The sequence below is a fragment of the Actinomyces johnsonii genome, assembly GCF_006546835.1.
In the GTDB taxonomy this organism is placed as follows: domain Bacteria; phylum Actinomycetota; class Actinomycetes; order Actinomycetales; family Actinomycetaceae; genus Actinomyces; species Actinomyces johnsonii.
In genome coordinates, this window is record NZ_VICB01000017.1 from 1 (window position 1) to 54,847 (window position 54,847).

At 70.5% G+C, this 54,847-nt stretch carries 44 protein-coding genes; 24 read left to right on the plus strand and 20 right to left on the minus strand.

Going from position 1 to position 54,847, the window contains the following annotated elements:
• Positions 1–166: 166 nt before the first annotated feature.
• The 3 genes from FK256_RS10420 to disA all read left to right on the plus strand — a co-directional run bounded on the left by FK256_RS10420 (position 167) and on the right by disA (position 3,488).
• Positions 167–622 carry a hypothetical protein gene (locus FK256_RS10420; RefSeq protein WP_021605357.1) on the plus strand — a complete coding sequence of 152 codons (456 nt, stop codon included), beginning with the start codon at positions 167–169 and terminating at the stop codon, positions 620–622.
• Between the two features lie 63 nt (positions 623–685).
• Complete coding sequence (gene radA / locus FK256_RS10425) at positions 686–2,110, plus strand: DNA repair protein RadA (protein WP_141424721.1); 1,425 nt, start codon at positions 686–688, stop codon at positions 2,108–2,110.
• Between the two features lie 307 nt (positions 2,111–2,417).
• Positions 2,418–3,488 (plus strand): DNA integrity scanning diadenylate cyclase DisA, encoded by a 1,071-nt coding sequence (disA, locus tag FK256_RS10430; protein ID WP_021607406.1) that lies wholly within the window; start codon positions 2,418–2,420, stop codon positions 3,486–3,488.
• Between the two features lie 77 nt (positions 3,489–3,565).
• On the opposite strand, the gene FK256_RS14660 is transcribed toward disA, so the two are convergent.
• From FK256_RS14660 to FK256_RS10465, 7 genes are all read right to left on the minus strand, one after another.
• Positions 3,566–4,837, minus strand: a complete 1,272-nt coding sequence (locus FK256_RS14660; RefSeq protein WP_244936358.1) for a hypothetical protein — start codon at positions 4,835–4,837, stop codon at positions 3,566–3,568.
• Positions 4,838–4,942: 105 nt separating this feature from the next.
• Positions 4,943–5,947: an HhH-GPD family protein gene (locus FK256_RS10440; RefSeq protein WP_141424751.1), complete on the minus strand. Its 1,005-nt coding sequence runs from the start codon at positions 5,945–5,947 to the stop codon at positions 4,943–4,945.
• A 164-nt stretch (positions 5,948–6,111) separates the two neighbouring features.
• Positions 6,112–6,696 carry a hypothetical protein gene (locus FK256_RS10445; RefSeq protein WP_141424722.1) on the minus strand — a complete coding sequence of 195 codons (585 nt, stop codon included), beginning with the start codon at positions 6,694–6,696 and terminating at the stop codon, positions 6,112–6,114.
• 406 nt (positions 6,697–7,102) lie between these two features.
• Complete coding sequence (locus FK256_RS10450) at positions 7,103–7,969, minus strand: hypothetical protein (protein WP_141424723.1); 867 nt, start codon at positions 7,967–7,969, stop codon at positions 7,103–7,105.
• 121 nt (positions 7,970–8,090) lie between these two features.
• Positions 8,091–8,576: a hypothetical protein gene (locus tag FK256_RS10455; protein WP_009233214.1), complete on the minus strand. Its 486-nt coding sequence runs from the start codon at positions 8,574–8,576 to the stop codon at positions 8,091–8,093.
• A gap of 108 nt (positions 8,577–8,684) precedes the next feature.
• On the minus strand, positions 8,685–9,317 hold the full coding sequence (locus tag FK256_RS10460) for an amino-acid N-acetyltransferase (protein ID WP_049939517.1): 633 nt from the start codon (positions 9,315–9,317) through the stop codon (positions 8,685–8,687).
• 126 nt (positions 9,318–9,443) lie between these two features.
• Positions 9,444–10,577: a sugar-binding transcriptional regulator gene (locus FK256_RS10465; RefSeq protein ID WP_141424724.1), complete on the minus strand. Its 1,134-nt coding sequence runs from the start codon at positions 10,575–10,577 to the stop codon at positions 9,444–9,446.
• A gap of 406 nt (positions 10,578–10,983) precedes the next feature.
• Between FK256_RS10465 and FK256_RS10470 the strand changes: the two genes are divergently transcribed.
• From FK256_RS10470 to FK256_RS10495, 6 genes are all read left to right on the plus strand, one after another.
• Entirely contained in the window at positions 10,984–12,804 is a 1,821-nt protein-coding gene (locus FK256_RS10470) for a glycerol-3-phosphate dehydrogenase/oxidase (protein WP_141424725.1), read from the plus strand.
• Positions 12,805–12,977: 173 nt separating this feature from the next.
• Positions 12,978–13,718, plus strand: a complete 741-nt coding sequence (locus tag FK256_RS10475; protein WP_021606406.1) for an MIP/aquaporin family protein — start codon at positions 12,978–12,980, stop codon at positions 13,716–13,718.
• Between the two features lie 64 nt (positions 13,719–13,782).
• On the plus strand, positions 13,783–15,348 hold the full coding sequence (glpK, locus tag FK256_RS10480; RefSeq protein ID WP_141424726.1) for a glycerol kinase GlpK: 1,566 nt from the start codon (positions 13,783–13,785) through the stop codon (positions 15,346–15,348).
• Positions 15,349–15,570: 222 nt separating this feature from the next.
• A complete protein-coding gene (locus tag FK256_RS10485; RefSeq protein WP_021607224.1) occupies positions 15,571–17,679 on the plus strand; it encodes a heavy metal translocating P-type ATPase in 2,109 nt (702 codons plus the stop codon).
• Between the two features lie 324 nt (positions 17,680–18,003).
• A complete protein-coding gene (locus FK256_RS10490; RefSeq protein ID WP_141424727.1) occupies positions 18,004–19,680 on the plus strand; it encodes an L-lactate permease in 1,677 nt (558 codons plus the stop codon).
• A 264-nt stretch (positions 19,681–19,944) separates the two neighbouring features.
• On the plus strand, positions 19,945–20,781 hold the full coding sequence (locus FK256_RS10495; RefSeq protein WP_141424728.1) for an RCC1 domain-containing protein: 837 nt from the start codon (positions 19,945–19,947) through the stop codon (positions 20,779–20,781).
• Between the two features lie 255 nt (positions 20,782–21,036).
• Here the strand turns inward: FK256_RS10495 and FK256_RS10500 are convergent, their stop codons facing one another.
• Positions 21,037–21,654, minus strand: coding sequence for a TetR/AcrR family transcriptional regulator (locus FK256_RS10500; protein ID WP_141424729.1), 618 nt, complete (start codon positions 21,652–21,654; stop codon positions 21,037–21,039).
• A gap of 179 nt (positions 21,655–21,833) precedes the next feature.
• On the opposite strand from FK256_RS10500, the gene FK256_RS10505 reads away from it, so the two are divergent.
• The 9 genes from FK256_RS10505 (at position 21,834) to FK256_RS10545 (ending at position 33,778) form a co-directional block, all read left to right on the plus strand.
• The gene (locus tag FK256_RS10505) at positions 21,834–22,514 is read left to right on the plus strand and encodes a GAP family protein (RefSeq protein WP_141424730.1); all 681 of its coding nucleotides are present in this window, start codon (positions 21,834–21,836) and stop codon (positions 22,512–22,514) included.
• Positions 22,515–22,989: 475 nt separating this feature from the next.
• Entirely contained in the window at positions 22,990–23,820 is an 831-nt protein-coding gene (locus FK256_RS10510; RefSeq protein ID WP_009234784.1) for a (Fe-S)-binding protein, read from the plus strand.
• Positions 23,817–25,580, plus strand: a complete 1,764-nt coding sequence (locus tag FK256_RS10515; protein ID WP_141424731.1) for a LutB/LldF family L-lactate oxidation iron-sulfur protein — start codon at positions 23,817–23,819, stop codon at positions 25,578–25,580. The genes FK256_RS10510 and FK256_RS10515 overlap by 4 nt, the downstream gene beginning before the upstream one ends.
• Positions 25,580–26,230, plus strand: coding sequence for a LutC/YkgG family protein (locus FK256_RS10520; protein WP_141424732.1), 651 nt, complete (start codon positions 25,580–25,582; stop codon positions 26,228–26,230). The genes FK256_RS10515 and FK256_RS10520 overlap by 1 nt, the downstream gene beginning before the upstream one ends.
• 261 nt (positions 26,231–26,491) lie before the next feature.
• On the plus strand, positions 26,492–27,994 hold the full coding sequence (locus tag FK256_RS10525; RefSeq protein ID WP_483396355.1) for a mannitol dehydrogenase family protein: 1,503 nt from the start codon (positions 26,492–26,494) through the stop codon (positions 27,992–27,994).
• 238 nt (positions 27,995–28,232) lie between these two features.
• Positions 28,233–29,501, plus strand: coding sequence for an alpha-hydroxy acid oxidase (locus tag FK256_RS10530; RefSeq protein WP_021607609.1), 1,269 nt, complete (start codon positions 28,233–28,235; stop codon positions 29,499–29,501).
• 342 nt (positions 29,502–29,843) lie between these two features.
• Entirely contained in the window at positions 29,844–31,454 is a 1,611-nt protein-coding gene (locus tag FK256_RS10535) for a peptide MFS transporter (protein ID WP_244936361.1), read from the plus strand.
• Positions 31,455–31,642: 188 nt separating this feature from the next.
• Complete coding sequence (locus FK256_RS10540) at positions 31,643–33,214, plus strand: peptide MFS transporter (protein WP_141424734.1); 1,572 nt, start codon at positions 31,643–31,645, stop codon at positions 33,212–33,214.
• Between the two features lie 57 nt (positions 33,215–33,271).
• On the plus strand, positions 33,272–33,778 hold the full coding sequence (locus FK256_RS10545; RefSeq protein WP_141424735.1) for a ClbS/DfsB family four-helix bundle protein: 507 nt from the start codon (positions 33,272–33,274) through the stop codon (positions 33,776–33,778).
• Between the two features lie 96 nt (positions 33,779–33,874).
• Here the strand turns inward: FK256_RS10545 and fepB are convergent, their stop codons facing one another.
• From fepB to FK256_RS10565, 4 genes are read right to left on the minus strand one after another with little or no spacing between them, the layout of a single operon-like run.
• Positions 33,875–34,951, minus strand: a complete 1,077-nt coding sequence (gene fepB / locus FK256_RS10550) for a Fe2+-enterobactin ABC transporter substrate-binding protein (protein WP_141424736.1) — start codon at positions 34,949–34,951, stop codon at positions 33,875–33,877.
• 17 nt (positions 34,952–34,968) lie between these two features.
• The gene (locus FK256_RS10555; RefSeq protein ID WP_141424737.1) at positions 34,969–35,925 is read right to left on the minus strand and encodes an ABC transporter ATP-binding protein; all 957 of its coding nucleotides are present in this window, start codon (positions 35,923–35,925) and stop codon (positions 34,969–34,971) included.
• Positions 35,922–37,040 carry a FecCD family ABC transporter permease gene (locus tag FK256_RS10560; protein ID WP_141424738.1) on the minus strand — a complete coding sequence of 373 codons (1,119 nt, stop codon included), beginning with the start codon at positions 37,038–37,040 and terminating at the stop codon, positions 35,922–35,924. Before FK256_RS10560 ends, FK256_RS10555 begins: the two co-directional genes overlap by 4 nt.
• Positions 37,037–38,089: a FecCD family ABC transporter permease gene (locus FK256_RS10565; RefSeq protein WP_244936363.1), complete on the minus strand. Its 1,053-nt coding sequence runs from the start codon at positions 38,087–38,089 to the stop codon at positions 37,037–37,039. Before FK256_RS10565 ends, FK256_RS10560 begins: the two co-directional genes overlap by 4 nt.
• Before the next feature lie 214 nt (positions 38,090–38,303).
• Here FK256_RS10565 and FK256_RS10570 point away from each other — a divergent pair, with 214 nt between their 5' ends.
• From FK256_RS10570 to FK256_RS10590, 5 genes are all read left to right on the plus strand, one after another.
• On the plus strand, positions 38,304–38,828 hold the full coding sequence (locus tag FK256_RS10570) for a PadR family transcriptional regulator (protein ID WP_021609883.1): 525 nt from the start codon (positions 38,304–38,306) through the stop codon (positions 38,826–38,828).
• Positions 38,825–39,679 carry an ABC transporter ATP-binding protein gene (locus tag FK256_RS10575; RefSeq protein WP_141424739.1) on the plus strand — a complete coding sequence of 285 codons (855 nt, stop codon included), beginning with the start codon at positions 38,825–38,827 and terminating at the stop codon, positions 39,677–39,679. The genes FK256_RS10570 and FK256_RS10575 overlap by 4 nt, the downstream gene beginning before the upstream one ends.
• Positions 39,676–41,889 carry an ABC transporter permease gene (locus FK256_RS10580; protein WP_141424740.1) on the plus strand — a complete coding sequence of 738 codons (2,214 nt, stop codon included), beginning with the start codon at positions 39,676–39,678 and terminating at the stop codon, positions 41,887–41,889. Before FK256_RS10575 ends, FK256_RS10580 begins: the two co-directional genes overlap by 4 nt.
• 210 nt (positions 41,890–42,099) lie before the next feature.
• On the plus strand, positions 42,100–42,837 hold the full coding sequence (locus FK256_RS10585; RefSeq protein ID WP_141424741.1) for a pentapeptide repeat-containing protein: 738 nt from the start codon (positions 42,100–42,102) through the stop codon (positions 42,835–42,837).
• Positions 42,834–43,394 carry a DivIVA domain-containing protein gene (locus FK256_RS10590; protein ID WP_141424742.1) on the plus strand — a complete coding sequence of 187 codons (561 nt, stop codon included), beginning with the start codon at positions 42,834–42,836 and terminating at the stop codon, positions 43,392–43,394. Before FK256_RS10585 ends, FK256_RS10590 begins: the two co-directional genes overlap by 4 nt.
• A 112-nt stretch (positions 43,395–43,506) precedes the next feature.
• Here FK256_RS10590 and FK256_RS10595 read toward each other — a convergent pair whose 3' ends face one another.
• From FK256_RS10595 to panC, 3 genes are all read right to left on the minus strand, one after another.
• A complete protein-coding gene (locus FK256_RS10595; RefSeq protein ID WP_141424743.1) occupies positions 43,507–45,216 on the minus strand; it encodes a lysine--tRNA ligase in 1,710 nt (569 codons plus the stop codon).
• 105 nt (positions 45,217–45,321) lie between these two features.
• Entirely contained in the window at positions 45,322–45,777 is a 456-nt protein-coding gene (panD, locus tag FK256_RS10600) for an aspartate 1-decarboxylase (RefSeq protein ID WP_141424744.1), read from the minus strand.
• Between the two features lie 97 nt (positions 45,778–45,874).
• Positions 45,875–46,915 carry a pantoate--beta-alanine ligase gene (gene panC, locus FK256_RS10605; protein WP_141424745.1) on the minus strand — a complete coding sequence of 347 codons (1,041 nt, stop codon included), beginning with the start codon at positions 46,913–46,915 and terminating at the stop codon, positions 45,875–45,877.
• A gap of 68 nt (positions 46,916–46,983) precedes the next feature.
• On the opposite strand from panC, the gene FK256_RS10610 reads away from it, so the two are divergent.
• Entirely contained in the window at positions 46,984–47,952 is a 969-nt protein-coding gene (locus FK256_RS10610) for a Rossmann-like and DUF2520 domain-containing protein (RefSeq protein ID WP_141424746.1), read from the plus strand.
• Here the strand turns inward: FK256_RS10610 and FK256_RS10615 are convergent.
• From FK256_RS10615 to folP, 5 genes are read right to left on the minus strand one after another with little or no spacing between them, the layout of a single operon-like run.
• Positions 47,891–49,630: a PH domain-containing protein gene (locus FK256_RS10615; RefSeq protein ID WP_141424747.1), complete on the minus strand. Its 1,740-nt coding sequence runs from the start codon at positions 49,628–49,630 to the stop codon at positions 47,891–47,893. The genes FK256_RS10610 and FK256_RS10615 overlap by 62 nt on opposite strands.
• Positions 49,627–50,175, minus strand: coding sequence for a PH domain-containing protein (locus FK256_RS10620; RefSeq protein ID WP_141424748.1), 549 nt, complete (start codon positions 50,173–50,175; stop codon positions 49,627–49,629). The genes FK256_RS10615 and FK256_RS10620 overlap by 4 nt, the downstream gene beginning before the upstream one ends.
• Positions 50,172–50,672: a DUF3180 domain-containing protein gene (locus FK256_RS10625; protein ID WP_009234916.1), complete on the minus strand. Its 501-nt coding sequence runs from the start codon at positions 50,670–50,672 to the stop codon at positions 50,172–50,174. The genes FK256_RS10620 and FK256_RS10625 overlap by 4 nt, the downstream gene beginning before the upstream one ends.
• Positions 50,672–53,413 carry a 2-amino-4-hydroxy-6-hydroxymethyldihydropteridine diphosphokinase gene (gene folK, locus FK256_RS14775; protein ID WP_141424749.1) on the minus strand — a complete coding sequence of 914 codons (2,742 nt, stop codon included), beginning with the start codon at positions 53,411–53,413 and terminating at the stop codon, positions 50,672–50,674. The genes FK256_RS10625 and folK overlap by 1 nt, the downstream gene beginning before the upstream one ends.
• Complete coding sequence (gene folP, locus FK256_RS10635; protein ID WP_141424750.1) at positions 53,410–54,300, minus strand: dihydropteroate synthase; 891 nt, start codon at positions 54,298–54,300, stop codon at positions 53,410–53,412. Before folP ends, folK begins: the two co-directional genes overlap by 4 nt.
• Between the last annotated feature and the right edge of the window lie 547 nt (positions 54,301–54,847).

Consider the following 54,847-nt stretch of genomic DNA (forward strand, 5'->3'; position numbering starts at 1 on the left):
CTACCTGAAGAACGACCGGCTCAATGTGTGAGAAATATATGTCACGGGGATACTACTCCCCATACTGGGCAGGTGACGTGCCGGAAGATTTTGGGCACGCTGGGTCCAGTCGCGCCGCCGAGCGCACTGCGACACCATTCCCCGAACACAGAAAAGGTCGTCTCTCATGAGCGCACAGCAACCCGCCCAGAGTGCCCCCCAGACCCCTGACAGCAACGACTCCGGTGAGGACCAGCCCCTGCGCACGCGCTACTACTACCTCATCATGACCATCATGGTCGTGATCGGCGTCGTCATCGATATCGCGATCTTCATCGGGATCATCACGAACGCCGAGGGGAGGGTGCGCATCCCCTACCTGGTCTTCATTCTTCCCGTTGTCGGCGCTCTGGCGGTCGGCAGGTTCGCCGACGCGGCCCTGGCCAAGAAGTCTCCCCACCTGGTGCCCGGTTACATGGCCCCGCAGTACCAGCCCTATCCGAGTGCGACCCCTGCACAGCAAGGCTACGGCCAGCCCCAGCAGCCGCAGTACGGACAGGTCCCCACCGGTCAGGCTCCCCAGAACCAGCAGCCCTATGACCAGGGAGGGCAGCTGGGGCAGACCGGCCCGGTCGGCTACTGAGGCCCGCAGGGCGCCCGAGCAGATGCCCGAATAGATGTCGGTGGGGCCCGATACGCTCCCGTCGTGCCCACATCGAAGAGTTCCAAGGCTCCCAAGGTCTCCTACCACTGCACCGAGTGCGGCTGGTCCAGCCCCAAGTGGATGGGCCAGTGCCGGGAGTGCCGCGAGTGGGGGACCCTGGAGGAGGTCCAGTCCGCCGGCACCTCGGGTGGGGCCGTCGGCGGCAGCGCGCTGGCGGCGACTAGTGCCGTGCGCCCGGCAGTGGCCGCCCGCCCCATCGGGGAGGTCAGTGCCACCGAGGCCCGGGCGCGCCCCACCGGGGTGGGCGAGCTGGACCGGGTCCTGGGAGGCGGGATCGTGCCGGGCGCCGTCGTGCTGCTGGCCGGCGAACCCGGCGTCGGGAAGTCCACGCTGCTGCTCGACGTCGCCGCGAAGGCCTCCGCGGTGGCGCGCGAGCGCGGGGACGGCCCGGTCCTCTACGTCACCGGTGAGGAGTCCGCCTCCCAGGTGCGGCTGCGGGCCGAGCGCATCGATGCCCTGGCCCCCGGGCTGCTCCTGGCCGCGGAGACCGAGCTCGGAGCCCTGCTGGGGCACGTGGAGGCGGCAGGTCCCTCCCTGCTGGTGGTGGACTCGGTCCAGACCATCGCCTCGGCGCAGGTCGAGGGCAGTGCCGGGGGCGTCACCCAGGTCCGAGCAGTGGCCGGCGCACTCATCGCGGTGGCCAAGGAGCGCGGTATCCCGGTCCTGCTGGTGGGGCACGTAACCAAGGACGGCGGGATCGCCGGGCCCCGGGTGTTGGAGCACCTGGTCGACGTCGTCACCCAGTTCGAGGGCGACCGCCACGCCCGCCTGCGCCTGCTGCGGGCCGTCAAGAACCGTTACGGCCCCACCGATGAGGTCGGCTGCTTCGACCTGGGAGAGCGGGGCATCGTGGGGTTGGCGGACCCCTCGGGGCTGTTCCTATCCGCCGCCCGCTCCGAGGTACCGGGCACCTGCGCCACCGTCACCTTGGAGGGGCGCCGCCCCATGCCGGTGGAGATCCAGGCGCTCGTGGCCTCCACGAACGCCGGCTCACCTCGGCGCACCACCTCCGGGGTGGACCACTCGCGCACAGCCATGGCGCTGGCGGTTCTCAGCGCCCGGTTGCGGGTGGACACCTCCAGCGCGGACGTCTACGTCTCCACCGTGGGCGGGGCGCGCGCCGTCGAGCCGGCCACCGACCTGGCCGTGGCCATCTCCGTGGTCTCGGCTGCGCGCAACCTGCCCACGCCCGCGGGGCTCGTGGCCTTCGGCGAGGTCGGATTGACCGGCGAGGTGCGCGCCACCGTCGGTGTACAGCGGCGCCTGGCGGAGGCCTCCCGGCTCGGCTTCGACCGGGCGATCGTGCCACTGGCGGGCTCGGCCGAGCTGCGCGAGGTCGCCGGGATGCAGGTCCTGCCGGTCGCGCACGTGGGCGAGGCGATGGGTGCGGCACTGCCCCGCGGCTGAGGCCGTCAAGAAGGTCCAACCGGACAAGAGGACAGTGCTGCCGATGTTGCCGGTGCTGCCGACGCCGTCGGCGCAGCAGTGAACGATGCGCTCGACGGTGCGGCCACGGGTGGCCAACAGACCAAGTGGTCCAGTGTGGGAAGGCCCTCTCCGAGGGGCGGCCCGCCTGCCGATACCATGGGGCCGTGAGCACCGGTGAGTGCGCACTCAACCAGATGGCGCGAAGCCAGACGGTCTGGGTCGCTCGCCCGCCCCGGTGAGCGACCACCGTGCGAGCCCCTCCCAGGACACCGCGAGATCAGGAGAGATGATGATCGAGGCCGCTGGCCAGCTGCGCGAGACGCTTGCGCTCGTCGCTCCCGGCACCGTCCTTCGTGACGGCCTGGAACGGATTCTGCGCGGTCGTACCGGGGCGATCATCGTGCTGGGCTTCGACCCGGTGGTCGAGGCCATCTCCTCCGGCGGCTTCCACCTGGACGTCGAGCTGTCCGCGGCCCGGCTGCGTGAGCTGGCCAAGATGGACGGCGGCGTCGTCGTCGACATGGACACGGCCCGGATCCGGCGCGCCAACGTCCAGCTCCTGCCCAATGCCTCGATCCAGACCTCGGAGACGGGCATGCGCCACCGCACCGCCGAGCGCGTGGCCCGTCAGACCGGCTATCCGGTCATCTCCGTGAGCCAATCGATGCGGATCATCTCCCTGTACGTGGACGGCAAGCGCCACGTTCTGGAGCCCAGCGAGTCGATCCTGGCCAGCGCCAACCAGGCCCTGTCCGCCCTCGAGCGCTACAAGGCGCGCCTCGACCAGACCTCCGCCGGCCTGGACTCCCTGGAGATCGAGGACCTCGTCACCGTCCGCGACGTCACTGCGGTGCTCCAGCTCATGGAGATGGTCCGCCGTATCTCCGCCGACATCGACTCCTATGTCCTGGAGCTCGGCACCGACGGGCGCCTCCTGGCGCTCCAGGTCGAGGAGCTCACCCGGGGCCTGCTCGCCGAGCATGGCTTCCTCCTGGAGGACTACCTGCCCGAGGGCCTGGACACCGCCACCGTGGACGCGCGCCTGAAGTGGGTGGGCTCCCCCGCCCTCCTGGACCTGGCGATGGTGGCGCGCTCCATGGGCCTGGGCGGCATCGACGGTCAGGACCTGGACGCCCAGGTCTCCCCGCGAGGCCTGCGGATCCTGTCCAAGATTCCGCGCCTGCCGGTGGTCACGGCCCGCGCCGTCGTGGAGCAGTGGGGGTCCCTGCAGGGGGTCCTGGGCGCCACTATCGAGGAGCTCGAGGCCGTCGAGGGCGTCGGTGCCCAGCGGGCCCGGACACTGCGCGACGGGCTGTCGCGACTGGCGGAGATCTCCGTCGTCGAGCGCTACTCCTGAATCAGCCCCGCCGCTTCGACGTCGCCGACCGGCCCTAACCGCCCTGGAACCGCGTCGGCCGCCCTGGGCCGAGCGCCTCAGCCGACGACGAAGACCCGGTCCTCGGTCAGGTCCTTGCCCCCCATGACGAAGCGGAATCGGTAGGTCCCGGCCCCGGCCGCGTTCCCGGGAGCGGTCTGCGCCTGACCGGCAGAGGAGCCGTCGGTCGCACTCGGATCGGCCGAAGGCGTCTCCTGGCCCGTGGCCTGCGCGCTCGCGTCGTTGCTCGGCGTGGAGGACGCCGAGGTGCCAGCCGGCGAGGCGGGTGCCGCAGTGGCGGCTGCGCAATCGGAGGTCGCCGCGTTCCCGTTCCACGTCACGCTGACGTCCGCGGCCTGCCCGGGGGGCAGGAGGAGAGGGCGCTCGGCCTGTCCCACCGGGCAGGCGATGGAATCCCACACCTGCTGGGAGCCCGAGGAGACCCGCACTCCCACGGCCTGGCTGCCGGCGTCGAGGAGGCAGGGCGCCGAGCCGTTATTGACCAAGGAGATGGTGAAGGTTGCCCCTGCGCCCACACCGACCGACTCCGGGCCGTGCACCGTATTCGACAGGGCAGCGGGATCACAGGCCACCGGCGTGGGGTAGACGGTGTGAACCTTGGCGGCGGCGCGCTCCTCCTCCTGGCTGCGGATGGTGCCGCGCACCCAGAAGTAGCCGACGATGATGGCCACCACGAACAGCAGGAGGAACAGCAGCAGGCCGCCCAGCACCAGCGTGCGGCGCAGACCGTAGCGGGGCTGGGGAGGGATTGGCTTGCGCAGTCGGCCGCTGCGGGGCTGTTGGGGCCCCTGTGGAACCGAGTCGGGGGCGCCCGAGAGTCGCCCGCCGCCGATGCGGGCCCACTGCGCGCCCTTGCCCCAACCATGACGACGACCGGAGCGTCCTGCCTGGGTCGAGCTCGTCCGGGCGGATCGAGCGGTCCCCGGGGCGGCCTGCCGCGAACGGGCTGCTGAGGATTCCCGGGGGCTCTGGGTGCGCTGCGGCTCCCCGCCTGCTCGCCCTTTCTGCGCCCCTCGGCCCTTGCCGCCCCGGGCCGGTTTTCCCGAGCGCCCACCGGAGGCCGACCGGCCCGCCTGCCCCGAGTGCAGGGGGTGGCCGGTCTGTTTGGTGCCGGGGGGACGGCCGCCTCGATTCTTGCCCTGTGGGGACCTGGCCGATCCGGCACCGGATCCGCTTCCACCAGCTGCCTGCCGATGGGGCCGCGACTGGGCCCCCGAGGACGAACGGCCCGCGGAGGAGCCCGCACCGCGACGAGTCGAGCCCCGTCGCCCTGCGCTTTCCCCACTACTGCGTCCGCGTCCTTTGGCCATGGCCAAGACTCTACCGGCGGGGTGCTTCGAGGCCGTGGACGCCCCGCCCGGGCGGTGCGCGGATACATACTTCTCCGCCCGCGCCCGCACGCTCCCGGTCCGCGGCTACGGGAGCCGGTAGGTGGCGCCGTCGTCGTCGGAGGCGATGAGCCCGTCGGCCAGGAGGGAGGCCAGCACACGCGCGGGCTGGTCGGGGTCGGAGACGAGGCCGTTGGCGGTGCGCGAGCCCGCCTGGGCGGCGCAGGCCATCAGCTCCCCGGTCTCCACGGCCCGTCCGTCGGCCGCCTCCCGCAGGCGGGCCATGACCAGGCCACGGGCCTGGCGGTCGGTGCCGTGCCAGGCCTGGGTGCGGCGTCGGCCCGCGTGGACGTCAGCGGGGCGGCCGGCCGCCAGCCAGGCGCAGCTGTTGCGCCACGGGCAGGCGTCGCAGTCCGGGTCGCGAGCGGTGCACACCAGGGCGCCGAGCTCCATGACGGCCACCGACCAGTGAGCGGCGGTGGCGTCGTCGTCGGGCAGCAGGTGCAGCGCCCGCTCGCGCTCGGCCCGGTTGAGGCCGGGGGCGGGCAGGGCCTGGCCGCCGACGGCGCGCGCCAGGACCCGCCTGACATTCGTATCCAGCGCGAGGGCGCGGCGGCCGTGCGCGAAGGCGAGAACGGCGCCAGCCGTGTACTCCCCCACCCCAGGCAGGGCCAGGAGGGCATCCGGGTCGTCGGGCAGGACGGAGTCGTGTCGCTCGACGATGCTACGGGCGCACTCGATGAGGCGCAGGGCCCGGCGCGGGTAGCCGAGGCGTCCCCAGACCCGCAGTACCTCGGCGGTGGGCGCCTGGGCGAGTTCGACGGGTCCGGGCCAGCGCCGCATCCACTCCTGCCAGGCGGGGATGACGCGGGCCACCGGGGTCTGCTGGCTCATGACCTCCGAGACGAGGACCTCCCACGGCGTGGTTCCGGGGCGGCGCCACGGCAGGTCGCGGGCATGGGCGTCGTACCAGGCGATGACGGCCTGCGCCGAGGGCTCATCCGGATCGGCAGGCACCAGCGCGGCTGCGGGCGCGATATGCACGGGCGGCGCCGAGGATGCCGGCGATGCCGACGCCGCAGCGGCGATCATGTCATGAGAGGCGGGGCGGGCAGGCACGGTGCACACCGTAGCGGCAACGGCTTAACCAAGGCTGCTCGCCCCATCGCTCCGGGCTGTCAGAGTCCTCGCATTCCTCGCGGTCGTACCGTAGGTTTCCAGGTCGTGCCCTTTACCCTACGAGCCCGAGGCTTAACCTACGATCGCATGGGCGCGCCCGTCTCCTGGGTGTAACCGCGGGCCACGGCCCAGGCCCAGATGCGGTCCAGTTCGGCATTTCCCCGGCGCTCCATCGTGGACCTCAGCAGGCCTCGACGAGTCAGTCCCGGCAACCAGACGGCTCGTCCCCGAGGGACCCTGACATAGGCCTTGGCGCTCATGCTCACGCCTGCAGCGTCCCCGGCATCCCCGGCGAGGAAGGCCAAGACTATGAGGACGAGTCCCAGGAAAATCACCAGCAGCGGGGGTGCGCTGGGGCGCTTGACGAATAGGTCGCTACGGGATCGGGGCCAGGGGATGTCGCGCCGGAAGCCGAGGACTCGCGTGTGGATGCCGGTGGCGTCGAACTCAGTCCGCATGGACATCATCACCGGAACAAACACCAGGAGCAGCAGCCCGGTGATGAGCAGGGCGAAGCCGAAGGCGGCATCGTCCCGGTCGCCAATAATCGTCTTGAGTCCGAACGTCAGGAGCAGCAGCCCGGTGCCGCCGCACAGAACGAATACGATCCAGCCGGACCCGGTCGCGGCGGTACGGCGGACCAGCCTGTCAGTCGCCGGCACGGCGGATGCTCCCCCGAGAGGATGCACCGACGGCGTGGTCGCTCGGACCCCGGGGATTCCCCGGGACACAGCGACGGGAACGGATGCCGGAGGTGCCGCTGGCTGCTGGTAGTTCGGTCGGCCGTCGTTCGATCGACCACCGCCAGCCTGACCGTACTGACTAGGCGCCCCCTGAGGAGCGGCCCCACCGTAGGAAACGGGCCGGCCGTAGGGGGCGCCAGTCGGTGGCTGCGTCATGGGAACCTCTTCATCAAGGCGGTCCGACACCAGATCGCGGGCAGTGGGAATGCCAGGAGCATATTCCACGCCGACCGTGGCCACACCGCCTCCGAAGGGCCAGTCCTCCCCATGGACCGGGAACGCTGGAGGAGGCTGCACATTCCCGACGTCCGCACCCCGCCCCGAATCAGGGGCGGCTCAGCCCCTGTCGACGCTCCTGACGCTCCCGGAGCCCCTGCTGGATGCCGAGAACGCCGCTCAGCTCGACGTACTCCCCCGTCTCCTGGGTGTATCCGCGCGCCACGGCCCAGTCCCAGATGCGGTCCAGCTCGGCGGCGCCCTTGCGCTCCAGCGCCTCGCCGCTGATACCGGACCAGGTCAGACCGGTCAGGGGGACGGCCTTGCCGTCGTTGTCGACGACGTGCGCCTCGGCATGACGGATCTGGGGCTTGCCGGCAGCGGCACTCAGGGCCGCCGGCGCACCGGAGACCTTGACGAACAGGCCCGTACGCGACCGGGGCCAGGGGATGTCACGACTCCTACCACCTGCCCCCACGTGAATGCCGGTGGCGTCGAGCACCGTGCGCACCGACATGAGGACAAGAATGCCGAGCAGCAGGAACAACCCGAGGAGCAGCAGGACGGCGAACGCAGTGAGCGTGCCCTCATCACCGAGATGGATCAGGTTCCAGACCGCTCCGGCCAGGCACACCAGCCCGAAGCCGCCACCGACGAGGAACTGGACGCGGCTGGCGGTCGTCGCCGTGGGTTTGAGCACGATCTTGTCCTGCTCGACTGGGATCGGACCGAGCTGGGAGGGCTGATAGTCGGGCGGAGGGACCGCCCCCGCCGGCTGCGGAGCGCCCGCAGCGCCATAGGCCGGATGACCTGCGCCGGGCTGACCGTACTGGGGCTGAGAACCGGGCTGCTGGCCGTGCTGGGCCTGAAGACCGGGTTGACCGTGCTGGCCGGGTTGGGTGGGGACGCCGTACTGGCCAGGTTGGACGGGCTGGAACGGCTGACCGTAGGGACCGTTGACCGGTGGCTGGCTCATGAGCACTTTCCTCAAGGATTCTTCGGATACACGGGACCTGGCGGGACCTGGTCAGGCTACCGCGACAGCCCCACTGCAGCCCCAGGTAGAACTCCCCATCATCCTTAACAGCCCTTGACGGCTACCTGCCGCGGGCGAGGCGGCGCAGCACCCGGACCCGCGGGGACCACGTTGCGGGACGGATAACCGTGCCCGTGGTCTCGCGTTCGGCGTTGTCGAAGAGGTCCTCGATGACGGCATCGTGCAAAGGCTCGACCGCAGCCGGGAACATGACCCTCATGGCCCCGCTGGTGCGCCCGATGAGGACGTGCCGAATGCGGGAGCGCTCATCGTCCAGGGCGTCCAGGCCCAGCTCGTGGGCGCCGATGATCCCCGTGCGCGGGTGGAAGGTGAACCGCACCCGCCGACCAGGCTCGTACTCGCTCACGTAGTAGTAGATGCCGTCATGCCCTCCATCGGCCCCCAGCGCCAGGGGCCGGTCCAGGACCATCGGCGGCCAGCTCCGCGAGGGCCAGAGGCGATCGCCCTTCTGCCCAAGCCCGTCGAGCAGGACGCCCAGGGGCTCGAGCGGGGCGTTGATGACGCGTTCGTGAACGTTGCGGATCATGGGTTCCTCCATGGTTGCCGGTTGCTGTCGGGAAGGATCACACCCGATGCCGTGGAGCGTCGTGGCGCTCCCACCCCAGTCGCACTCGGCCCGCTCGGTCCGGCCGACTCACAACTGCAGGAGCATGCGGGCGTTGCCCAGGGTGTTGGGTTTGACCCGGGCCAGGTCGAGGAACGCGGCCAGGCCGTCGTCGTGAGAGCACAGCATCTCGGAGAAGACGTCCGCGCCCACCGGGGTGCCCTCGATCGGCTCGAAACCGTGGGAGCCGAAGAAGGGCTCCTCGAAGGTCAGGCAGAACACCCGTTTAAGTCCCATCTCCCGGGCCTGCGCAATGAGCTCGCGCAGAATGGCCGAGCCGAGACCGGTCCCCACGGCGTCGGGGTGGACGGCCAGGGTGCGCACCTCGGCGAGGTCGTCCCACATGACGTGCAACGCCCCGCAGCCCACGATCCTGGGCGCGGCCGAGGCCTCCCCGTCTTCTCCTCCGCCATGCCCGACGACGCCGGGGATCTCCTCGGCGACGATGAACTCCTGAATGTCCTCGAAGTAGGAGATGAGGTCCTTGGAGACCAGGACACGGCGCTCGGCATAGGGACGCACCAGCTCTGCGATGGCGCGCACATCCGCCGGGCGCGCCGGCCGCAGGACCCGCCGTGAGCCGTCGACCCCGTAGACCTCGACCCGGCGCGTCGCCCGGCCGGCGGTCAGGTGTTCATCTGTCATGACAGCAGTGCTGCTCATCGTCGTCCGTATTCAGTAGGGCTCAGTTCTGGCCTCTCGACCCGCGAGCCGGCGCTCCACCGGCGACGTCGGGGCCGTGAGCAGACCGCAGCGCGATCCGGGCCAACATCCTGCCACGTTCACGGCTCATCGAGAACCGCCTCCCGCCTGGCCTCGGGCCTCGGCGAGCTCCAGGACGGCACGGGCAGTGGCGTCGTCGACGACGAGATCGGTGGCGGTGCGGGCCCGCAGCGCAGCCAGGAGGGCCCGGGCCTTGCCGGTCCCGGCGGCCACGCACAGGCGACGCGGAATACGGGCGAGCTGGGCGGGAGTCGGACCGGTGGCCCGGGCGTTGAGGGCGACATCACGCCAGGAGCCGTCGGCCCTCAGCAGCACGGTGCACACGTCCCCCACCACCTCCTGACGGCGCAGAACGGCCTGGTCCCGGGCGGTGAGGTGACCGCCCTCGTAGACCTGCGAGGGCAGGGCCCCATTGAGGGCATCGAGGGCGCCGACACCGAAGACGGCCATGCTCGCCCGGCGCGTCACCGCCAGGACCCGTTCGACCGAGCGCTCCGACCACATGGCCTCGCGTGTGGCAACGTGGTCGAAGAAGGCCGGCACCGGGAAGGAGATCGTGCGGGCCCCCAGCGAGGCGCGCAGGTGCGAGAGCACCTCGCCGGCGCTAGGCCCCTCGCGCATCGGGTCCGAAGCGCCGTTGAGCTGAACGACAGTCAGTCCCGGGATCGGACGCGAGGGCAGGGCCGCGCTGACCTCGGACATGGTGGTGCCCCAGGCGACGCCGACGACGACGCCTCCACCGCCCCCGCCCTGGACTCTGCTCTCCCGGTCTGTGCCCTCCCCCGGGGCGTCACGACGGCCCGATCCGCCGGGGTCGGCCAGCGTCTCGATGAGGTCGACCATGTGCGCGGCGGCGACGGAGGCGACCTGCTGAAGGCGATGAATCTCCGTGGTGCCCTCGCGCACCGGGACGATGTGCGTGCGCACCCCGAACACCCGCGCCATCCGTCCCTCCAGGGAGCCGGCGCCGCCGGGCTGGACGAGGGTGACCCGCACGACGCCCTCCCGACGGGCCCGTGCCAGGAGCCGGGAGACGGTGGAGCGCGAGACCCGCAGGTGATGGGCGATCACCTCCATGGTTTCGCCCTGGACGTAGTACATGGAGGCCGCCTCGTAGGCGCGCACAAGCCCTCCGGGGTCGGCGGCGCTCCCAGAGGCGTCGACGGCGTTCACGGCTCCGGAGGTGCCTTCACCGGTCACGTCCGCCTCCTCTCACCATCGCGGTGCCGTTGCGCACTGCGGCAGGACATGATTTTCGCCCCATACGACATCAGATACCCCCCACAACGAAGGACGTCCATGCAGGTAAACGGACAATCTTGTGGAAGCCCCCAAACCTGTGTGCACGTTCGTGCATCTACCTTGCGCATTCTCCCACAGATGAGGAGAGTAGTGACAAGCGCCACGACGGGGCGCCGCGAGTGCGGCAGCGGGACTCAGCAGGCTCCGGCACCGAATCCCGCCATCCGGCACTCGCTCCACCCCGTCGCCCGCCGCCCCGGTCAACGCCGATCGGGGCCCGCGGGCCGCGCCGACCCTCGTAGACAGCACAGACCCGCACAGACCTCAATCAGCCGATCTCACGACACGTAGGAGCCCAGGAGCCATGACCTCCACCCGCACCCCCTCCTCGAAGAAGACCTCCGCCCGCAGCTCCGGCTCCTCGGGGCCCACGGGCCCCTCCTACCCCGAGCCCACGCACGACACGGCTCTCAACGCCGCGCAGCGCAAGCGCGCCCTGGAGGAGATGTCGTCATCCGAGGGCCTGGATCTCCTTGTCGTCGGCGGAGGCGTCACCGGCGCAGGCATCGCCCTGGACGCCGCGGCCCGCGGTCTGCGCACCGGAATCGTGGAGATGGGCGACTGGGCCTCGGGAACCTCCTCATGGTCCTCCAAACTCGTCCACGGCGGCCTGCGCTACCTCTACCAGCTCAACTTCGCCCTCGTACACGAGGCTCTCACCGAGCGCGGCCGCCTGCTGAGCACCACCGCGCCGCACCTGGTCAAGGCCCAGCCCTTCCTGTGGCCGCTCAAGCACCACTACGAGCGCTCCTACTCCGCCGTCGGCGTGGGCATGTACGACGCCCTCGCCCTGGCCGGCGCCCGCGGCCGCAAGACCGTGCCGATCCAGCGCCACCTGGGCCGTAAAGGCACCTCCGCCCTCGCCCCGTCGCTGGACACCAGCGGCCTGGCCGGCTCCATCCGCTTCTTCGACGCCCGCGTCGACGACGCCCGCCTGGTCATCGACCTGGTGCGCACCGCCGTCGGCCTGGGGGCGCTGGCCGCCAACCGCACCAAGGTCACCGGCTTCATCACCGACGAGCGCGGCCACGTCCACGGCGCTCGCGTCACCGATCTGGCCACCGGTACCGCCCACGAGATCCGCGCCAAGCGCACCATCAACGCCGCCGGCGTATGGACCGAAGAGGTCCAGGACCTGGCCACCGACGCCGGGGGCCTGAAGGTCCTGGCTTCCAAGGGCATTCACATCGTGGTCCCCAAGGAGGCCATCGACGCCGAGACCGGGGTCTTCCTGCGCACCGAGAAGTCCGTCCTGTTCATCATCCCCTGGCCCGAGTACTGGGTCATCGGCACCACCGACACCCCCTGGGACCTGGACGTCTCCAAACCCGTGGCCACCGCCGCCGACGTCGACTACATCCTCGAGCACGCCAACTCCGTCCTGTCCCACCCCATCACGCGCGCGGACATCATCGGCGTCTACGCGGGACTGCGTCCCCTGCTCCAGCCCAAGCTCAAACCGGGCGCGGAGGCCGCCTCCACGAAGGTCTCCCGCGAGCACACGGTCACCAGGGTCGCCCCGGGGCTGACCGCCATCGCCGGCGGAAAGCTGACCACCTACCGGGTCATGGCCTCCGACGCCGTCGACCACGCCCTGGGCGAGGCCCTGTCCCACGCCCACCCCTGCGTCACGCAGGAGCTGCCCCTGGTGGGCGCTGCGGGCTACCACGCCCTGGCCAGGCGGGCCGGGCGGATCGCCGGCGAGCGCGGCTGGACGCTGGAGCGGGTTACCCATCTGCTGGACCGCTACGGCGACGAGACCCCGGCGCTGCTGGCCTCCATCGACGACGCCGACGCAGCCGATCCCGAGAAGCGCCTGGGCGAGCCCCTGGCGGAGGCCCCCACCTACCTGCGCGCCGAGGTCGCCTGGGCCGTCACCCACGAGGGTGCCGAGAGCCTCGACGACGTCCTGCTGCGCCGGGTGCGCCTGGACATGTCACGCAGAGACCGGGGCCTGGCGGCCGCCGACGAGATCCTGGGGATCATGGCGCCGCTGCTGGGCTGGTCGAAGAAGGACGTCGCCGCCCAGAAGGAGGCCTACGCCCAGCGCGTGGCCCAGATCGCCGCGGCCGAGTCCGAGCTGACCGATGCCGCCGCGGTGGCGCACATCGCCGAGCCCATCTAGGCTCCTGCCGGCCGAGCGGCACCGGGTGCCGGTCCGCTCGGCTAGACGACTTTCCGTGCTGCCCGCCGTTCCCGGCGGCGGCGGGCAGCACGTTAATTCCATTACCCATCGAGAATCCGGACCATGCCGGTGACGTCCGAACCCGCACAACGTCGTGCAGAAAGAGAGCCGCAATGTCTGCGAGCCTGACCCAGATCTTCGCCTCGGAGGTCTTCGGGACCTTCCTTCTCATCCTTCTGGGCTGCGGCGTCGTCGCAGGTGTCGCCCTGCCCACCTCCAAGGCCAAGGACGGAGGCTGGATCGTCATCACTATGGCCTGGGGCCTGGCGGTCTTCGTGGGCGTCTACGCCGCCTACAAGACCGGCGCTCACCTCAATCCGGCCGTCACCATCGGCCTGGCGGTGGCAGGACGGGACCTGGCCGAGGGGATCCCCGCCTCGGCAACCAATATCATCGTCTACTTCGCCGCCCAGATGGTGGGCGCCATCCTGGGCGCCACCGCCGTGTGGCTGACCTACAAGAAGCAGTTCGACCAGAAGGCCGACGCCGCCGCCAAGCTCGGCGTCTTCGCCACCGGCCCGGCGGTGCGCTCCTACGGTTGGAACGTCGTGACCGAGGCCGTGGGCACTTTCGTCCTGCTGGCCTGGATCATCGCCTCGGGCAAGACGCCCTCCGGGCTTGGCCCGCTGGCCGTGGCCCTGGTCATCGTCGTCATCGGCCTGAGCCTGGGCGGTCCCACCGGCTACGCCATCAACCCGGCCCGCGACCTGGGGCCGCGCATCGCCCACGCCTTCCTGCCCATTCCGGGCAAGGGCGGCTCGGACTGGGCCTACTCCTGGGTCCCGGTCGTCGGCCCGATCATCGGCGCCGTCGCCGCAGGGCTCATCGTCCCCCACATCGCTGGCCTGTTCTGAACCCGGGCCCCTCTATACACCACCGACCACCACGCCCCTCACAACGCAGTGAAAGGACAATTCCTTGAGCCCCAACAGCACAGCAGACAGCGCTGAGAAGAAGTACGTCCTGGCCATCGACCAGGGGACGACCTCCTCACGCGCCATCCTGTTCAACCACGACGGGGAGATCGTCGCCGTCGATCAGAAGGAGCACGAGCAGATCTTCCCGCGCGCCGGCTGGGTCGAGCACAACGCAGTCGAGATCTGGGACAACATCCGCGCCGTCGTCGGCGGGGTACTCGCCAAGGCGCAGATCAACCGCCACGAGATCGCCTCGGTGGGCATCACCAACCAGCGCGAGAGCGCCGTCGTGTGGGACAAGAACACCGGCGAGCCCGTCTACAACGTCATCGTCTGGCAGGACACCCGCACCCAGAAGATCTGCGACCGTCTGGCCGGGGACGCCGGCCCGGACAAGTACAAGGACCGCGTGGGCCTGGGGCTGGCCACCTACTTCGCCGGCCCCAAGGTCGCCTGGGTTTTGGAGAACGTCGAGGGAGCCCGCGAGCGCGCAGAGGCCGGCGACCTCCTCATGGGCACCATGGACACCTGGACGCTGTGGAACCTCACCGGCGGGATCAACGGCGGCGTGCACGCCACCGACGTCACCAACGCCTCGCGCACGATGCTCATGAACATCGACACCCTGGACTGGAACCCGGAGATCTGCGCGGACATGGGCATCCCCATGTCCATGCTCCCCGAGATCCGTCCCTCCTCGGGGATGTTCGGCTACGGCCGCAAGAACGGCCTGCTGGTGGACACCCCCATCACCGGCATCCTCGGTGACCAGCAGGCGGCCACCTTCGGCCAGGCCTGCTTCGAGAAGGGTCAGGCCAAGAACACCTACGGCACGGGCTGCTTCATGCTCATGAACACCGGCACCACCCCGGTGCGCAGCGAGAACGGGCTGCTGACCACCGTGTGCTACCAGATCGGGGAGGAGCCGGCCGTCTACGCCCTGGAGGGCTCGATCGCCGTGGCGGGCTCCCTGGTGCAGTGGCTGCGCGACAACCTGGGGATCATCACCGACTCCAAGGAGATCGAGGCACTGGCCGCCAGTGTCGAGGACAACGGCGGGGCCTATTTCGTGCCGGCCTTCTCCGGCCTGTTCGCCCCGCACTGGCGTCCCGACGCCCGTGGCGCCCTGGTGGGCCTGACCCGCTACGTCAACAAGGCCCACATCGCCCGGGCCGTGGAGGAGTCGACCGCCTACCAGACCCGCGAGGTCCTCGAGGCCATGAACCGGGATGCCGCAGCCTCGGGTTCCACGGCCGCGGCCCTGACCGAGCTCAAGGTCGACGGCGGCATGACCCGCGACGAACTGCTCATGCAGTTCCAGGCCGATCAGGTGGGAGTGCCGGTCGTGCGCCCGAAGGTTGCCGAGACCACGGCGCTGGGGGCCGCCTACGCCTCCGGCATCGCGGTGGGCTTCTGGTCGGGCACCCAGGACGTCATCGACAACTGGGCAGAGGACAAGCACTGGGAGCCCGCCATGGAGGAGGCCGAGCGCGAGCGGCTCTTCCGCAACTGGAACAAGGCCGTCCAGCGCACCCTGGACTGGGTCGACGACGACGTCATCGAGTAGCCGGCGCGGGTCGGGCGGTAGTCGCCCGGCTCCGTCTCGGCAGGCGCTAAGACGCGTCCTCCTCCCACATGCAGCGCCCCGGCGCCGCCGGCGGCGCCGGGGCGCGTCACTAGTACTGACATACACTGTCGCACCCCGTGACTGGCCGGTAGATTCTTGGGTGGTGATCCCCGCCCTGACCTGCGGGGACCCTTCCCGTTCCCCCTCGCGAGGAGTCACCCTATGACGGCTCATCCCCCCGCCGCCCATTCTCATCCGCCCGCGCAGCGCCCGTCCGCATCCACACCGGCGCTTCCCGTTGATGAGTCCGATGACCTCACAGGCCCCGGCGGCGACAGGGCGACCACCGGCGAACGGATCATCGACCGGATCGAGTGGGCCGACATCGCGCGTATCGCGGTAGTGGGGCTGGCGTCCCTGGGCGTGTGGGCCGCGAGCGCTGCCGGAGCTCCCAGCCGGCTGGTGGCCGTCGCCGGGACGGCGGCCCTGGCGGTGGGGTGCTGGCCACTCGTCGTCGAAGCGGCCGGCGAGCTGCGCGAGCGGCGCATGAGCATGGAATTGTCGATGCTGCTGGCCATCGTGGCCGCCGCCGTGATCGGCGAGTGGGTGACGGCCCTGGCCGTGACCGTTTTCGCCCTGTGCGCCGAGGTCCTCGAGGATCTGTCGATGGACCGGGGCCGTGACGCCCTGACCGACCTCATGTCCTTCCTGCCGCAGACCGCTCGGGTGATGACCGGCCCGCAGGGCACCGAGACCTCGGAGGTGCCCCTGGACGAGGTACGCCCGGGACAGGTCATCGCCCTGAGCCCCGGAGGCCGGGTGCCGGTCGACGGCGTCGTACGCACCGGCCGGGCCGACGTCGACCAGTCCCGGATCACCGGGGAGTCGCTGCCCGTACAGGTCGGGCCGGGAGACCGGGTCCCGGCCGGGTCGATCACGCGCGGAGCCCTGGAACTTCAGGTCGAACGGGTCGGCGAGGACTCCTCCTACGGGCGGATCGTGGCGGCGGTGCGCCGCGCCCAGTCCTCGCGAGCGCCGGTCCAGCGCCTGGCCGACCGCCTGGCGGCCCGCATCGTCTACCTGGCGCTGGCGGCGGCCCTCGTCACCTTCCTGGCGACCCGGGACGCGCGCGCCACGATCTCGGTGATCATCGTGGCCGGGGCCTGCGGGGTGGCCGCGGGCACACCCCTGGCGGTTCTGGCCGCGATCGCCCGGGCTGCCCGCTGCGGGGCTTTTGTCAAGGACGGCACCCACCTGGAGAGGCTCTCCGCGGTGGACACGGTGGTGCTGGACAAGACCGGGACCCTCACCGCGGGCGCGCCCCGCGTCGTCGCCGTCAATCTCGCGCAACCCGCTGGGGAGCCCACCGCCGATCCCATGGCGGAGTCCACTGCGGAGTCCACTGCGGCACCCGCTGCGGGCGAGGACGAGGTCCTGGCCCTGGCGGCCGCGGCGGAGTGGAACTCCGAGCACCCGATCGGCCGGGCCATCTGCACCGAGGCCGCCGTGCGCGACCTGACGGTGCCGGTGCCCGACGACGTCATCTACTCCCCCGGCGCCGGGGTGAGCGCCCGCGTCAAGGAGCGCTGGATCACCGTGGGGCGCCGGGAGGGGCGGGAGCACCGAGCGGGTCAGGCGGTCCAGGAGACCGCCAGCGCCGCCGACACCGCCGACGACGCCGCTATCGTCTCCGATACCGCCTCCGACCCGGAGGCGCCGTCGGCCACCTCGGTGGTGGAGGTCAGGGCAGATGGCCGGCTCCTGGGCACCATCGCCCTGGCCGACCGGCTGCGCCAGGGGGCGGCCAGCGCGGTGCGAGACCTGGGCGGCATGGGCCTGGAGGTCCTCATGCTCACCGGCGACTCGGCCGCCTCCGCTACCCACGTGGCCCACGCGCTCGGCCTGGCGCCCGATCAGGTGCGCGCCGGGCTCCTGCCTGCTGACAAAGAAGAGGTCATCCGCGCTCGGCGCCGGGAGGGAAGGTGCGTGGCCATGGTGGGCGACGGCGTCAACGACGCCCCGGCGCTGAGCGCCGCCGATGTCGGCATCGCCATGGGCACCGGAACGGACGTGGCCCGCGAGGCCGGGGACGTGGTGCTCGTGGGCTCCGACCCGGCCGATCTGGTCGAGACCGTGCGGGTGGCCCGCCGGGCCCGGAGCATCATCATGGTGAACTTCGCGGGCACGGTCGTGGTCGACGTCGCCGGCATGATCGCCGCCGGGCTCGGACTGCTGGGACCGGTGGCCGCGGCGCTCGTGCACGTCGTCTCCGAATCCGCCTTCATCCTCAACTCGGCGCGCCTGGTCCCCCGCCCGGCCCGCAGGCGCTGAACCGGCTCTCCACCCGCCGCGATCCCGCCGGGGTCGGAGCGCCCGTGCGCCGCCCACGCCTCAGAGCACAGGAATTTAGCGCACGACCTCGGACGCAATAACGCGCCGGGGTTCTTCTGACGACGTCGGTCGTGGCCGGCTCCTCCTCCACTTTCACCCGGAAGCGTGCACGGAAGCAGTAACCTACCGCACCAGATGGTGCACAAGTCACCATGTCCGTGGCATGATCGTTAGGCCTTAGTACCCAGGAAGCAGCACCGCGGCTGCCTGCCCGGCACCGTCCGCGACCTGGCCGACCTCATCAGTACTCACAGTGGAGTAGCCATGACGCCAGCCGTCCAGTCAGCCTTGGCGGGCCTGCCCGCCGCCTTCACGCCGTCGACCACCGCCGTGGGCGGCAACGTCTACCTCACCGCCGCGGTGGGCCTGCTGCCGCTGGTGGTGTTCTTCGTCCTCATGGGCGTGTTCAAGGTGGCCACCCACTGGTGCGCGATCATCTCCCTTGTGGTCGCGGCGCTCACCGCCGTGGCCCTGTTCCACATGCCGGTGGGCATGACGGTCATGAGCGCCACCCAGGGCATGGCCATGGGTTTCGTCCCGATCGTCTACATCATCATTGCGGCCGTGTGGCTCTACAACCTCACCGACGTCTCGGGCCGTTCGACGGACCTGCGGGCCGTGTTCAATGCGATCGGCAAGGGCGATATGCGCGCTCAGGCCCTCATCGTGGCCTTCTCCTTCTGCGGTCTGCTCGAGGGGCTGGCGGGTTTCGGCGCCCCGGTGGCGATCGCCGCCGCCATGGTGGCGACCCTGGGGCTGCCCAAGCTCAAGGCCGCCGTCGTCGTCATGGTCGGCAACGCCATCAACGTGGGCTTCGGCGCCATGGCCATCCCCACCACGACGGCAGGCAAGCTCGGCGGGCAGGACCCGGTCACAGTCGCCACCGCCATGGGGCACCTGACCTGGGTGTTCTGCGCCTTCATCCCGCTGATCCTGCTGTTCATCCTCGACGGGATGCGCGGCGTCAAGCAGCTGTGGCCGCTGGCCATCGTGGCGGGACTGGCCACCGGGGTGGGCCACTTCTTCACCCCTTCGATCTCGTATGAGCTCACCGCCGTGCTGGCCTCCCTGCTGGGCCTGGCGGCCTCCTACATCTTCCTGCTGGTGTGGACCCCCAAGACCCCTGACGAGTACCGCTCCCAGGTGGCCGCCGACGACACCCCCGACCGCGAGCGCGTCATCCTGGCCCTACTGCCATACATCCTGGTGGTCGTCATCATCGCCGCCACCAAGCTGTGGACCCTGGGCGTCAATCTCGACAAGGTCTTCAAGGCCACCGACCTGCCCGTGAAGTGGCCCGGCGTGTACGGCCAGCTCCTGAACGCCAAGGGCGAGGCCTCCAAGAGCGCCATCTACACGCTTCAGACCCTGTCCAACCCGGGCACCTGGATCTTCCTGACCGCCATCATCGTCACCTTCGTCTACGCGACGCGCTCGGTACCGGGCAAGTTCGAGATGAGCGTGGGCAAGGGCCTGGCCACCCTGGCCAAGACCTGCTACACGCTGCGCATGGCGATCCTGACGATCGCGGCCGTCATGGCCCTGGCCTACGTCATGAACTTCTCCGGGCAGACCTCGGCGATCGGCGCGGCCCTGGCGGCCACGGGCGCTGCCTACGCCTTCCTCTCCCCGGTCCTGGGCTGGGTGGGCACCGCCGTGGCCGGCTCGGCGACCAGCGCGGGCGCCCTGTTCGCCAACCTGCAGGCCACCGCCGCCCAGGGGGCCGGGCTCGACCCGAGGATCCTGCTGGCCGCCAACACGATCGGCGGGGGCCTGGGCAAGATCGTCTCCCCGCAGAACCTGGCCATCGCCTCGACCGCGGTGGACGCCCCCGGCACGGACGCCGAAATCCTCAAAAAGGCGGCGCCCTACTCCATCGGGCTGCTGGTGGTGCTGGGCGCGCTCGTGCTCCTGGCCTCCCAGGTGGGGCTGGGTATCTGAGGCTGCCGACCGTTCACCCCCGCTACTGCGCACCCTGCCCCCAGATCCTTCGCGATTCCGGGGGCGCGGGCGTGCATTCGGGCTCCGACGTCGGATCGGGAACGTACTTCTCGATTGAGAACTGCGATCTCCTGCAAACGACTGATCCCCGACACCTGCAATCTGCAGGAAAACGCAGTCCTCGCGGCAAAAGTACGTTCTCGACGGCGGCTGCGGTGGCGAAAGCAAGGTGGTTCTGCTGGGATGAGACCGAAGGAGGCTGCCGTGACAGCTCATGCTCCCCTGGCCGCAGGACGCAGGCACACCGTCGGGGGCCTCCCCGACGGTCGAGTGGTCGCCGTCGGAGCAGATTCCGCCGGAGAGTGCCGTGTGTCGCAGTGGCGGGACGTGGTCGCCGTGGCGGCCGGCAATGTTCACGCGGCCAGCAACACCGGGCGCTCTCACACACTGGGGCTCCGCAGCGACGGAACGGTTCTGGCATGCGGATGGAACGCGCAGGGTCAGTGCCATGTCCAGGACTGGCATGGTGTCGTCGCCGTTGCCGCAGGATGGAGATTCAGTACGGGACTGCGGGGCGACGGGACGCTGGTGACAACCGGCCGCGACACCGAGGGGCAGCGGCAGGTCGACCGCTGGAGCGAGATCGCGGATATCAGCTGCGGCGACTGGCACACGGTGGCCATTCGTGCCGACGGAAGCGTCTGCGCTGCGGGCAGCAACGCCGCGGGCCAGTGCGAGGTGCACGACTGGCACCGAGTTCGCGCGGTCTCCGCGGGGTACCTCCACACCATTGGCCTGCTGGAGAACGGCGCTGTTCGCGCGGCTGGACACCCGGAGTTCTGGGCCGGGATCGAGCACTGGACCGACATCATCGCCGTGGCGGCGGGCAGCCACCACAGTGTGGGTCTCAAGGCCGACGGCACCGTTATCGCAACAGGCAGATCGGAGGCCGGTCAGTGCGCTGTGGGCCATTGGCGCGACATCGTGGCCATCGCAGCGGGCGCGGCCCACACCGTGGGGCTCCGCGCAGACGGCGGTGTCGTCGCCACCGGCAGCAACAGCCACGGACAGCTCGAGGTCGGGGCCTGGTCCCTCGCCTGAGCCCCGCACGGTCCACTGACGTCGCGGGCAGTTCTACGTGAGGCACCGCGGCTCCTTCCCAGCTCCTCTCCTCCCCGGCCAGGACACTGCACGTGTTCCGGAGGAAGGAGCCGAAAGGAGGCGCCCCCAATCATGCCAGCCGGCACTGACATCCTGAGCTCGGCCCTACCGCAGTTGTGGGCCGCGTAGCTGCACATTCTCTCTGGGTCTCGTGCTCTTACGCAGTCGCCGACGTCCTCGCGGGCATCACAGGTCTCACAGGCCTCGCAGGATCAGGCCCAGCCCCAAGCGCAGCTGGCCGATCACCTCGTCGGACTCCGTTGGCGGGGCGTTGAGCAGGTCGAGGGTCAGCCCGTTGACGACGGCGGTCACCAGGCGCGCTCCCTCGGCGGGTGACAGGTCCGCGCGCATACGACCGGCCTTCCGAGCGTCGGCCATAACACCCTCGACCCAGGTACGCATGACCTGGAGCGCCTCCCAGTACGGATCGGCCAGCCAGGGCCTGGTGGATGCGGCGGCTCCGAAGGCGACCCAGGCAGCCGCGTCCTCGCGCTGCACGGCCCCGGTCGGCAGAAGCTCGGCAAGAGCCCTCACCAAAGTCTCCGGCTGCGCGGGGTCGACCTCATGAGAGACCACACGGCCAGCCTGGCGCTGGACGGAGCGGACGAGGGCGTCGGTCAGCAGAGTTCGCCGGCTCGGCGAGCGGTACTGAACGGTGCCCGGGGCGACGCCGAGCCGGGCGGCCACGCTGCGAACACTGACCCGGTCGAAGCCCTGCTCGGCGATGATCGCGATGGTGGCGTCAGCGGTCATGCTCGCCGCCGGTGACATCAGGGTATAGAGGACCGATCGCTGGTCCGTTTCCTGGTCCATGACACCACCCTCCGTGGTTTTCCGTCTCCGTGCCTTCGCAGGCGCCCTCCACCATCGTTACTTCCACCGACTTCTCGGGCGCTCAATAGCGGTTGCCTCACCAGACTATCCCCCATACGATCGTACGAGAATCGTCATACGGTCGTACGACAACAGTCGGTCAACGAGCGAGGTGCCCCATGGAACACGCCGCCACACTCGCAGGACTCGCCCTGCTGGACTCCACCAGCCTGGGCACACTGGCCATCCCGATCGCGCTCGTCGTGCGCAGCCATCGCGTGGACCGCAGGCCGATGGCCATCTACCTGACCACCGTGTGCCTGGTGTATCTCGGCCTCGGGATCGCCCTGGTGGCCGGCTTCGACCTCATCAGCTCCACCGCGGCACGCCTGGCCCGAACCGGGACGGCACAGTGGGCGACCCTCGTCATCGGTGTGGTGCTGGCGGGTTTCGGCATCCTCAGCCCTGACCCGGCCAAGCCCGAACCCGGAACAGACTCTTTGGGAAGCCGGCCCACTCCCGCCTCGGCCAGGGCGATGGTCGTTCTGGGACTGGGAGCCTCGCTCGCCGAAGCCGCCACCATGGTTCCCTACATCGCGACGACCGGAATCATTGCCTCCTCACCAGAGGCTTGGCCGGTACGGATCGTCACCTTGATCCTGTACTGCCTGGTCATGATCGCCCCCGCCCTCGTCCTGCTCATCCTGGCCGATACGCTGGGGCAGCGCTTTCTACCCAAGCTGGCAAGAATCGCCCCCAGGCTGGAGTACGAGGCTAAGGTCACCCTCCTGTGGATCGCGGCGATCCTCGGTCTCCACCTCGCCGGGCGCAGTGCAGGCGCCCTGGGCCTGTTGAGTTAGCTGCACCGATCGGGGACGTACTTCTGAGCCGAGGACTGCGTTCCCCCACCGGCAACTGCTCCCCGGCACCCGCATTCTGGCGGCAAACGCAGTCCTCGCCGCAAAGGTACGTCCTCGCGGCAAAAGTGCGTTCTCGACGACGCCGGCCGCACTCCCGCCAGAGCCTCTCCGAGACCCGACACGGTTAAGGGCAGTGATGCATGACGCAATCCGCGTCTAGGACTTACCTCCCACACGCCGCAAACACCCCCTGATCAACCCACCCCCGACGCACACAGATCTGCACCATCTCGCCGGAAAACCTACTCCGGAGAACGAGACCGACCGGCCAGGAGACCGACGTCGTCAGATGACCCCCACCGTCGGCCCGTAGCCTGAGACACAGACGAGGCCGCAACAGACCCCGCCCTTATACAGGCAGTCCGGGTCGGTCCTCGTGAAGACACTGTCACCTACGACGTCGTGGAGGCATATCGTGCGAATCGCCCTTTTCGCCACCTGTCTTGCGGACACCATGTTCCCGCAGGCAGCGCAGGCAACCGTCACCATCCTGGAGCGGCTCGGCCACCAGGTCTGCTTCCCCGAGGGACAGGTCTGCTGCGGCCAGATGCACGCCAACACCGGCTACTTCAAGCAGGCCGCCAAGATCACCCGCAACCACGTGGATACCTTCTCCCCCGTGCTCGACGGCGAGTGGGACGCCATCGTCATCCCCTCGGGCTCGTGCACCGGCGCCGCCCGCCACGAGCAGGGCCTCGTGGCCGAGCACGTGGGCGACACGGCCCTGGCCAAGAGGGTCGAGCAGATCGCCGCCCACACCTACGACCTCACCGAGCTGCTCGTCGACGTCCTGGGCACCGAGGACGTGGGCGCCTACTTCCCCCACACGGTCACCTACCACCCCACCTGCCACTCGATGCGGATCGCCAAGGTGGGCGACCGCCCCTACCGCCTCCTCAAGGCCGTCGAGGCTCTCACCCTCATCGACCTGCCCGACGCCGAGGTCTGCTGCGGCTTCGGCGGCACCTTCTCCATGAAGAACTCCGAGACCTCCACCGCGATGCTCGCCGACAAGATGAGCAACGTGATGTCCACGCGCGCCGAGGTCCTGTGCGCCGGCGACTACTCCTGCCTCATGCACATCGGCGGCGGCCTGTCGCGCGTCAACTCCGGGGTGCGCATCATGCACCTGGCCGAGATCCTGGCCTCTACCAAGGACGTGCCCTTCGAGGGCAACATCTCCTTCGCCCCCAGGCACGTCCAGCACACCGAGAACTCCCAACACGCACAGGCGGTGGCACGATGACACAGGTATTCCTGGGCATGCCCCACACGGGCGGCTGGCGCACCGACGTCGAGCAGCCCGAGAACACGCTGCGGTGGGGGCACACCTTCCCCGAGGGCGCCCACAAGACGCTGGCCAACACCCAGATGCGCCGCAACCTGGGCCACGCCACCCGCACCATCCGCACCAAGCGCGCCCAGCGCGTGGCGGAGATGCCCGACTGGCAGGACCTGCGCGACGCCGCCGAGGCCGTCAAGTTCGAGGTGGCCTCGCGCCTGCCCGAGCTGCTAGAGCAGTTCGAGGCCAATGTGACCGCGCGCGGCGGCATCGTCCACTGGGCGCGCGACGCCGCCGAGGCCAACCGGATCATCGCCGGCATCATCGCCTCCAAGGGGGTCGACGACGTCGTCAAGGTCAAGTCGATGGCCACCCAGGAGACGAACCTCAACGAGTACCTGGCCGACCGGGGCATCACGGCCCACGAGACGGACCTGGCCGAGATGATCGTCCAGCTCGCCGACGACATGCCCTCGCACATCGTGGTGCCCGCCATCCACCGCAACCGCTCCGAGGTGCGCGGCATCTTCCTGGACCGCATGGACGACGCCCCCGAGGATCTCTCCGACGACCCGCAGGAGCTCACGGCCGCGGCCCGCTCCCACTTGCGCAACAAGTTCCTGCACGCCTCCGTGGCCGTCTCCGGCACGAATATGGGCGTGGCCGAGACCGGCACGGTCTCCATCTTCGAATCCGAGGGCAACGGGCGCATGTGCCTGACCCTGCCGGACACGCTCATCACCCTCATGGGCATCGAGAAACTGGTGCCCCGTTTCCAGGATGTGGAGATCTTCTCCCAGCTCCTGCCGCGCTCGGCGACCGGCGAGCGCATGAACCCCTATACCTCCATGTGGACCGGCGTCACCGAGGGCGACGGCCCCAAGGAGTTCCACCTGGTGCTCATGGACAACGGGCGCACTAAGACCCTGGCCGACCCGGTGGGCCGCCAGGCCCTGGCCTGCATCCGCTGCGGGTCGTGCATGAACATCTGCCCGGTCTACCAGCACACCGGCGGGCACGCCTACGGCTCGGTCTACCCCGGCCCGATCGGCTCGATCCTGACCCCCCAGCTCACCCAGGGCCTGGCCGACGACGACCCGGTCCACACCCTGCCCTTCGCCTCTTCCCTGTGCGGGGCCTGCGGCGAGGTGTGCCCGGTCAAGATCGACATCCCCACAATCCTCATCCACCTGCGGGCCCGCTCGGTGGACGTCAAGCGCCGCGCGGTGCCGGACGTGTGGGACGTGGCGATGAACGTCTCGGCGCCGGTGATGTCGAAAAGCTCGCTGTGGGCGGCGGCCTCGGAGACGGTCAAGGCCTCGGCGCTGCTGGGCGGCAAGGACGGCAAGATCGGAGCCCTGCCCTTCCCCGCCTCCCTGTGGACCGGGGCGCGCGACCTGCCAGTGGCACCCTCGGAGACCTTCCGCCAGTGGTGGCGGCGCACCCACCCCGATGGCGAGACCCCGGTGAGCGGGGCCGCCGGCTCCAGGACCGACCGCGGCCACGACGCCAGCGACGGTTTCCCGGCCGATCCGCCCCCGCCTCCCGGCAGGCCGGTCCCCGGGTCCGCCTCCGGGCAAGTGCCCGGCAGCGCGAGCGCCGACGGCGAGCCCGCCCCGGCTGCGCTGGACGCGCGCTCGGCCATCGTCAACCCCGAGCCGATCGCCCCGGGAGCGCCCGCGCCCCAGGCCCCGGCCGGTCCGACCAGTGAGGAGGAACAGTGATGGACGCCAAATCAGCGATCCTCGCCCGCGCCCGCGACGCGATCTCTCGGTCCCAGACCCGGCCGGTGGGGCCGATCCCCCGCAACTACATCCGTTCCGGGGAGAACCCTCCGGGGTCCAAGCCCGTGGTCGACGAGATGATCGAAAAGCTCGAGGACTACTCGGCCAGCGTCATCGTTGCCCCCAAGGACGCCGCAATCCTGGATGCCATTGACGAGCTGCTCGGCGAGGCGCGCACCGTCGTCGTCCCGGACGGCCTGCCGGAGGCCTACAAGAAGGCGGCGGCCAGGGGCGGGCGCACCGTGGTGGAGGACTCCCGGAAGAAGGCCATCGCCACCCTCGACCTCAACGAGATCGACGCCGTGGTGACCTGCTCGCGCGTGGGCATCTCGATCTCGGGGACGATCATCCTCGACGGCGAGCCCGACCAGGGCCGCCGGGCCATCTCCCTGGTGCCGGACAAGCACGTCGTGGTCCTGGAGCGCGAGTCGATCGTGCCGACGGTGCCGCAGGCCGTCGACATCCTGGGCGAGCACCCCACGCGCCCGACGACGTGGATCGCCGGCGGCTCGGCCACCAGTGACATCGAGCTGGTGCGCGTCAACGGCGTCCACGGCCCGCGCAACCTGCGCGTCGTCGTTGCGCACTGAGCTTCGTCAAGCGCATCCGTTCTCCGCGTCGCCCGACCGTACACCGGTCGGGCGACGCGGTTCTTCGCCAGTTCCCGCAAGGGTTCCGACGGATGGGCGGGATGCGTAGGCCGGCTCGGCGGGGCCGCCCCGGGCATGTGCGCACCCGTTTTCCGTGGAGGCGGAGTTGACTGGAGATGATCGGCGGCAGCGCGGAAAGGACATCTCTTGACCATCTCACTGACTGAGTCGCCCCTTGCCCCTGACTACGACCGCTCCTCCATGACCACCGGGATCGTCCACATCGGCGTGGGCGGCTTCCACCGCGCCCACGAAGCCGCCTACCTCGACAGGCTCATGCGCAGGCGCGCCGGGACCGGCCTCCGAGAAGGCGCCGGGAGCACCTCCCCGGAAGGCTCCTGCCTGGACTGGGGGATCTGCGGCGTCGGACTGCTGCCCGGCGACGCGCGGATGCGTGACGCCCTGGAGGGCCAGGACCACCTCTACACCCTCATCCTCAAGCATCCCGGCGGACTGCGGGACCCGGTGGTCATCGGCTCCATCCACGACTACCTCTTCGCCCCCGACGCCCCCGAGGCCCTCCTGACTCTCATGAGCGCGCCGACCACCCGGATCGTCTCGCTGACGGTCACCGAGGGCGGCTACAACGTCGACGACGCCACCGGCGAGTTCCGCACCGACTCTCCCGGAGCCGTGTACGACGCCGAGCACCCGGGCGGGCCCGTCACCGCCTTCGGCTACATCGTTGAGGCGCTGCGGCGCCGTCGGGAGTCCGGGACCGCACCGTTCACGGTCATGAGCTGCGACAACCTGCCCGGCAACGGGAAGGTGGCGCGCACGGCGGTCGTCTCCCAGGCCGCGATGAGAGACCCGGAGCTGGCCGACTGGATCGAGGCCAGCGTCGCCTTCCCCAACTGCATGGTCGACCGGATCACTCCGCGGACCACGGTGGCCGATATCGCCGAGCTGCGGCGCAAGCTCGGCGTCGAGGACGCCTGGCCGGTGGTCTGCGAGCCCTTCTCCCAGTGGGTGATCGAGGACGACTTCCCCTCCGGGCGGCCCCCGTTGGAGGAGGTCGGGGTGCAGATGGTCGACGACGTCACGCCCTACGAGCTCATGAAGCTGCGCCTGCTCAACGCCTCCCACCAGGGGCTGGCCCACTGGGGACGACTGCTGGGGATCGAATACGCGCACGAGGCCGCCGCGGATGCGGACATCTCCCGGTGGGTGCGCGCCTACCTCGAGCGCGAGGCCCGCGCGACGCTGCGTTCGGTGCCGGGGATAGACCTGAACGACTACGTGGACGCGCTCTTCGAGCGCTTCACCAACGAGGCGATCGCGGACACGCTCTTCCGTCTGGCGCAGGACGCCTCCGGCCGGATGCCGAAGTTCGTCCTGGGCACGGTGCGTGACAACCTCACCGCGGGCGGGCCGATCCGCCTGGGAGCGGCGATGGTGGCCGCCTGGGCGCTGGGCGAGGAGGGCGTCGATGAGAACGGCGGGGCGATCGTCATCGACGACTCGCTGGCCGACGAGCTGCTGCCCCTGGCGGCCGCGCAGAAGGCCGGCCATGAGACCGCCTTCATCTCCCACGAGGGCGTCTTCGGAGAGCTGGCGACCGATGAGCGCTTCCGGCGAACCTTCATCGAGGAGCTGGACGCCCTGCGGCGCGAAGGGGCTCGGGCGCGCCTGCGGGCCCTGGCCGGCGGTCCCCGAGAGGCTCAGCCCCGGCCCGTCAGGTCGACGGGGACATCCGACGCGTAGAGGTGCGCCAGCTTCCCGGCGGGCAGATTCCACCGCACCGGCGAGTACCGCATCGCAGACGTTCCGGCCACCCCCACCACCGCAAAGATTGCTAAGGCTTACCTTGCTTTGGTGACCTTTGTCCCATAGCATGAAGTGGCTCGTGGGACTCAGGACTGGGCTGCGGAGGCCAGTCGCCTCTTGCGAGCACTCCGCACCGTGCGGAGCATCCAGAATCCGACTCACTGATGAGGTTCCTATGGTCAAGCGCCAGCTTCCCAACCCGAGCGAGATCTTCGAGCTACTCCACTTCAAGACGCCCGAGTTCAACCCCAAGCGCCGACGCCTCGACGCCGCGCTGACCACCTGGGACCTGCGCAAGATCGCCAAGCGGCGCACACCGGCCGCGGCCTTCGACTACACCGACGGCGCCGCCGAGGGCGAGGTCTCCCTGCGCCGCGCCCGCCAGGCCTTCCGCGATGTGGAGTTCCACCCCGACATCCTTCGCCCCGCCGTCGACGTCGACACCTCCTGCGAGATCCTCGGCGGCCGTTCCGCCATGCCCTTCGGCATCGCCCCCACCGGCTTCACCCGCCTCATGCAGACCGAGGGCGAAATCGCCGGGGCCGGGGCCGCGGGCGCCGCCGGGATCCCCTTCACCTTGTCCACCCTGGGCACCACCTCCATCGAGGACGTCAAGGCCGCCAACCCCCGCGGACGCAACTGGTTCCAGCTCTACGTCATGCGCCAGCGCGAGATCTCCTACGGGCTGGTCGAGCGCGCCGCCGCGGCCGGCTTCGACACCCTCATGTTCACCGTCGACACCCCCGTGGCCGGGGCCCGCCTGCGCGACAAGCGCAACGGATTCTCCATCCCGCCCCAGATCACGGCCGGCACCGTCCTCAACGCGATCCCCCGCCCGTGGTGGTGGTTCGACTTCCTGACCACGCCCAAGCTGGAGTTCGCCTCCCTGAAATCCACCGGCGGCACCGTGGGCGAGCTGCTCGACGCCGCTATGGATCCCACCATCAGCGACGACGACCTCAAGGTCATCCGCTCCATGTGGCCCGGCAAGATCGTCATCAAGGGCGTGCAGACCGTCGAGGACTCCAAACGCCTCATCGACCTGGGCGTCGACGGCATCCTGCTGTCCAACCACGGCGGACGCCAGCTCGACCGCGCCCCCGTCCCCTTCCGCCTCCTGCCCGAGGTGGTCCGGGAGGTCGGCAAGGACGCCACGATCATGGTGGACACCGGCATTATGAACGGCGCCGACATCGTGGCCGCTCTCGCCCTGGGCGCCAAGTTCGGGCTCGTGGGCCGCGCCTACCTCTACGGTCTCATGGCCGGCGGCCGTGAGGGCGTGGACCGCATGATCGAGATCCTCTCCGACGAGGTCATCCGCACCATGAAGCTCCTGGGCGTCTCCAGCATCGGCGAGCTCGAGCCGCGTCACGTCACCCAGCTGACCCGCCTGGCCCCGGTGCGCCCGCGGGTCAAGGCGGCGGCCGACGCCGTCGCCCGCTGACCCTGCGCGGGCCCCGCCCGGACCTGACGGACGGTTTCGGGGCTCGCCCGGTCTTCCCCCTGCCCTCCGCTCCGCGGAGGAATCCCTACTGGCCGCCCGTGCGCGGGCGGCACCCGGTGGCCCCGGAGAGGCGACCCCAGTGGTCCCCTCTCCGGGGCCACCGGCGTCCTGACGAGAACCGGAAGCATGCCGGAAACAGACCGGGCGCTATGGTCTCGACAGACTCACATCTCTCCTTGGCGACGGGTCTGGGCCTCCTTGCGCGAGACGAACCACCCAGCGCCCTGGATCACCCCTGCGGTCAGCTCCGAGCGACCACCGCCCTGAGGAAGGGACAGCGCCATGGCACAGTCCACGTCAGACCCGATGTCAGGTCCCGCGACGACGGTCGACGACCTCGAGGACGACGACCTCGCCCAACCCGGCCGTCTCATCTCCAGCCGCTGGCGGCCTCGCAGCCTGCGCACCACGCCGTCGAGAGAGGACCGGGGGCTGTTCGGCCACCCCCAGGGCCTGCCCTGGATGCTCAATGTGGAGATGTGGGAGCGCTTCTCCTACTACGGCATGCGCGCCATCCTGCTGTACTTCATCACCGACACGATGGCCGATGGGGGCCTGGGCCTGAGCGACACCAGCGGACAGGTCGTCATCGCGCTCTACGGGATGGCCGTCTACCTGCTGGCCATCCCCGGGGGTATCTTCGCCGACCGGGTCATCGGGCCGTGGCTGTCCACCCTCTACGGCGGCGTGGTCATCATGGCCGGGCACATCTGCCTGACCATCCCCACCACAGTCACGTCCTGGACGGGGATCGTCCTGGTCGCCGTCGGAACCGGCTTCATCAAACCGAACCTGACGACCATCGTCGGCGGCCTCTACGACGACGATGACATCCGCCGCGATGCCGGCTTCCAGCTGTTCTACACGTCCATCAACGTCGGCGCCTTCGCCTCTCCCCTGCTCACCGGCTGGCTGCGCGAGCACTACGGCTACCACGCCGGCTTCTCCTCGGCCGCCGTCGGCATGGCCTTCGCTCTGGCGGCCTTCGTCTATGGCCGCCACAAGCTCTCGGCCTTCGCCTTCACCGTCCCCAACCCCATCCGCCCCGAGGAGCGCCAACGGTTGCTTCTGGGATCTCTCGGGGTCCTGGTCGCCATCGGCGTCGTCGTCGCAGTCCTCCAGGTGCTCACCGGCAACCTGGTCACCACCGTCGCTACGGCGGGCCTGCTCATCCCGGTCGGTACGGCTGTGGCCTACTTCGTGGTCATGTTCCGCTCCCCGAAGGTGACCGTCCCCGAGCGAACCCACCTGCGCGCCTACATCCCCCTGTGGATCGGCGCAGTCCTGTTCTTCATGATCACCGAGCAGGCCGCCGGCAAGATGGCCACCTTCGCCGAGTCCAACACGGACCTGCGCTTGCCCTTCTTCGGATGGTCGACCACCGCTGAGGCCTATCAGTCGGTCAACCCCGCGGCGATCGTGCTCCTGGCTCCGCTGGTCGGCATGCTGTTCACCCGACGGGCGGGCAAGTTCCCCTCCACCATCATGAAGTTCGTCATCGCGGTGCTCATCGTCGGGCTCTCGGCGCTCATGCTGGGTTACGGATTCCAGATCTGGCCGGGCGGACAGGACCTGTCCCCCTGGTGGTTCCTGGCGCTGGTCTACGTCATCCAGACCGTCGCCGAGCTCTTCCTGACTCCGGTCGGTCTTGCCACGACGACCGCCCTGGCCCCCAGGAGCTTCGCTTCCCAGGCGATGGGGCTGTGGTGGCTCAGCGTCGCCGCCGGGCAGGGCGTCGCCGGATTCGTCATCGCCCAGACCGAGCACCTCTCTGACGCCACCTACTACTACGGCCTGGGCGTGGCCACACTGCTCATGGCCCTGGTGCTGTTCGCTGTCGCCCCGTGGACGCAGCGGCAGATGGCCGACGTCGAGACGGCCACTGCCGAGTGAACCGCGACTGACCAGCGTCTCGCCGAGTAGCCCCACCCCGCCTCGGCGGGAATCACCTGCCTGATTATCCTCGTATTTCTCCCCGATCGACTGCACGGTCGGAGTAAGGTGCACGGGTACCTGCGGTTCGTACTGGACACCGATGGTCCGGTCGCATTCCTCACCCGACCGCAGGAAGGGAGAGTCTCATGTCAACGACCCCGACTCCCGTCGAGGACGATCTCGCCACCGGCCGGATAATCACCAGCCGCTGGCGGCCCGCCACCCTGCGCATGACGCCGTCGAAGGAGGACCGGGGGCTGTTCGGCCACCCCCGGGGCCTGCCCTGGATGCTCAATGTGGAGATGTGGGAGCGCTTCTCCTACTACGGGATGCGCGCCATCCTGCTGTACTTCATCACCGACACCGTGGCGAGTGGCGGCCTCGGCCTGAGCGCCAACTCCGGCCAGGTCATCTTGGCCTCTTACAGCGCCGCCGTCTACCTGCTGGCCATCCCCGGGGGTATCTTCGCCGACCGGGTCATCGGGCCATGGCTGTCCACCCTCTACGGCGGCCTGGTCATCATGGCCGGGCACATCTGTCTGTCCATCCCCGTGGTGGCCACCTCCTGGCTCGGTGTCGTCCTGGTGGCCGTGGGCACCGGCTTCATCAAGCCGAACCTGTCCACGATCGTCGGGGGTCTCTATGACGACGATGACCCGCGGCGTGATGCCGGCTTCCAACTGTTCTACATGTCGGTCAACGTCGGGTCGCTCGCCTCTCCGCTGGTGACCGGCTGGCTGCGCGAGCGCTACGGCTACCATGCCGGCTTCTCCTCGGCCGCCGTCGGCATGGGGGTGGCCCTGATCGCCTTCGTCTATGGCCGCCACAAGCTCTCGGCCTTCGCCTTCACCGTTCCCAACCCCATCCGCCCCGAGGAGCGCAAGAGGTTCGTGCTCGTATCGGTACTGATCGTGGCGGGGACGGCCGCGCTTGTCGCGGTCCTCAGCACTCTGACCGGAAGCCTACTGGACGCCATCTCCACCACCATGCTCATCATTCCGACCGGTGCGGCGTTGGGCTACTTCGCGCTGATGTTCCGCTCGCCCAAGGTCACGGCCCGCGAGCGCTCCCACCTGCGCGCCTACATCCCCCTGTGGATCGGCGCGGTCCTGTTCTTCATGATCTCCGAGCAGGCGGCCGGCAAGATGGCCACCTTCGCCAAGGACTACACCGACGGTCATATCCCGGTGATCGGATGGGTCGTTAGCCCGGAGACCTACCAGTCCATCAACCCGGCCACGATCGTCATTCTGGCCCCGTTCATCGGCTGGCTCTTCACCCGGCGGGCAGGCAGGTTCCCTTCCACCATCATGAAGTTCGCGATCTCGGTGCTCACCATCGGCACATCGGCCTTCATCCTAGGCTACGGCTTCCAGACCTGGACCGGCGGCGCGAAGCTGGCCCCCTGGTGGTTCCTGGCCGTGGTCTTCATCATCCAGACCGTCGCCGAGCTCTTCCTGTCCCCGGTGGGACTGTCCACAACGTCGGCACTGGCGCCCAAGAACTTCGCCTCCCAAACGATGAGCCTGTGGCTGCTGACGACAGCCACCGGCCAAGGGCTCGCCGGCTTCATCATCTCCAGAACGGAGCACGTCGCGAATTCCACCTACTACTACGGTCTGGGCGTCGTGACGGTCGCCGTGGCCATCATCCTGTTCGTCGTCGCTCCTTGGACGGAGCGGAAGATGGCCGACGTCGGGGTCACCTCCCAGGACTAGGCACGGCTAGGCCGCCGCTGGCGGGCCGGTGGGGAGACGATGGAAAAGAGGGCCGTCATGAAGAGCTACACCTCCGGCGAGGAGCTCATCGCCGAGATCCGCAAACGCGCCGAACTGTTCGTCGCAGAGTTCGACGACGTCCCAGCCTCCGGGCTCCACACGCTCAAGGACGGCGCGGACCGCACCCCGGCGCAGATGCTCGCCTACCAGCTGGGGTGGATGGACCTGCTGCTGGGCTGGGAGCGAGACGAGCGGGCGGGGCGCGAGGTGGTTACGCCCGCGCCCGGCTACCGGTGGAACCAGCTCGGCGATCTCAACAGCTCCTTCTACGAGCAGTGGCGCGACGCCTCGCTGCCCCAGCTTCGGGAGGCCTTTCGGGAGAGGGTCGACGGCGTCGTCGCCCTCGTGACATCGCTGAGCCGAGACGAGCTCTTCACCTCCGGGCAGCGGGCATGGGCCTCCTCGACGCCGTCGGCCTGGCCGGTGGCCAAGTGGGTGCATATCAACACGGTGGCGCCCTTCACCTCCTTCCGCGCGAAGATCCGCGCCTGGAAGCGCGGTTGAGCACTCGGATCGCTCAACCCTGGGAGGACTCAAAGAACAAGGGCGCCCCGGGCTCTCGGCCCGGGGCGCCCTTGTCTCTGATCGGATCAGGCTGGATCAGGCGGCCTTGGGGTAGGCCTTCTGGACGGCATCGAGCATCTCGAGGGCCGAGTAGTAGTCCAGCCGGAAGGACGAGGGCGGCATGTACTGCACCTTGCCTCCGGTCACCGGGGCTGCCGAGCTGAAGGTCTCGTTGCTGGTGACGGCGTTCTTCGCTGTCTCATCGGCGGCGATAACCACCCAGTTCTCACCGGTCAGTCCCGCCTGGACGTTCTCGGGCGAGAGCTGGACGATGTCCTTGCGGTCACCCATGGACTGGTCGCCCTTGACGTTGTCGGGGACGGTGGCGATGGTGAAGCCCAGGTCCTTGAGGAGCTGGACCTGCGGGGCCTCCTCGGTGAAGGCGTTGGCGCCCTTGGTGCCGTCCCCGGGGACCGTGAAGACCGACGTCGCCCCCTGCGGGACGGCGATGGCGCCCTTGGCCTTCTCCGCCTTGGTGCTGTAGTCCTTGACGACGGAGTCGGCCTTGGCCTGGCGGCCGGTGGCCTGGCCCAGGGTCTTGGTGACGTCCTGCCAGGAGTGCGATCCGTAGTCGATGACGAGGACCGGGACCTCGAGCTGGCGCAGGCTCTCGACCACCTTGACGGCCGAGTCCTGCCCCGTCTTGGCAACGATGATGAGGTCGGGGTTGTCGCCGGCGACCGTCTGGGCGAGGTTGTCCTCGGTGCCGTCGATGGCCTTGACACCCTTGTCGGTGGCCTGCTTTGACCACTGGGTGAAGAAGCCGTTGTCGTCGGTCTTCTCGTCCTTTTTCTTGGCCGGCGTCGAGGCGACCACCGGGGCGTCGATGGCCAGGAGCGATCCGGTCAGCGTCACCGAGGTGGACACGATGCTCTTGGGCTCGGCCTTGAGTGTGACGTCGACGCCGTCGTCCCCCTTGATGGTGACCGGCCAGGTGGCCTCGGCGGAGGCTCCGGCCGAGGCGGCACCAGAGGCCCCCGCGGAGCCAGCGGCGGTTGACGTGGAGGTCGAACCGGAGGAGCCGCAGGCCGCCAGGCCGGTGCTCAGCACCATGGCAACGACGGCGACGAGACCCTGCCTCAGGCGGCGGGCGCGCCGCGTGGATGCGTTCATCTGTCTGTGTTCCTTTCTTATCCGTCCTGCTGGGAGCGAGCAGTCGGGCTGGTACCTGCCGAGGCGAGCTCGGCAGAAGGCTGTGGAGCGGCAGCGGGGGCCGTAGCAGGGGCGGTGCTGGCCGGCGTGACCGCGCCCAGGTGGCGGGGCACCACCATGGGGGTGCCCGCCACTGGGTCCGGGGCGATGACGGCCGCCAGTCCGAAGACCTCGTCGACGAGGTCCTCAGTGAGGATCCGGCGCGGGGAGCCGGTGACGCGGACCCGGCCGTTGTGCATGACGATCATGTGCTCGGCGCAGCGCGCGGCCTGGTTGAGGTCGTGCAGGACGGCCACCACCGTGCGCCCCTCAGCGTTGAGACGGCGGCATAGCTGGAGGATGTCGACCTGGTGGGCCAGGTCAAGGAAGGTGGTGGGCTCGTCCAGGAGGATCGTCTCGGTGCCCTGGGCCAGGGCCAGGGCGATCCATACGCGCTGGCGCTGACCTCCGCTGAGCTCGTCGACGGGGCGGGCGGCCAGCTCGGTGACGCCCACCATCTCCATGGCATCCTCGACGGCCGTCCGGTCCTCTCGCGACCACTGGCGGAACATGCCCTGGTGGGGGAAGCGGCCGCGGGCCACGAGGTCGCGCACCAGCATGCCTCCGGGGACGACGGCGCTCTGGGGCAGCAGGGCGACCCGGCGGGCGACCTCCTTGGTGCCCAGGCGGGCGATGTCGGCACCGTCGAGCAGGACCGCGCCCCGGGCGGGCCGGTGCAGGCGGGCCAGGGCGCGCAGCAGTGTGGACTTCCCGCAGGCGTTGGGGCCGACGATGGCGGTGAAGACGCCTGCCGGAATGTCCACGTCGAGGTCCCGGGAGACCACGTGGCCCTCGTAGGCGAGGGTCGCGCTCCGGGCGGTCAGGCGCACCTCGGAGGCGGCCGGTCCAGCGGCAGTAGGCGGATTGGTGGGCTGCTCGGTGGTCGGTCCATTCACAGGGATCTCCTTCCACGCGCCGTCGCGGTCAGCGCCACCATGAGGTAGAGGCCGCCGACGGCGTTGGTCACCACGCTCACGGGCATCGACTCCAGTACCAGCTGGCTGAGCAGGTCGGCGCCCGCCAGCAGGAGGCTCCCTGTCAGGCCGGAGACCAGCAGTGGGGGCTGCGGGGAGCCGGTGAGGAACCGGGTCAGGTGGGGCGCCACGAGGGCTACGAAGCCGATGGGGCCGGCGGCCATCGTCACCACCGCCACCAGCACCGTGCCCAACAGGATGAGGACGGCGCCGACACGGCGGGTGGGGCTGCCCAGGACGGTAGCCATTTGCTCACCCAGCGCCACAACCCGCAGATGCCGGGCGACCGGCAGCATCAGGGCCAGGGCGAGTGCGATGGCCAGGCTGGTCGGGGCGACCACCGGCCACCGGGCCGCCCCGAGCGTGCCGGTGATGGCCTTGAGGGCACCCAGGCCCTCGTCGTCGTCGACCCGCACCAGAAGCCAGCGGTTGACCGAGATGAGCATCGAGCTGATGGCGATCCCCACCAGGATGAAGCGCAGCCCGGTGAACCCGCCGCGCAGGGAGACGAGGTAAGTCACCATCCCTACGGCGGCGCCGCCGATGAAGGAGGCCAGGGAGGCGGACAACATACCGCCGGGCAGGAGCAGGACGCTGACCAGGATCCCGGTCTGCGCTCCGGTGCTGAAGCCGATGAGGTCAGGCGAGCCCAGGGGGTTGCGGGTGATGGTCTGGAAGACGGCCCCGGCCACACCCAGGGCCAGGCCCGCCACAAGCCCCAGCAGGATCCGGGGCAGCTTCCACTTGACGATGACGATCTGGACGATTCTGCGTCCCTGACCCTGGAGCGCATCGATGACCTCCTGGGTGGAGACGGTGAACTTCCCCAGGCGCAGGGCGGCGACGGCGACTGCGAGGCTGAGCGCCAGCAGCATGAGGCCGACGACGACGTGGCGCGGGGTGATGAGCACCGACCAGCGGCCGACGACTATCCACAGGCGTCCGGCGTCGGTCCCCACGTGGAAGCTGCGGCGCGGGCCGGTAGCGGCGGGAGTATGCACCGCAGCGGCGGCACGGTTCAGTCTGTCTCCCCTCATGAGGCCCGGTCCTTCATCCGCAGGACCATGAGCAGCAGGACGGGCGAGCCCACGAAGGCCGTCAGCAGACCGACCTGCATCTCGCCGGGCCGGGCCAGGACGCGCCCCAGCACGTCGGCGGCCAGGACGACGACAGGACCGCCCAGCGCGCACAGGGCCACGATCCATCCCCGGTGGGGCCCCATGAGCCAGGAGGCCGTCAGCGGGGCCATGAGCCCGACGAACCCGATGGGGCCGGCGACCGTGGTGGCAGTGGCGCACAGGAGCGTGATGACCGCCAGGCTCAAGCCCCGCACGAGGCCGACCCGGGTGCCCAGCGCGACGGCGACGTCGTCGCCCAGGGCGATATTGTCCAGGGCGCCGGCCAGGAGGAGGGCCGCGCCGGTTCCCAGGGCCACGAGGAGCGTCATCGGCAGCAGGGGGATGTCGGCGCGGGTCAGGGAGCCGACCTCCCAGTCGATGAAGGTGCGGAACAGGTTCGGCATCGTCAGTACGACGCCGCGGATGACCGCCCCGGCGAAGGCCGAGAAGGCAACGCCGATGAGGACCAGGCGCACCGGCGAGGAGGTCGAGCCGCCGATCATGCCGATGACCTGGACGAGCGCGGTGGCGACTAGGGCGCCGCTGGCCGCCAGGAGCAGCTGGCCGGGGACTGGGAGGACGCCGAGTGCGGCGGTGCCCAGCACGATGCCCAGAGAGGCGCCGGCGTTGACGCCGAGCAGCCCGGGCTCGGCCAGGGGGTTGCGGGTGACGGCCTGCATGACGGCGCCGGACACCGCCAGGGCCGCTCCGACCAGCACGCCGATGATGGTGCGCTCAACGCGCAGGACGTTGATGTTGTAGGAGACGTTGGAGGCGTCCGGGTGGAGCAGGTAGTGGGCGACCTGGTCGGCGGGGATCCTGGAGGAGCCGACGAACAGGGAGGCCAGGATGCACAGGGCCAGCAAGATGGCTGCGGCCAGGAGGACGGCCGGGCGCCGGAGGAGAGGGCTGAGGCGGGGACGGGGGCGAAAGGGGTGAGTGCCCTCCCTGATAACCCGTTCCGGCATCGGGCCTCCCCCACACCATCTACTACAAAGGCATGCCTAACCTAAAGGGGAGGTCGACGCCTGTCAAACCCGGGTCGACCGGCCCGACAGCCCGGGCCTGCATGTCCCGGGTGGCGCAGGCCCACCACCCCGATACAGGTGCACCGCCGCAGTCCAGCTTCTCCTCCTCACGGAGTATGTCGCGCGTGTATACACTCAGCGTATAGTCGCGAGCATGGAATCCAGACTCACTCTCCTCGGCCTGCTCAGTGCCGGACCGGGTCACGGCTACGACCTCAAACGCTCCTGGGACCACTGGTTCGCCGCATCCAAACCGCTGGCCTACGGGCAGGTCTACGCCACGCTCGCCCGCCTGGTGCGCGACGGGCTCATCACCCAGGTCGAGTCCGAGCCCGGCGCCGGCCCCGAGCGCAAGCGCTACGAGGTCACCGATGCCGGCCGCGAGACCGTCGAGCAGTGGCTGCTGACCCCTGTCACTCCTGCCGGCGACGTCCAGGCCGACATCTTCGCCAAAACCATCATCGCCCTCATGCTCGACGACGACGCCGACCGTCTCCTCGACCTCCAGCGCGCCGAGCACATGGCGCGCATGCGCGAGCTGACCCGTCTCAAGCAGGACGGCGACCTGCGCACAGTGCTGCTGGCCGACCACGCCCTGTTCCACATCGAGGCCGACCTGCGCTGGATGGAGACCACCGCGGCCCGCCTGGGCGAGCTGCGGACGGAGGTGCGCTCATGAGAGCCGCCATCAGCACCGCCGCCCACGCATCCGCCGGCGCCGAGTCCGCTCCTGGACAGGGCGGGGCGCGCCTGCCGGACGAGGTCCTCATGCGCGCCCGCGGCCTGGAGATGAGCTTCGGGCAGACCCGAGCGCTGCGCGGCGTCGACCTGGACCTCCTGGCCGGTGAGGTCCTGGCCGTCACCGGCCCATCGGGCTCGGGCAAGTCAACGCTCCTGCACGTCATGGCCGGGGTCCTCGTACCCGATGCCGGAAGCGTCGGCTACCACGGAGGCAAGTCGCCTGGAGGCGGCGCGACGGACGTCGCTGAAGACATCGCTGTGAACATCGCTGCGCTCGACGAGGCCGCCCGCAGCCGCCTGCGTCTGAACGAGTTCGGCTTCATCTTCCAGTTCGGCCAGCTCCTGCCGGACCTCTCCGCCCTGGACAACGTCACCATCCCCCTGCTCCTGGCCGGCGCCCCGCGCAGGAAGGCCCTGGCCCGGGCCCGCGAGACCCTGGTCGAGCTGGGCCTGAGCGAGCACCTGGACAAGCGCCCCACCCAGCTCTCGGGCGGGCAAGCGCAGCGGGCCGCAGTCGCACGGGCGCTGGTGACCAGTCCGCGCATCCTCTTCGCCGACGAGCCCACCGGCTCCCTGGACTCCCTGGCCGCCGAGCGGACCATGGAGGTGCTGCTGGCCTCGGTACGTTCTCGCGGCGCCAGCCTGGTCATCATCACCCACGACGCGCGCATCGCCGCCTACGCCGACCGGGAGGTCACCGTACGCGACGGCCGCATCGGCTCCGGCACCGCGCAGGCCGGCTCCGGCCCGAGCGAGCCCAGGCACGCCGCCACCGGGGGCCGGTCATGAGCCGCATCGCCCTGACCAGGCTGCTCGTCGCCAACGACCGCTCCGCCCGGCGCCGCCTGGCCGGGATCGTCGCCGGCGTCATGGTGGGGGTGGCGCTGTTCCTCATGCTGCTGGCCGCCGCCCAGGCCTTCCCCGAACGCAGCCTGCGCTCCAGCTGGGCGTCCACGGCCCTCCTGCCCGGCGTTTCCCAGCAGTCGAGCCACACGGACCTCCAGCCCGACCACGTTCTGAAGGACAGCGAGCTGGCCGTCGCCAGCAACCTCGACACGGTGGGCCCGGAGACGATCACGGTCCTGCAGGTGGCCCTGCCGGAGTCGGGCACCACCTCGGTGAGGATCCCGGGCTCCGACGTCGTGCCGAAGCAGGGCGAGTACCTCGCCTCACCGGCCCTGGCCAAGCGCATCGCCTCCCTTCCAGCCGACCAGCTCGGCGACCGCTACGGCAAGCAGGTGGGTGTCCTGGCCCCCGACGCCGTCGAGGGCCCGGACTCGCTCGTGGCCGTCATCGGGACGGATCTGGGGACCGTGGCCGCCTCTCAGTCCCACATCCCTCCCCAGGTGGTTACCGCCTTCACGGGTATTCCCTACGAGAACGAGGCCTATCGGATCGCCATGCTCATCGGCGCCATCGCGGTGCTCGTGCCCGCGCTGCTGCTCGTCGGGATCGTCACCGACCTGGGGGCGGCGCAGCGGGCCGAGCGCTTCGCCACGCTGCGCCTCATCGGGGCCACGCCCCAGCAGGTGGCCCGCACCGCGGCCCTGGAGATCGGGGCCACCACTTTCGTCGGCGCCCTGGCGGGTGTGGCGCTCTACCTGGTCATGATTCCCGTGGCCGCGCAGATCTCACTGGGGTCGAGCCGCTTCTACTACTCCGATCTGCTGCGCTCACCGGTCAACGCGGTCCTCGCCGTCGCCGTCACGACGGCGGGGGCGGCGGCCGTGGCCTGGTGGCGCACGCGACGGGCCGATGTCGGCCCTCTGGGCGGGTCCCGGGAGCGCAGCGAGCGCCGGCCCCGCCTCATCTCGCTGGCGCCCGTGATCCTCGGGATGGCGGGGCTGGTCAGCACCCCCGCAGTGGCCCACCAGGAGTCCGCACTGACCATCTACCTACTGCCCATCTCCTTCCTGTGCGCGATGCTGGGGCTGCTGTGGGCAGGACCGGTCCTGACCTGGTGGGTGGCGCGAGGCGGTCGGGCGCTGGCCCGATCGGCGGCACAGGTGATCGGCTTCAATCGCATCGCCCGGCACCCCCGGGCGGTCTTCCGAGCAGTGGCGGGCGTTGTTATCGCCGTCTACGCCATGACGGTCTTCGCCGTCGCCATCACAGTCGCCGCGGGCACCCGCGACATCACTCAAGGCAACGGTCACTTGTCCCCCTCGACGCTTGAGGCCATCCCTGCGGTCAGCGACGAGGGCACCCTGGAGAGCGCCGTCGACCGGCTCGCCGCCGTCCCCGGGGTGACGACGGTCGCGGTGGGACGGATCAGTGGAGACTCCAGGCAGGAGGGTCGAGTCATCCTCGAGGCCGACAAGGCGGAGACCCTCGGGGCGCCGCACGTGGAGGCGCCTGACGGCGCGGTGAGCATCAGTACCCGGTGGCTGTATGAGAACGCGGCCGCCTCGCCGTCACCGGTCGGCGCCGAGGATCTGGCGACCGCCCGTGAGCAGGGCGCGCCCATTCTCCTCGTGGGCACCGACCCGGCCAGCCCCGGGGCCGTCGAGCGGGCCCGTACCGCCCTGGCCACCTCCGATCTCGAGCTGGGCGCCTCCCCCTCCTCGCCCAACTCGATCCAGAGCATCCAGGCCAGCGCCATGGAGAACCAGTTCGCCCGTCTCGGATACATCGGCATCCTCATCGCCGCGGGAATCTCCACGGTGTCGCTCGGGGTCTCGACGGTGGCGGCGCTCCTGGGCCGCAAGCGGGTCCTCGGCCTGCTGCGACTGGTCGGCATGCCGCCGGCGACACTGCGCTCCATGGTCTCCTACGAGACGGTACTGCCGGCGGCGACGGCTCTGGTCATGAGCATCGGCCTGGGATGGTTGACCGCGTGGTCTCTTGTCGGCGGGGTCTCGGGCCGCCATATCAGCTGGCCGGACGGCGGCTACTGGCTGGTGCTGGGGACGTGTCTGGTACTGGTAGCGGTGGCGACCCTGGTCAGTGCCCGCTACGGCCGCCGCATGCTGGCCAGCACCACCGTCCGATTCGAGTAGCAACGGCCGGTAGTGTCCAAATCGGTGACAAAGGCCTTGACCGGGCTCAGTTGCGGAAAAGAAAACCGCATGATTCCGCGGTTTCTTTTGGCGGAGTGATGGCCTCTGAGCTCCTTTGTCACCGATTTGGACACAAGTCCCTCCTTCACAGCCGGGCACCGGGGAGAACAACCCCCGGTGCCCGGAGCCGATCTGCGATAGAACAGGACCATGACCGCAGGACGGACCGATACGGCCACAGGCTCCTCCCCCGCGGCCTCTCCGAGGCCGCCGGTCCTCACAGCACCGGATCTCAGCCGCCTGCGCGACGGCGAGGCGGACGAGCTGGCCGCCGGCGAGATGGTCGAGGACCTGGAACTGGCCGAGGCGGACCTCAGCGGCGCGGGCCTGTCTGCGATCAGCCTGCTGAACTGCCGGTTCTCGGCGATCTTCGCCGACGACACCGACCTGACCGCGGCACGGCTGGTCGACTGTCGCCTGGAACGTCTGAACTCCACCTATCTTCACAGCCCGCGCTCGACGTGGCGCACGGTGGAACTCACCGGTTCGCGGATCGGCGCCTGGGAGTTCTACGACGCCGACGTCGAGTCCGTCCTCATTGAGGACTGTCGCCTCGGCTTCGCCAACCTCGCCGGGACCGGCCTGCGCGACGTCCTCATCCGGGGCACCAGGATCGACGAACTGGACCTGAGCGGCATCGAGGCCCAGCGGGTCCGTTTCGAGGAGTGCCGGGTGGGCACGCTGCGGCTGCGCGGCGGGAGCCTGAGCGACGTCGACCTGCGCGGGTTGGAGATGAGAGTGGTCGGCGGAGTGGGTTCCCTGGGCGGGGCCACCATCAGCGGCGAGCAGCTCACCGAGCTCGCGCGGCTCTTAGCAGAACACCTGGGGCTGCGGGTCGAGGACCAGGACCACGGACAGAAACCGATAACAGGGAGTAGGCGAGCATGACGCTACTGACATCCGATGACGTCCTCAACGTGAAGTTCGATAGCACGAGGCTCCGTGAGGGATACGTTCAGGACGAGGTCGACGAGTTCCTCGATGAGGTGACCACTACGCTGCGGGGACTTGAGGAGCGCCTTGGTGCGGGACCGGGAGCGACTTCCGGCTCTCACCAGGAGTCGGAGATACTTCTGACCTCCCAGGACGTCAGGAGCATTCGGTTCAAGACATCCAAGTTCCGAGAGGGGTACGAGCAGCCGGATGTCGACGCCTTCCTGGACACGGTCGTGGCCACCATGGAAGCCATGGAGGCACAACTGAACGGTGGCGCCTATGGAACGGGTGCGAGCGCGTACGGATCAGCGCCCGGAGCGTATGGGGATGCCGGCTACGCCACCGGGGCGGGAACCGTTCCGGGAACCGCCGGGGCGACGGGCGACCCGCAGTACGCCGAGGCGATCGCCCAGCGAGACCAGTACATCGCCCAGCTCCAGCAGGAGAACGCCTACCTGCGCGCCGAGCTCGAGTCCGCCCAGCGCCGCCTGGGGATGTTCGGCTCTTGAACACGCAGATGTCCACAACCGGGTCTGCCCTTCCCCAGAAAGGAGGAAGGGCAGACCCGGCGTCGGTAGGGACAGCGACTCCGCGCTAGAGCAGAGTCAGCAGATCTGGTTCTCAGCTCCGCTTGACCAGGGGGAAGGTGATGGTCTCGCGGATCCCCTGGCCGGTGAGCACCATGAGGAGGCGGTCGATACCCATGCCCATGCCGCCAGACGGCGGGAAGCCCTGCTCCATGGCAACCAGGAAGTCCTCGTCCAGGACCATGGCCTCGGGGTCGCCCTTGGCGGCCGCGAGCGCCTGGGCCTCGAAGCGCTCGCGCTGGACCACGGGATCGGCCAGCTCGGAGTAGGCGGTGGCGGTTTCGAAGCCGCGCACGTAAAGGTCCCACTTCTCGGTCAGGCCCGGCTTGCTGCGGTGGTAGCGGGTCAGCGGCGAGGTGTCCTCGGGGAAGTCGTAGACGAAGGTGGGCGCCCACAGCTTGTTGCCGACGAGCTCTTCGAAGATGTCCTCGACGACCTTACCGGCCACGGCGTAGTCGTCGATCTCCAGGCCAATCCGCTCGGCGTGGGCGACGAGCCGCTCGCGCGGGGTCTCCACGGTGATCTCCTCGCCGAGGGCCTCGGAGACGGAGGTGTAGAGGTCGATGGTGTCCCACTCGCCCGACAGGTCGTACTCGGTGCCGTCGGCGAGCGTGACGACCTCGCCGCCCTCGGGCAGGTCGAAGGCGTCGCGGGCCGCCTGCTGGACGAGGTTGCGGGTCAGGTCGGCCATGCCGTTGTAGTCGGAGTAGGCCTCGTAGGCCTCCAGAGCCGTGAACTCCGGAGAGTGGGAAGAGTCGGCGCCCTCGTTGCGGAAGTTGCGGTTGATCTCGAAGACGCGGTCGACGCCGCCGACCACGGCGCGCTTGAGGTAGATCTCCGTGGCGATGCGCAGGTAGAGATCCATGTCGAAGGCGTTCATGTGGGTGATGAACGGGCGCGCGGCCGCCCCGCCGTGGATGACCTGGAGCATGGGGGTCTCCAGCTCCAGGTAGTCGCGGCGGAAGAAGTTCTCGCGGATGGAGCGCACGACGGCGGCCCGGGTGCGCACCATGTCGCGGGCGGAGGGCCGGGTGAGCAGGTCGAGCTCGCGACGGCGCACGCGCTGCTCCTCCGAGAGCGTCACCGCCTCGCCGGCCTCGTTGGTCCAGGTCTTGGGCAGGGGGCGCAGGGCCTTGGAGGCGATCCTCCAGGCGGGGACTTCGACGTCGTCGTCCCCGGCCGTGGCGGTCTCGGCGCCCTCGCGCAGGACGGGCTCGGCCATGACGGACAGCTCCCCGCGGCGCGAGGAGATGACGCGGCCGTGGACGAAGAGGTGGTCGCCCAGGTCGACGTCGGCCTTGAAGGCCGCGAGCGCGGTGTGGCCCTCTGCGGGCAGGGCCTTGGCCGAGAGCATGGCCTGCAGGGTGGCGCCTGCTCCGTCCTGCAGGGTGACGAAGCACAGGCGGCCGGTGTTGCGCAGGAAGACGACGCGGCCGGCCACGCCGACGACGTCGTCGGTCTCGTCCCCGGCCTCGAGGTGGGAGTAGGCCTCGCGCACGGCGGCGATGGTGGTGGTGACGGGCACGGAGACCGGGTAGGGGTCCCAGCCCTCGCCGCGCAGGCGCTCGCGCTTGCCGGCGCGGACCTCGAACTGCTCGCCCGGGCCCGGATCGGCCTTGGGCTGCTTGGGCCGGTCCGCCGAGCCGTCCGAAGAGTTCGGGGCCTTCGGAGACTTCGGGGACTCGGTGCCGGCGGGGGTGTCGGTGGCGGTCGGGTCGGGGCTGGGGGTGGTCTCGTCTGTCACGTGAGGGAGTCTAACGGCGCCCGCCCGCCCCGGCCGTCCCTCGGGGCCCGACGACTCCCGCACCACACCCGATCCTGGTCACACCGAGTGGCCGGCGGGGCGGGGTCAGGCTCGGGCCTCGGCCAGGGGGATGCCGGAGGGGCGCAGGCCCTGGAGGCGGGCGACGTCGGAGTCGACCGCCACCTGGCCGGGGTCTGTGCCCCGCTCCACGATCCGGTTGGCGGCGTCGACGAAGACGACGCGGGGCAGGTAGGTGCGGGCTTCGTCGTCGGGAATCTGGGAGTAGGCGATGAGAATGACGACGTCGCCGGGACCGACCAAGTGGGCGGCAGCACCGTTGACGCAGATCTCTCCGGCGCCGCGCTCGCCGGGGATGACGTAGGTGGACAGGCGATTGCCGTTGGTGCAGTTGCAGATGTCCACACGCTCGCCGGGCAGCAGGTCAGCGGCCTCGAGCAGGTCGACGTCCACCGTAATCGAGCCGACGTAGTCGAGGTCGGCCTGGGTCACGGTGGCGCGGTGGATCTTGGACGTCATCATCGTCCGGGTGCGGGCGCTCATCGCGGCACAGCGTAGACGGTGGGGAGCCCGGCGTGCTGTACGGCGCGGCACAGGGTGAGCGAGTCGACATGCTCGCGGGCAGGTTCCCGCGCGGTGCCTACGGGCGCAGGTCGATGAGGGTGTTGTCGATGAGGCGGGTGGTTCCCACGCGGGCGGCCACGGCCAGCAGGCCCATGGGCGCAGGGCCCTCCTCCGCGTCCTCTCTCACCGGTGCGCTGCGCGGCAGGCCGAGTCCGGCGTCGGTCAGGTCCTCGAATCCGGTGGGGTCGACGAGGGCCACGTAGTCGACCTCGATGCCGTCGGATGCCTCCAAGGACGCCAGGGCGGCCCGGCGGATCGAGGCCGGGTCGGGGCGGGCGCCGGAGGCGGCCGCCTCCACGGCGACGTCGCGACCGGCCCGCAGGGCGCGCGAGAGGGCCAGGGCCTGCTCGCGCTGCTCGGGGCTGAGGTAGGCGTTGCGCGAGCTCATGGCCAGGCCGTCGCTCTCGCGGCGGATGTCGACCGGCACGATCTCCACCGGGACGGCGAGGTCGCGCACCATGGCCTCGATGATCGCCAGCTGCTGGGCGTCCTTGCGGCCGAACAGCGCCCAGCGCGGCGAGGTCAGGTGCATGAGGGTGAGCACCACCTGGCACACGCCGGCGAAGTGGGTGGGGCGGGTGCGCCCCTCCAGGACGGTGGCAATGGGGCCCGGGTCGATGCGCACCGATGGCTGCCCGGCCGGGTAGATGACTTCCGGGGTGGGCGCGAAGACGACAAGGCGCCCCACGCCCAGGGCGCCGTCGACGCCGGTGAGGGTCCGTGTCAGTCCGGCCAGATCCCCCTCGAGGTCGCGCGGGTAGGAGTCGAGATCCTCGGAGGGGGCGAATTGGAGGGGGTTGACGAAGATGGTGACCACCACGGTGCCAGCCTGCCCGACGCGTCGAGCGGCCTCGCGCACGAGGTCGAAGTGGCCCTCGTGGAGGGCGCCCATGGTCATGACGACCGCGCGGGGGCCCGGAGCTGCGGCCAGGGCGGCGGCGAGCTCGGCGCGGCTGCGGGTCAGGGCGGCCGCGGCGCCGGCATCACCGGGAGTGGCGAGGCTCGAACGAGGGGCGGGAACGGGCGTCTGCGCGGGTTCGGTGCTCACGCATCCCACGCTAGTCGCCCCGCGGGGGCCGCGCCGAATCCGCGGCCGCCCGGCGCGGACATGAGAGCATCGGGGCCATGAGTGACCTTGACGGCGCGAGTCCCGGCGGCAGTGGCAGCGGGCGCCCGGGCGCGCCCCCGGGCCGGCCGGGCAGGCTGGGCATCGGCATCATCTCCGCGGGGCGCGTCGGCGCGGTCCTGGGCTGCGCGCTGCGGGCGGTGGAGCACCAGGTCGTCGGCGTCCATGCCGTCTCCGAGGACTCGCGCGAGCGCGCGGAGATGCTGCTGCCGGGCGTGCCGGTGCTGGAGGTGGAGGAGATCGTCGAGCGCGCCGAGCTGGTCCTGCTGGCAGTACCGGACGATGCGCTCGAACCGCTCGTCCAGGGCCTGGCGGACCTCGGCCGCTGGCAGCCAGGCCAGCTGGTGGCCCATACCTCGGGCCGCTACGGCGCGGGAGTCCTGGCCCCCGCCCAGCGCTGTGGGACGATCCCGCTGGCCATCCACCCGGCGATGACCTTCTCCGGGTTCTCCACGGATGTGGCCCGGCTCGTCGGCTGCCCGATGGCCGTGACCGCGCCCGCGGCGGTGCTGCCCATCGCGCAGGCGCTCGTCGTCGAGCTCGGCGGCGAGCCCTTCGCTCTGGAGGAGTCGGCGCGCCCCGCCTACCACGCGGCCCTCGCGCACGGCGCCAACCATCTGCTGACCGTGGTGACGCAGGCCGTCCGGGTGCTGGCTGCGGCCGGTGTGGAGGACGGCGCGGCCACGCTCGGTCCCCTGCTCGCGGCGGCCCTCGACCGGGCCCTGCACGAGGGCGAGGCCGGGCTGACCGGCCCGGTCTCCCGGGGCGACGCCGGCACGGTGGCCGCCCACTTGGAGGCGCTCTCCTCCTTGCGCGACGGCGAGGGCCACGGGCTCGACGACGTCGTCGCCTCCTACCGGCAGCTGGCCGCCGCCGCCACCGAGCGCTGCGAGGCCGCCGGGCGCCTCACCGCCGAGCAGGCCCTTCGTCTGCGCGAGACCCTGGCCCCTGGGCAGCTGGAGCACTGACGCTTGGGGGCTCGGCGGTCTGCGTGGCGGCGACGGCGCGCGCGAGCCATCGGTCGAGCTGCTCGGCGCTGGAGCGGCGCAGCGCCCGCCGGCTGATCTGGGCCGCGAGCTCCTTGGCGTCGGCGGCGTCGAGGTTGGTGATCCGGGCGGGGACCTCGTGGGCCACCATGTCGAGGTAGAGGGAGGCCAGCGCCCGCCTGCGGGCCAGCGGCCCCTGTTTGAGGGCCAGGGACTGAATGCGCTCGTAGGGGAAGACGGCCGCCCGACGCCGCCAGCGCCCGTGGCGGATGATGACGCAGGTGTCGGTCAGGATGACGGCCGCCCGACGCCACGTCAGAGGGCGGAAGACGCGTCCCCGGCGGCTGATGCGCACGAAACCGCGGGCCGCCGAGCCCGCCGGTGCCTGCGGGTCGCCGACGCCGTCATCGTCCCAGCCGGTCAGGACCTGACTCAGCAGCGCATCGGGGTCGGGCACGCCCAGGTCGGGGACCACGAGCCACAGCGCGCGCAGGGCCGTGTCGCGTGCTCCCACGGGCAGCAGCATGTTGCCGGTCTGCCGGTTCTGGCCATCCTGGGGCCGGTCCTCGCGGCCGGCGACGGTAACCTCCACCTTCCACCAGTCCTTGCCCCGCCACAGGATGGGCTGGGTGAGCCCGACGCCGTGTACCCGCCCGGGCGGCAGCGTCCGCGAGGTGTCGGCGGTGAGCCCGTAACGCATCCGGATGCCGCTGGGGGTGGCCGCGGCCTGGAAGTTCCAAGCGTTGTTGAATCGGGACCATACAAGTCCCACCACGCCGACGAACGTGGTGATGAAGGACGAGACGATCGTGACCGCGCCGCCGGAGGGCATGGCGCCCAGAGTGACGGCGAGGGTCGCGGCCACGATCTGGGAGATGATCAGCAGGAGAATGAGGTACGTGGTGATGCTGCGCAGCAGGGCGCCGATGAGGACGCCCACCTCGACGCCGTAGAGCGGATGCTCCTGGTAGTTGGAGGCCCACAGATGGGCGGGGCGCCCGGACTCGGAGGCGCCCGAGGGACGTTCTTGAGCGCGCTCACCCGCCTCGCCCTCCCCCTCACCGGTTCCGGGGAGCTCGACCCGACCGGCGGCCAGATCGAGGATGCGATCGTGCAGGGCGTGGAGCTCGCGAGTGGTCAGGTACCCGATGACGATGCGCGATCCCCTACCGCCGGCGACCTCCACAGTCAGTTGTCCCAGGCCGAAGATGCGTCCGAGCAGGGGGTGGACGACGTCAACGGACTGGATGCGCGGAAGACGGGCCGTGCGCAGCTTGCGGCTGAGAATTCCCGAACGCAGGTAGACGCCGTCGGCGTCCACGGCGTAGGAGCGGCGCCACCAGCTGAGCATGCCGAACACCGTCCACAGGAGGATCACCCCGATAAGACCGGTCAGGTAGTAGCCGCTCTGGCCCCACAGGGAAAAGCCGTGCTTGCGGGCGATGCGGTAGGCGCGAACGAAGTCGTCGAGATTCTGGACCGTGACGAAGGCGAGGATGCCGGTGACGATCTTCCAGCCCTCCAACAGCGGCGTGACCACGTTGACCCGGTGCCAGGTGACGTTCTCGGGCAGGGGCAGGTCCCGGGAGCCGGTGTCCGGCACGGATTCCTCATTGGCCTTCCGGACGGTCCCCGGGCGGCTCGCCCACCCGGAGCTCACAGTCCGGCCATCCTCTCCTCGCCGCGCCGGGACAGGACCTGGCGCAGGTTCTCGGCCTCGGCCACCGGCAGCCCGTTGATCGTGGCGTCGGTGCTGGCCGAGGCCGTGTGCAGCCTGACCTCGGCGATACCCATCCACCGGGCGAGCGGCCCCTGAGAGGTGTCCACGAACTGCATGCGTCCGTAGGGGGTGACGGTGATGGAGCGGAACATGACGCCGTGGCGCCACAGGAGGTGGTTGTCGGCCAGGGCGTAGCCCATCGCCCGCACCTGGCGCGGGATGAGCCAGGCCTGCCAGATGAACAGGACCGCGAAGAGCGCCGCCGGGATGAAGAATCTGGGATCGACGATCACGCCGGGGATGACGAAGCCGATGACGAAGACGGCGCTGACGATGCCGGCCCCCAGGAGGCGAGCGGTGATGAGACGGGGCGAGACCGGGTGGAAGACGACGCCGTCGGGGGCGAAAGGGTCGGTGCCGGTCGACGGGTGCGAGCCAGCCCCGGGGACAGGCCCGGGAACCGCGGCGGGGGCCGGATCGGTCATGCGGGGGCTCCTGGTCCTTCAGGGGCCCGCCCGGAGGAGCCGGTCGAGCCCTCGTCGTCGCCGTCTCCTGAGATGGAGCACCACTGCTCGACGACGAAGCCGACGACGCACCATGCCAGACAGGCGATGAGACATCCGATCGAGGTCCAGGCCAGGTGGGTCATGGCCGGGGATCGGGGCGTCACCAACGCCAGGATGAGCCCACCGGCGTAGACGCCCCCGAGCACGGCGCCCACAATGGCCGAGGCCTGGGCAGCGGCTGCCGTCGTGGCGGCGCCGGTGAGCGTGATCCAGGTGCGCTCGCGCGCCCGCAGCCGCCGCACCGCCAAGCCGCATACGAGGACGATACCGGCGATGACCAGTGCGGTCACCGCTCCCCAGGGGGTGAGGACCGGGACCCAGCCGAGGTGGCGCAGAAGGAGGTCGCCGGCCACCCAGGAGGCCACCGCCGCGGCAATGAACCAGGTGACGGCACTGGTCCAGCGGGTGCGCCGCATCAGAGGTCCTGGCGGGGCCCTGTCCCCTGGGCGCCTCCACCGATGACGTCGTTCCACTGCAGCGGGGACTGCCAGGCGTCCCCCTCGGCGTCATTCTGCTGGGGCTGGGCCTCGGTTGCGGCCTGCTCCTGCTGACCGGGCGCGTAGCTTGCATAGCTGCCGATGTCCTGCTGGTCACCGGGGAACCCGCCGGTACCGGCGACCCGGCCGGGGGCGTAGCCGCCCTGTGAACCAGTCGCCCCGGCCACGCCAGCGGCCTCGGGGGCGGAGGCCGCCCGGTAGGGCGAGTCGACCTGCGGGGCCTGGCCGGACCAGGCGCTCGAGTCGTAGGAGGAGTCGAACGGTGACTGTTCGAACGGCGCCTGCTCGACCGGCGCCTGAGCGCCGAAGGGCTGGCCCGAGGGGGCGGGACCTGCGGTGGCGGGCGAGCCGCCGGAGACGCTGCTGGCGTAGTCGGCGGCCAGGGAGGCGTCGGCCGCGGAGGACTCGTCACGGGTGGCGTCGTAGACGAGCTCCGGTCCGGCATCGCCGGCGTCCTGCTCCACCGGGGGCTCCACGTAGGGGCCGGTGGGCTTGTCCGGCAGGGAGTCGGAGTCGAGCCAGTCGAAGGCCAGCCACCGCAGGCCGCCGCGGTCGGGGGCGTTCTCGGCGAGCTCGGACACCGAGCGCCCGGCCAGCTCGGCGAAGGGGTCGGCCTGGCTCCACGGCACGAGGACGAAGGCGCGCTCGGCGGCACGCGGGTGCGGCAGGGACAGTGCCGGGTCGGCGGAGGCGATGCCCTCGACCTCGATGAGGTCGACATCGAGCGTGCGCACGCCCCACGGCTCGGTGCGCACCCGCCCGGCGGCGTCCTCCAGGGAGTGGCAGACCTCGAGCAGCTCACGCGGGGAGAGGGTCGTCATGGCCACGACCACCGTGTTGAGGTAGTCGGGCTGGGGCTCGGCCCCCTCGGCGACGACGGCGACCGTGCGGGCCAGTGGCGCCACCTGCGTGACCTCGATGCCCTCGGCGCTCTTGAGGCTCTGGACGGCCGTGCGCAGGGACTCCACGACGCTGCCGACGTTGGCTCCCAGGCCGAAGACGACGCCGACGGGGCGGGCGGGCCGCTCGGCGAGCGGGTCGATCGGGGCGGCGGGGGCCGCCGCTGCGACCGGAGCGGCGCCGGGGGCCGCGGTGCCCGGGAAGTCAGGTTGCGCCGTCGCCGAGGCCGCCGGAACGGCGTAGGAGGCGTCACTGGAGTAGGAGAAGTCCTCGGAGTAGGACGGTGCGGCACCCTCCTGGCTCACGGCCCCGGGGTACTCGCCGGGCGCGGCGAAGGGGCTGGACTCGGGCTCCACCGGCGGCTGGGAAACCGGGGCCGCGCCGATGCCGCTGGCGGCGGCCAGATCACCGACGCCTCCGGTCTGGCCAGGGAAGGCGTCCTCAGCCGCCTCGTCGTCCACGACGCCGTTGTAACTCGCCCCGCTGTAGGAGCCGGTACCGTTGTGGGTACTGGGCACGCCGAGGAGGTCCACGGGGCTGTCAGCAACGGGCGTGGCCTGATGCTCGGCCTCCTCGGAGGAGGCCGCGTGACGGCCCTCGCGGGGCAGCTGGATCGGAAGCTCGCCCGCGGTGGAGCCGGGCCCGGCCGAAGCGCCGGCCTGAGCGGGCGCCTCATCGGCGTAGCTGAAGGCGGCGGGCTCCGGTTGCGCCTCGGGGGCGGCGGGGGCCACGCCCAGCGCCTCGGCCGCCAAGCTCACGAAGCCGTCGGCTCCGGCGGTCCTGCCCGCCGAGGCCGATGAGGGGGCGCTGGTCGTGGGGGTGTCGAGTGGGCCCGACGCGACGGAGGCGTCCGCCGCCGCGCTGTAGGACTCCGAGGCCTCTGCGGCCGCCGGGAACCCGGGGGCCCGGGAGGAGGCGGGCGAGGGGGCGGAGGACTCCGTGGCCCAGTCCGGTACCCAGGACTGCGTCGCCGCACCGGCCCCGCCGGAGACGTCGGGCTCGGCTGGCATCGGCGTGGGGATGGAGGGCGCGGCGGCGGCGAAGGGCGAGCGGGCCGGCACCTCGAGCGGCGAGGCGGGTGAGGGGGTCGGGGTGATGGGCGGCTCGGGAGTCGGCACAGCGGGCGCAGAGGCCTCGGCGTTCCCCGGGAATGAGGCGCCCGTGAGATCGGGAGCCCCGGAGACCGGGAGCGCAGCCGGAATCGCGGCGGGAGGCTCGTAGGCGGGGGCGGCGGGCGAGGAGGCGGCCATGGGCGAGGCCGAGGAGGACGGCGTCCCGTAGGACTGGGCGGAGGCGGCGACCGGTTCCTCGCCCTGGGCGGCCCAGGCGGCCTGGCTGGTGGCGGGAGACCCGCCATGGCCCGCGGCGGCATCGGCCACCCTGTGGATGGTCACCGAGACGTCCTCGAAGGCGACGTCGAGGGGTGCCTCGGGCTTGTGCACGGTGACCTCGGCGGCCACAACGCGGGGGAAGGACAGGACCCGCTCGGCGATCCTGTCGGCCAGGGACTCGATGAGGTTGACCGGCTCCCCCTCGATGATGCTCACGATGCCGTTGGCCACCCGGGAGTAGTCGACGGCGTCAGTCACCGAGTCGGTGACGGCGGCGACGGCGGTACCGCGCTGCCCCAGGTCGAGGACGACGTCGACCGTGAAGAGCTGGCCCTCCTCTCGTTCGAAGGGCAGGACGCCGTGGTGGCCGCGGGCGGACAGGCCGATGAGGCTAATCCGGTCGGTGGTCGCGGAGACGGTGGTGCTCACTGGTGTTCCTTCCAGAGGGAGGCGGTGCGGACGGCGGCCCGGTTGACCGGGACCTCGTGGACTCTGACGGCCCAGGCGCCTGCGGCGGCGGCCAGGGCGGTGGTGGCGGCGGTGACGGCGTCGCGCTGGACGGGGGTGGCCCCTTCCTCGGCGGCCCGGGCGAGGAAGCGCTTGCGGGAGGCCCCGATCAGGAGGGGCCGCCCCAGGTCCTCGATGAGGCGCGGGGTGGCGGCCAGCAGTTCCCAGGACTGGGCGTGGGTCTTGGCGAAACCGAGACCGGGGTCCAGGATCACCTGGGAGCGGTCGACCCCAGCGGCGTCGAGCTCGGTCAGGCGCTCGCGCAGCTCGGCCTCCACCCCGGCGACGACGCCGCCCGGGTAGTCGGTGAGCCGGTCCATGGTCTCGGGGTCTCCGCGCCAGTGCTGGCAGACGTAGACGACGCCGGTGCGGGCGATGAGCCCGTGCATAGCGGGGTCGGCCAGCCCTCCGGAGACGTCGTTGATGATGTGGGCGCCGGCGTCGATGGCGGCCTCGGCGGTGGCGGCGTGGATGGTGTCGACCGAGATGATCGCGCAGCCGGCGGTTCCATCGGCGCCATCGGCCCCGTCAGCGACGAGTGCGCGCACGACGGGCAGGACGCGGGAGATCTCAGTGTCGACGTCGACTCTCCGGGCGCCGGGGCGGGTGGACTCCCCGCCGATGTCGATGATGTCGGCGCCCTGGGCGATGAGCTCGCGGGCGCGGGACACGGCCGCCTCGGGGTCGGCCCAGCGCCCGCCGTCGGAGAAGGAGTCGGGGGTGACGTTGAGAACGCCCATGAGGAGCGTTCGGTCGCGGGGCACGCGCCCCGGCAGGGGTGCCGGGGCGGCGGCGGGAAGAATCGTCACGGGGTCAGGCTAACGGTTGGTCCGGCACTGTGGGAGGACCGAAACATCTTCAGCCCGCCGCAAACTGAGAGCCGGGACACGCGAACCGCCCGTTTGGACGCCGACGGCGCCGCGATTCGCGCCCCGATCCGCACCACCACCAGGGTCGGCCCTCGGCTCTTCGTCGGGTTCGTCATGACAGGCCGGTCGCTTCAACCGGTTCACCTGCGACGCTCCGCCCGCCCGGCGTCGGACGCCCTCCAGCGGGACTGATTATCGGCAGCGGTCGAATCTCATCCTAAAGGCGGAGACGCCACTGCAGTCCGTCCCTTCGGCGCATTCCGGTTCTTCTCCACGATTTCTAGCCTTTAGGTATCCACCCATCTATCACGGGACCGCATGGCGTACCGGCCGCGGCTCCCGCCAGGAAGGAAGAGAAACACTATGCCGCACCAGATTCCACGCATCAGTCCCACCGTCAACAAGGTGGTTGAGGCCCGCGCGCTGCGCAAGGTCTATGGCGAGGGCGACGCCCAGGTCGTCGCCCTGGACACGGTCAGCCTCACCA

Bases quoted from the DNA above. Each gene is read 5' to 3' on its own strand.
- FK256_RS10565 (WP_244936363.1), bottom strand. From the start codon at position 38,089: ATGCCGGAACGGGTTATCAGGGAGGGCACTCACCCCTTTCGCCCCCGT.
- FK256_RS10590 (WP_141424742.1), top strand. From the start codon at position 42,834: ATGACGCTACTGACATCCGATGACGTCCTCAACGTGAAGTTCGATAGC.
- FK256_RS10525 (WP_483396355.1), top strand. From the start codon at position 26,492: ATGACCACCGGGATCGTCCACATCGGCGTGGGCGGCTTCCACCGCGCC.
- FK256_RS10475 (WP_021606406.1), top strand. From the start codon at position 12,978: ATGTCTGCGAGCCTGACCCAGATCTTCGCCTCGGAGGTCTTCGGGACC.
- FK256_RS10505 (WP_141424730.1), top strand. From the start codon at position 21,834: ATGGAACACGCCGCCACACTCGCAGGACTCGCCCTGCTGGACTCCACC.
- FK256_RS10570 (WP_021609883.1), top strand. From the start codon at position 38,304: ATGGAATCCAGACTCACTCTCCTCGGCCTGCTCAGTGCCGGACCGGGT.
- FK256_RS10620 (WP_141424748.1), bottom strand. From the start codon at position 50,175: ATGACCGATCCGGCCCCCGCCGCGGTTCCCGGGCCTGTCCCCGGGGCT.
- FK256_RS10500 (WP_141424729.1), bottom strand. From the start codon at position 21,654: ATGGACCAGGAAACGGACCAGCGATCGGTCCTCTATACCCTGATGTCA.
- panD (WP_141424744.1), bottom strand. From the start codon at position 45,777: ATGAGCGCCCGCACCCGGACGATGATGACGTCCAAGATCCACCGCGCC.
- FK256_RS10450 (WP_141424723.1), bottom strand. From the start codon at position 7,969: ATGAGCCAGCCACCGGTCAACGGTCCCTACGGTCAGCCGTTCCAGCCC.
- FK256_RS10440 (WP_141424751.1), bottom strand. From the start codon at position 5,947: ATGATCGCCGCTGCGGCGTCGGCATCGCCGGCATCCTCGGCGCCGCCC.
- FK256_RS10625 (WP_009234916.1), bottom strand. From the start codon at position 50,672: ATGCGGCGCACCCGCTGGACCAGTGCCGTCACCTGGTTCATTGCCGCG.
- fepB (WP_141424736.1), bottom strand. From the start codon at position 34,951: ATGAACGCATCCACGCGGCGCGCCCGCCGCCTGAGGCAGGGTCTCGTC.
- FK256_RS10485 (WP_021607224.1), top strand. From the start codon at position 15,571: ATGACGGCTCATCCCCCCGCCGCCCATTCTCATCCGCCCGCGCAGCGC.
- FK256_RS10460 (WP_049939517.1), bottom strand. From the start codon at position 9,317: ATGAGCAGCACTGCTGTCATGACAGATGAACACCTGACCGCCGGCCGG.
- FK256_RS10515 (WP_141424731.1), top strand. From the start codon at position 23,817: ATGACACAGGTATTCCTGGGCATGCCCCACACGGGCGGCTGGCGCACC.
- FK256_RS14660 (WP_244936358.1), bottom strand. From the start codon at position 4,837: ATGGCCAAAGGACGCGGACGCAGTAGTGGGGAAAGCGCAGGGCGACGG.
- FK256_RS10575 (WP_141424739.1), top strand. From the start codon at position 38,825: ATGAGAGCCGCCATCAGCACCGCCGCCCACGCATCCGCCGGCGCCGAG.
- FK256_RS10540 (WP_141424734.1), top strand. From the start codon at position 31,643: ATGTCAACGACCCCGACTCCCGTCGAGGACGATCTCGCCACCGGCCGG.
- disA (WP_021607406.1), top strand. From the start codon at position 2,418: ATGATGATCGAGGCCGCTGGCCAGCTGCGCGAGACGCTTGCGCTCGTC.
- FK256_RS10455 (WP_009233214.1), bottom strand. From the start codon at position 8,576: ATGATCCGCAACGTTCACGAACGCGTCATCAACGCCCCGCTCGAGCCC.
- FK256_RS10560 (WP_141424738.1), bottom strand. From the start codon at position 37,040: ATGAGGGGAGACAGACTGAACCGTGCCGCCGCTGCGGTGCATACTCCC.
- FK256_RS10545 (WP_141424735.1), top strand. From the start codon at position 33,272: ATGAAGAGCTACACCTCCGGCGAGGAGCTCATCGCCGAGATCCGCAAA.
- FK256_RS10530 (WP_021607609.1), top strand. From the start codon at position 28,233: ATGGTCAAGCGCCAGCTTCCCAACCCGAGCGAGATCTTCGAGCTACTC.
- FK256_RS10470 (WP_141424725.1), top strand. From the start codon at position 10,984: ATGACCTCCACCCGCACCCCCTCCTCGAAGAAGACCTCCGCCCGCAGC.
- FK256_RS10585 (WP_141424741.1), top strand. From the start codon at position 42,100: ATGACCGCAGGACGGACCGATACGGCCACAGGCTCCTCCCCCGCGGCC.
- FK256_RS10535 (WP_244936361.1), top strand. From the start codon at position 29,844: ATGGCACAGTCCACGTCAGACCCGATGTCAGGTCCCGCGACGACGGTC.
- FK256_RS10580 (WP_141424740.1), top strand. From the start codon at position 39,676: ATGAGCCGCATCGCCCTGACCAGGCTGCTCGTCGCCAACGACCGCTCC.
- FK256_RS10490 (WP_141424727.1), top strand. From the start codon at position 18,004: ATGACGCCAGCCGTCCAGTCAGCCTTGGCGGGCCTGCCCGCCGCCTTC.
- FK256_RS10610 (WP_141424746.1), top strand. From the start codon at position 46,984: ATGAGTGACCTTGACGGCGCGAGTCCCGGCGGCAGTGGCAGCGGGCGC.
- FK256_RS10420 (WP_021605357.1), top strand. From the start codon at position 167: ATGAGCGCACAGCAACCCGCCCAGAGTGCCCCCCAGACCCCTGACAGC.
- FK256_RS10520 (WP_141424732.1), top strand. From the start codon at position 25,580: ATGGACGCCAAATCAGCGATCCTCGCCCGCGCCCGCGACGCGATCTCT.